46 protein-coding genes and 1 pseudogene (1 of these 47 running past the window's edge) are annotated in these 56558 nt (G+C 74.8%); 16 read left to right on the top strand and 31 right to left on the bottom strand.

The genetic code is table 11. The features are described 5' to 3' along the window. Positions 1-115: 115 nt before the first annotated feature. Together WDV06_RS15390 and WDV06_RS15395 are read right to left on the bottom strand one after the other, a co-directional pair. Positions 116-268 carry a hypothetical protein gene (locus WDV06_RS15390; RefSeq protein ID WP_395510304.1) on the bottom strand — a complete coding sequence of 51 codons (153 nt, stop codon included), beginning with the start codon at positions 266-268 and terminating at the stop codon, positions 116-118. A gap of 14 nt (positions 269-282) precedes the next feature. Further along, positions 283-1296, bottom strand: a complete 1014-nt coding sequence (locus tag WDV06_RS15395) for a bifunctional lysylphosphatidylglycerol flippase/synthetase MprF (protein ID WP_395510305.1) — start codon at positions 1294-1296, stop codon at positions 283-285. A gap of 258 nt (positions 1297-1554) precedes the next feature. Between WDV06_RS15395 and WDV06_RS15400 the strand changes: the two genes are divergently transcribed. Genes WDV06_RS15400 through serS form a run of 6 tightly spaced genes read left to right on the top strand, consistent with a single transcriptional unit; the run spans position 1555 to position 7631 of the window. Continuing rightward, on the top strand, positions 1555-2694 hold the full coding sequence (locus tag WDV06_RS15400) for an acyl-CoA dehydrogenase family protein (RefSeq protein ID WP_395510306.1): 1140 nt from the start codon (positions 1555-1557) through the stop codon (positions 2692-2694). Between the two features lie 50 nt (positions 2695-2744). Beyond that, positions 2745-3281 (top strand): hypothetical protein, encoded by a 537-nt coding sequence (locus WDV06_RS15405; protein WP_395510307.1) that lies wholly within the window; start codon positions 2745-2747, stop codon positions 3279-3281. Then, the gene (locus WDV06_RS15410; protein WP_395510308.1) at positions 3278-3871 is read left to right on the top strand and encodes a flavin reductase family protein; all 594 of its coding nucleotides are present in this window, start codon (positions 3278-3280) and stop codon (positions 3869-3871) included. The genes WDV06_RS15405 and WDV06_RS15410 overlap by 4 nt, the downstream gene beginning before the upstream one ends. Then, positions 3868-4851, top strand: coding sequence for a ferritin family protein (locus WDV06_RS15415; protein WP_395510309.1), 984 nt, complete (start codon positions 3868-3870; stop codon positions 4849-4851). The genes WDV06_RS15410 and WDV06_RS15415 overlap by 4 nt, the downstream gene beginning before the upstream one ends. A gap of 5 nt (positions 4852-4856) precedes the next feature. Beyond that, on the top strand, positions 4857-6335 hold the full coding sequence (locus WDV06_RS15420; protein WP_395510310.1) for an APC family permease: 1479 nt from the start codon (positions 4857-4859) through the stop codon (positions 6333-6335). Positions 6336-6353: 18 nt separating this feature from the next. Continuing rightward, positions 6354-7631: a serine--tRNA ligase gene (gene serS, locus WDV06_RS15425; protein WP_395510311.1), complete on the top strand. Its 1278-nt coding sequence runs from the start codon at positions 6354-6356 to the stop codon at positions 7629-7631. Here serS and WDV06_RS15430 read toward each other — a convergent pair. From WDV06_RS15430 to WDV06_RS15515, 18 genes are all read right to left on the bottom strand, one after another. After that, positions 7618-8355, bottom strand: a complete 738-nt coding sequence (locus tag WDV06_RS15430) for a 4'-phosphopantetheinyl transferase family protein (RefSeq protein WP_395510312.1) — start codon at positions 8353-8355, stop codon at positions 7618-7620. The genes serS and WDV06_RS15430 overlap by 14 nt on opposite strands. 48 nt (positions 8356-8403) lie before the next feature. Beyond that, positions 8404-9477, bottom strand: a complete 1074-nt coding sequence (locus WDV06_RS15435; protein ID WP_395510313.1) for a C45 family autoproteolytic acyltransferase/hydolase — start codon at positions 9475-9477, stop codon at positions 8404-8406. Then, the gene (locus WDV06_RS15440) at positions 9474-10079 is read right to left on the bottom strand and encodes a GNAT family N-acetyltransferase (RefSeq protein WP_395510314.1); all 606 of its coding nucleotides are present in this window, start codon (positions 10077-10079) and stop codon (positions 9474-9476) included. The genes WDV06_RS15435 and WDV06_RS15440 overlap by 4 nt, the downstream gene beginning before the upstream one ends. Positions 10080-10082: 3 nt before the next feature. Then, complete coding sequence (locus WDV06_RS15445) at positions 10083-10379, bottom strand: acyl carrier protein (protein ID WP_395510315.1); 297 nt, start codon at positions 10377-10379, stop codon at positions 10083-10085. Beyond that, positions 10372-12084: an AMP-binding protein gene (locus tag WDV06_RS15450; RefSeq protein WP_395510316.1), complete on the bottom strand. Its 1713-nt coding sequence runs from the start codon at positions 12082-12084 to the stop codon at positions 10372-10374. The genes WDV06_RS15445 and WDV06_RS15450 overlap by 8 nt, the downstream gene beginning before the upstream one ends. Next, the gene (locus WDV06_RS15455; protein WP_395510317.1) at positions 12084-15374 is read right to left on the bottom strand and encodes a non-ribosomal peptide synthetase; all 3291 of its coding nucleotides are present in this window, start codon (positions 15372-15374) and stop codon (positions 12084-12086) included. Before WDV06_RS15455 ends, WDV06_RS15450 begins: the two co-directional genes overlap by 1 nt. After that, entirely contained in the window at positions 15371-17659 is a 2289-nt protein-coding gene (locus WDV06_RS15460; protein ID WP_395510318.1) for a class I tRNA ligase family protein, read from the bottom strand. Before WDV06_RS15460 ends, WDV06_RS15455 begins: the two co-directional genes overlap by 4 nt. Next, complete coding sequence (locus tag WDV06_RS15465; protein WP_395510319.1) at positions 17656-18933, bottom strand: NAD(P)/FAD-dependent oxidoreductase; 1278 nt, start codon at positions 18931-18933, stop codon at positions 17656-17658. The genes WDV06_RS15460 and WDV06_RS15465 overlap by 4 nt, the downstream gene beginning before the upstream one ends. Continuing rightward, complete coding sequence (locus WDV06_RS15470; RefSeq protein ID WP_395510320.1) at positions 18933-20261, bottom strand: lysine N(6)-hydroxylase/L-ornithine N(5)-oxygenase family protein; 1329 nt, start codon at positions 20259-20261, stop codon at positions 18933-18935. The genes WDV06_RS15465 and WDV06_RS15470 overlap by 1 nt, the downstream gene beginning before the upstream one ends. 86 nt (positions 20262-20347) lie before the next feature. Continuing rightward, positions 20348-21547, bottom strand: coding sequence for a saccharopine dehydrogenase C-terminal domain-containing protein (locus WDV06_RS15475; RefSeq protein WP_395510321.1), 1200 nt, complete (start codon positions 21545-21547; stop codon positions 20348-20350). Next, positions 21537-22607 carry a saccharopine dehydrogenase gene (locus WDV06_RS15480; RefSeq protein ID WP_395510322.1) on the bottom strand — a complete coding sequence of 357 codons (1071 nt, stop codon included), beginning with the start codon at positions 22605-22607 and terminating at the stop codon, positions 21537-21539. The genes WDV06_RS15475 and WDV06_RS15480 overlap by 11 nt, the downstream gene beginning before the upstream one ends. A gap of 89 nt (positions 22608-22696) precedes the next feature. Then, positions 22697-24193 carry a cytochrome P450 gene (locus WDV06_RS15485; protein WP_395510323.1) on the bottom strand — a complete coding sequence of 499 codons (1497 nt, stop codon included), beginning with the start codon at positions 24191-24193 and terminating at the stop codon, positions 22697-22699. Between the two features lie 53 nt (positions 24194-24246). Continuing rightward, positions 24247-25437, bottom strand: a complete 1191-nt coding sequence (locus WDV06_RS15490; protein WP_395510324.1) for an acyl-CoA dehydrogenase family protein — start codon at positions 25435-25437, stop codon at positions 24247-24249. Positions 25438-25448: 11 nt separating this feature from the next. Further along, positions 25449-27740 carry an iron-containing redox enzyme family protein gene (locus WDV06_RS15495; RefSeq protein ID WP_395510325.1) on the bottom strand — a complete coding sequence of 764 codons (2292 nt, stop codon included), beginning with the start codon at positions 27738-27740 and terminating at the stop codon, positions 25449-25451. Continuing rightward, positions 27737-28798 (bottom strand): beta-ketoacyl-[acyl-carrier-protein] synthase family protein, encoded by a 1062-nt coding sequence (locus WDV06_RS15500; RefSeq protein WP_395510326.1) that lies wholly within the window; start codon positions 28796-28798, stop codon positions 27737-27739. Before WDV06_RS15500 ends, WDV06_RS15495 begins: the two co-directional genes overlap by 4 nt. Next, positions 28795-29721 (bottom strand): isocitrate lyase/PEP mutase family protein, encoded by a 927-nt coding sequence (locus WDV06_RS15505; protein WP_395510327.1) that lies wholly within the window; start codon positions 29719-29721, stop codon positions 28795-28797. The genes WDV06_RS15500 and WDV06_RS15505 overlap by 4 nt, the downstream gene beginning before the upstream one ends. Positions 29722-29762: 41 nt before the next feature. Further along, entirely contained in the window at positions 29763-30596 is an 834-nt protein-coding gene (locus WDV06_RS15510) for a thioesterase II family protein (protein ID WP_395510328.1), read from the bottom strand. Positions 30597-30671: 75 nt separating this feature from the next. Beyond that, entirely contained in the window at positions 30672-30929 is a 258-nt protein-coding gene (locus WDV06_RS15515; protein WP_395510329.1) for a hypothetical protein, read from the bottom strand. A 302-nt stretch (positions 30930-31231) separates the two neighbouring features. Here WDV06_RS15515 and WDV06_RS15520 point away from each other — a divergent pair, with 302 nt between their 5' ends. After that, the gene (locus WDV06_RS15520; protein ID WP_395510330.1) at positions 31232-32086 is read left to right on the top strand and encodes a helix-turn-helix transcriptional regulator; all 855 of its coding nucleotides are present in this window, start codon (positions 31232-31234) and stop codon (positions 32084-32086) included. A gap of 9 nt (positions 32087-32095) precedes the next feature. Here WDV06_RS15520 and WDV06_RS15525 read toward each other — a convergent pair whose 3' ends face one another. Both WDV06_RS15525 and WDV06_RS15530 read right to left on the bottom strand, forming a co-directional pair. Then, entirely contained in the window at positions 32096-32743 is a 648-nt protein-coding gene (locus WDV06_RS15525; RefSeq protein WP_395510331.1) for a response regulator transcription factor, read from the bottom strand. Next, positions 32734-33987 (bottom strand): sensor histidine kinase, encoded by a 1254-nt coding sequence (locus WDV06_RS15530; RefSeq protein WP_395510332.1) that lies wholly within the window; start codon positions 33985-33987, stop codon positions 32734-32736. The genes WDV06_RS15525 and WDV06_RS15530 overlap by 10 nt, the downstream gene beginning before the upstream one ends. 148 nt (positions 33988-34135) lie before the next feature. On the opposite strand from WDV06_RS15530, the gene WDV06_RS15535 reads away from it, so the two are divergent. The 4 genes from WDV06_RS15535 to WDV06_RS15550 all read left to right on the top strand — a co-directional run bounded on the left by WDV06_RS15535 (position 34136) and on the right by WDV06_RS15550 (position 36378). Continuing rightward, positions 34136-34594, top strand: a complete 459-nt coding sequence (locus tag WDV06_RS15535) for a hypothetical protein (protein ID WP_395510333.1) — start codon at positions 34136-34138, stop codon at positions 34592-34594. 76 nt (positions 34595-34670) lie between these two features. After that, positions 34671-35339, top strand: a complete 669-nt coding sequence (locus tag WDV06_RS15540) for a nucleotidyl transferase AbiEii/AbiGii toxin family protein (protein ID WP_395510334.1) — start codon at positions 34671-34673, stop codon at positions 35337-35339. Positions 35340-35405: 66 nt separating this feature from the next. Further along, positions 35406-35816, top strand: a complete 411-nt coding sequence (locus WDV06_RS15545) for a VOC family protein (protein WP_395510335.1) — start codon at positions 35406-35408, stop codon at positions 35814-35816. 28 nt (positions 35817-35844) lie between these two features. Beyond that, positions 35845-36378, top strand: a complete 534-nt coding sequence (locus tag WDV06_RS15550) for a helix-turn-helix transcriptional regulator (RefSeq protein ID WP_395510336.1) — start codon at positions 35845-35847, stop codon at positions 36376-36378. Here WDV06_RS15550 and WDV06_RS15555 read toward each other — a convergent pair. Both WDV06_RS15555 and WDV06_RS15560 read right to left on the bottom strand, forming a co-directional pair. Beyond that, positions 36330-37136 (bottom strand): annotated as a pseudogene (locus WDV06_RS15555) (DMT family transporter); the annotation flags it as partial. The gene WDV06_RS15550 and the pseudogene WDV06_RS15555 sit on opposite strands and share 49 nt — an antisense overlap. Positions 37137-37199: 63 nt before the next feature. Beyond that, positions 37200-38000, bottom strand: coding sequence for an alpha/beta fold hydrolase (locus tag WDV06_RS15560; protein WP_395510337.1), 801 nt, complete (start codon positions 37998-38000; stop codon positions 37200-37202). 181 nt (positions 38001-38181) lie between these two features. Here WDV06_RS15560 and WDV06_RS15565 point away from each other — a divergent pair, with 181 nt between their 5' ends. Continuing rightward, positions 38182-38604, top strand: a complete 423-nt coding sequence (locus WDV06_RS15565; protein ID WP_395510352.1) for a MarR family transcriptional regulator — start codon at positions 38182-38184, stop codon at positions 38602-38604. Positions 38605-38656: 52 nt separating this feature from the next. On the opposite strand, the gene WDV06_RS15570 is transcribed toward WDV06_RS15565, so the two are convergent. From WDV06_RS15570 to gdhA, 3 genes are all read right to left on the bottom strand, one after another. After that, a complete protein-coding gene (locus tag WDV06_RS15570; protein ID WP_395510338.1) occupies positions 38657-39436 on the bottom strand; it encodes a thioesterase II family protein in 780 nt (259 codons plus the stop codon). Beyond that, positions 39433-40791 carry an AMP-binding protein gene (locus WDV06_RS15575; protein WP_395510339.1) on the bottom strand — a complete coding sequence of 453 codons (1359 nt, stop codon included), beginning with the start codon at positions 40789-40791 and terminating at the stop codon, positions 39433-39435. Before WDV06_RS15575 ends, WDV06_RS15570 begins: the two co-directional genes overlap by 4 nt. Before the next feature lie 341 nt (positions 40792-41132). Then, positions 41133-42482 carry an NADP-specific glutamate dehydrogenase gene (gdhA, locus tag WDV06_RS15580; protein ID WP_395510340.1) on the bottom strand — a complete coding sequence of 450 codons (1350 nt, stop codon included), beginning with the start codon at positions 42480-42482 and terminating at the stop codon, positions 41133-41135. Positions 42483-42670: 188 nt separating this feature from the next. On the opposite strand from gdhA, the gene WDV06_RS15585 reads away from it, so the two are divergent. Continuing rightward, complete coding sequence (locus tag WDV06_RS15585) at positions 42671-43159, top strand: anthrone oxygenase family protein (protein ID WP_395510341.1); 489 nt, start codon at positions 42671-42673, stop codon at positions 43157-43159. 54 nt (positions 43160-43213) lie between these two features. Here WDV06_RS15585 and lpdA read toward each other — a convergent pair whose 3' ends face one another. Further along, entirely contained in the window at positions 43214-44605 is a 1392-nt protein-coding gene (gene lpdA / locus WDV06_RS15590; RefSeq protein WP_395510342.1) for a dihydrolipoyl dehydrogenase, read from the bottom strand. Positions 44606-44841: 236 nt separating this feature from the next. Here lpdA and WDV06_RS15595 point away from each other — a divergent pair, with 236 nt between their 5' ends. Beyond that, on the top strand, positions 44842-49383 hold the full coding sequence (locus tag WDV06_RS15595; RefSeq protein WP_395510343.1) for an acyltransferase domain-containing protein: 4542 nt from the start codon (positions 44842-44844) through the stop codon (positions 49381-49383). After that, complete coding sequence (locus tag WDV06_RS15600) at positions 49383-50231, top strand: metallophosphoesterase family protein (RefSeq protein ID WP_395510344.1); 849 nt, start codon at positions 49383-49385, stop codon at positions 50229-50231. Before WDV06_RS15595 ends, WDV06_RS15600 begins: the two co-directional genes overlap by 1 nt. Positions 50232-50477: 246 nt before the next feature. Here WDV06_RS15600 and WDV06_RS15605 read toward each other — a convergent pair whose 3' ends face one another. From WDV06_RS15605 to WDV06_RS15615, 3 genes are all read right to left on the bottom strand, one after another. Continuing rightward, on the bottom strand, positions 50478-50660 hold the full coding sequence (locus WDV06_RS15605; protein ID WP_366455077.1) for a DUF5302 domain-containing protein: 183 nt from the start codon (positions 50658-50660) through the stop codon (positions 50478-50480). Positions 50661-50781: 121 nt separating this feature from the next. Then, positions 50782-52194 (bottom strand): GTPase HflX, encoded by a 1413-nt coding sequence (hflX, locus tag WDV06_RS15610; protein ID WP_395510345.1) that lies wholly within the window; start codon positions 52192-52194, stop codon positions 50782-50784. A gap of 35 nt (positions 52195-52229) precedes the next feature. Continuing rightward, positions 52230-54764, bottom strand: coding sequence for a beta-glucosidase family protein (locus tag WDV06_RS15615; RefSeq protein WP_395510346.1), 2535 nt, complete (start codon positions 54762-54764; stop codon positions 52230-52232). A 488-nt stretch (positions 54765-55252) separates the two neighbouring features. Between WDV06_RS15615 and WDV06_RS37340 the strand changes: the two genes are divergently transcribed. Beyond that, positions 55253-56558 carry the 5' portion of an IS701 family transposase gene (locus WDV06_RS37340; RefSeq protein ID WP_463668213.1) on the top strand. It continues 11 nt past the right edge of the window, so the window shows 1306 of its 1317 coding nt (coding positions 1-1306); the start codon lies at positions 55253-55255; the stop codon falls past the right edge of the window.

Below are 56558 nucleotides of genomic sequence, written 5' to 3' on the forward strand. Positions count from 1 at the left end.
GGGGGGGGGGCTGGGAGGAGGGCACCCCCCCCCCCCCCCCCGGTTGTGGGGGGGGGGGGGGGGGGGCCGGGGGCGGCCCCCCGCGGGCGGCGCGGGCGGCCCCCTTCGCGGTCCGCTACTCCCCCGCCGCGCGCAGGAGGGCGTCAAGGCGGGTCAGGGCCTCGTCGCAGAGGCGGGCGGCTTCCAGGTCGTCGGGGGCGGCCGCGCAGTCCTGGAAGCGGTCCACGAGCAGCAGGCCCTGGGTGTGGATCTCGTCGGGCGTGGTCATCGGGTGCCTCCCTCTCAGACCGCGTTGCAGGCGCGGAAGACGTGGACCAGCGCGGGCAGGCTCGCGCCGTGCTGGAAGGCGATGTACTCCGGCAGCACGGCGGAGGGCGCCCACTTCTGCTTGTACTCCAGCTGCGTGCGCGCCGGGTAGATGTGCGCGCCGTGCTCCCAGAGGTGCTCCATGAACCAGTGGAAGCCCCGGCTGTGGCCCGGGAACCGGGGGGCCGTCAGGGAGGTGAAGGGGGTGAAGCCGAAGTGCAGCCAGCGGGTTCCCTCGGCGGTGAACACGTCGATGGCGGCCTTGTTGAGGGCCTCCATCACCCCGGGCGGGGAGTCGGGCTGCCGGCGGCTCAGGTCGTGCATCCAGCCGGGCTGGGGCCCGTACACCGGGGCGTAGGAGACGTAGCCGATCAGTTCGCCGTCGCGGAGCGCGGCGAAGAGCCGGCGCAGGTGCTGGTAGCGGCCGCCGGTCTGGCCGACGAGGAACTCCAGGGGTTTGACGCCCTCGCCCTTGGTGGAGAGCCAGGCGGCGTCCAGTTCCGCGATCTGCCCGGCGTGGTCCTCGTAGGGGACCTCCTTGATCTCCAGGCCGCTGCGCAGGGCCCGGGAGATCTTGTTGCGCAGCTGCATGAACTTCGTGCCGGCCAGGGTGAAGGTCTCCAGGTCGACGGCGTAGGAGGCGCCCATCTGGTTCACGGTGAAGCCCTGGTCGACGTAGACGTCGGCGTCGGCGCCCTGGAGCTGTACGGACACGATCTCGCGGCCCTGCTCCGCGGCGAAGGCGCGGAACGCGGCCAGCAGGCGGGCGCGGGGGCCATCCGGGCCGGCGGGGGCGAAGGGGGCGAAGGGGCCGCCGAACTGGACGAGGTAGCGGCCGACGGGACGGTAGACGATCACCCCGGGCCCGTCCGGGAGCCGGAAATAGCTGTTCCCGTCACTGAAGGCGAAATAGGCGCTCGGATTTCCGGCGTCCGCGTACTGCCGGATGGCGTCGAGCGCGACATCCGTCTCCAGAATCGTTCCGGTCATGTGAATTCCATTCTCGCGGCAGCACTACCGCTACTTATGGCACGGGCCGCCGGGCCCCACAAGGCCGCAGCCGCTCGCGGTCAGCCGTCCGTCAGGGCAGGGTCAGGCAAAAGTGCTGGTCAGATGAGTGTCAGGCCTCAGTCAGATGGTGGCTGGAAGACTCTCCCCTGCATATTCGACTTTCGGATCGCCGGGAATCCACGGAGATCCGGACGTGAAATCCGAGAGAGCCCGAGACAGCCCGAGGAGAAGACGGCGATGCGTTCCCTGACGACAGCGCGCGGGATCTGCGAGCAATTCCACGCAGGTCTTCTCGACGCACTCGAAGAGCTGCCGCTCGCGGCCCGGGAGGGCGCGGACAGCCCGGTCCTGGAGCTGTACCGCAAGCACGGCGGTCCCGGGCTGCTCGTGCCGGCCGCGTACGGCGGCGCGGCCGCCGGTCCGCTGGAGGCGGTCCGGGTGCAGCGGGCGATCGCCTCGCTCTCACCCTCGCTCGGGGTGGCCACGACCATGCACCACTTCACGGTGGCGATGCTGTTCCGTCTGGCGGAGGCCACCGGCCGACTGACCCCGGCGCAGCTGAAGCTGATGTCGGCGGTGGCCTCGGACGGGCTGCTGCTGGCGTCCGGCTGGGCGGAGGGGCGGACCGACCAGAACATCCTGGCGCCTTCGGTGGTGGCCGAGCGCACCCCGGGCGGCTACCGGGTCAACGGGGCGAAGAAGCCGTGCAGCCTCTCCGGTTCGATGGACGTGCTCACGGCCAGCGTGCAGGTGACGGAGGAGGACGGGCGCTCCGCGCTCGCGCTGATGCTGATCCCCGCCTCCTCGCCCGGGGTCACGACCCGGCCGTTCTGGGCCACCCCCGTCCTGGCCGCCTCGCAGAGCCACGAGGTCCGGCTCGACGACGTGGAGGTCCCCCAGGACCTCGTCATCCACAGCACCCCGGAGGACGCCGACCGGCTCGACGACCTGCAGACCGCCGGGTTCACCTGGTTCGAGCTGCTCGCCACCTCCTCCTACGTCGGCGCCGCGTCCGCGCTGGTCGCGCAGGTGCTGGCCGGCGGGCGGGGCAGCGCCTCCGAACGGGCGCAGCTGGCCGTACGGACGGACGCGGCGGTCTCCCTCGTGGAGGGCGCGGCCCGCTCCCTGGAGGACGGCACCGAGGGGGACGAGGCGGTGGCGGCGGTGCTGACCGCCCGCTACGCCACCCAGGACCTGCTCGCCCAGACCGTGGACCAGGCCGTGGAGATGCTCGGCGGGATGGCCTACATCCGTTCGGGTGACGTGGCCTACCTGGCCTCCGCGGTGCGCGCCCTGGCCTTCCACCCGCCGTCGCGCGCGAGCGTGGCCGCGGAGCTGGCCGAGTACTTCGCCGGCGGCCCGCTGCGCCTGTCCTGACCCCGCCGGCAGCATCCCGTAGCGCGGCCCGCCCGCAGTAAGGACCCCTCATGGACATCAAGAACCCGGTGGAATCGCCGGTCACCTTCAACCTGCACCGCCTGGAGTACCTGGTCGCGTTCGCCGTGACGATCGGGTTCATCCTGTGGCACTTCCTGGACATCAACTGGTTCGCGGCGATCGGCCTGTTCCTCTACATCGACCTGATCGGCTACATCCCGGGCGCGATCGCCTACCGGCGCAGCGCGAACGGGCAGATCCACAAGGCGTTCTACGTCCTGTACAACACGATGCACAGCCTGCTGAGCGTGGCCGCGGTCGGTCTGCTGTGGATGTGGCTGATCGGGCCCGAGTGGGCGCTGCTGGCCCTGCCGTTCCACGTCTTCGGCGACCGCGGCGTCTTCGGCAACTTCCTCAAGCCGTTCGGGCTGCCCTTCGAGCCGGAGGACACCCCGCTGGTGCACCAGGTGACGGCCATGCTCAAGCGCCGCTCGGCCACCGGCGGCCCGGTCCCGCTGCCCTACGAGGAGCACCCGGCCACCCTCGCCGCCACCGCCCCCGCCCCGGCCGTCGGGGTGAACCGGTGAGCCGCTACCCCGCCTGGCTGACCGACCGCTCGCCCTCGGTGTCCGCCGAGGGGTACGAGGACCCCGACGCGGCCCGCCTGGCGCTGCGCCGGCTGGCGTCGAGCGTGACGGTGCTGACCGTCAGCCAGGGCGGTGTCCGGCACGGCACCACCGCCAGTGCCGTGGTCACCCTCTCCCGCGACCCCCTGGTCCTGGGCGCCTGCCTGCGGCCCACCTCCACCTTCGCGGCGATGGTCCGCCGGGCCGGCCGCTTCTCGGTCAACGTCCTGGGCTCGGCCCAGCAGGACGTGGCCCGCCGCTTCGCCAATCCCCAGCGCCCCCTCGGCGACGCCCAGTTCGAGGGCTTCGACTGGTCCACCGACCCGCTCTCCGGGGCCCCGCTGATCGGCGGCAGCCTCGCCCACATGGCCTGCCGGGTCCTGGGCTGGCACCAGGTCGGCGACCACGACATGCTCCTCGCCGAGGTCACGGGCGGCTCCCACACCGTCGACTCCCCGATGCTCAGCTTCGCGGGGCGCATGCACAGCGCCTGCGTCACCCCCGCCGCTTCCGTCTCCGTTCCCGCTTCTCCCAGTGAGGTTGTCTCATGACCACCCTTCCGCAGATCCCCGTCGAGGCCGACTGGGACCGCGCGCCCAACCTGCTCGACGGCGCCCAGGAGATGACCCTGACCGCCGAGGAGTGCGACCTGGGGTACTGGCTGTCGGCCGTCGCCCAGGGGACCCTGCGCGGGCGGGCCGAGGCCGGACACGACGCTGTCACCCCGGCGCACATGCGCGAGGAAGGGCCGCTGCGCGAGGCGCTCGTGCTGGAGCTGGGCAACCGGTCGCTGGCCGAGTCCCGGGCGGTGAACGTGCTGTCCCACTACGTCATCGGCGCCCCCGGCGTCGTCGAGCAGGAGTTCTTCGCCACCCAGGTGATCGACGAGGCCCGGCACGCGATGATCTTCCGCAAGCACCTGGTGGACCTCGGAGTCCCCGAGGCGGGACTGCTGGAGTTCATCAGGGAGCAGGGCACCGACTACACGCGGCGGGTGCTGAACCCGATCGCCGAGTTCGCCACGACCGTCGTGCGCGACGAGGGCGACTTCATCGGTGCCGTCGCCGTGTTCACCATCGTCATCGAGGGCGTGCTGGCGCCGGCCGCCGAACTCAGCGAGCGCAAGTGGACGCTGCTGGACCCGGCGGCCGCCGAGATCGCCCGCGGCGCGTCCATCGACGAGATCCGCCACCTGACCGTCGGCAGCTCGATCGTCCGCGACCACCTGGCGCGCAACCCCTCGTACCGGCCCCGGCTGATCGAGCTGATCCGGCGCGGCCGGCAGCTGTGGGACGAGCTGCCGTCGGAGGAGTTCGTGCTGGAGCGCGAGGAGCTGTTCCAGCAGGGCATGTTCGCCCACGCCGAGCTGCTCAGGGACTACGAGGTGTTCCCCGGCTGCAAGCTGCTGGAGACCACCCCCAAGGAGCGCTACGACCTCGCCGAGCGGTGGACCGACGACATGGCCGAGGTGCGGCTGCCGTACATGGGCATCCCCGAGGCCGTCGACCTGATCCGCACCCACCCGAGGTAGTCCCGGTGACGTCCACGATCCCCGCGAGAACGCAGCCGCGGGACGCGACCGCCGCGCCCGGGCTGCGACGGACGCTGACCACCCCCCGGATCGTCTTCCTGGTGGTCGCCGCGGCGGCCCCCATGTCCGGAGTGGTGGGCTCGGTGCCCCTGGCCTACGCCATCGGCAACGGGGCGGGGGTGCCCGCCACCTTCGCCCTCGCCGGGCTGATACTGCTCTGCTTCTCCGTCGGGTACGCGGCGATGAGCCGGCACGTGGTGGGCGCGGGCGGCTTCTACACGTACATCGGCCAGGGGCTCGGCCGGCCCCTGGCCGTCGCGGGCGGGCTGACGGCCGTCCTCGCCTACACCGCGGCCGTCGCCGGCGTGGCCGGGGCCTTCGGGTACTTCGCCGAACTCGTCGCCGGCGCCCACGGCCTGCCCGTGCCCTGGCCGGTGTGGACGGGCGCCGCCCTGGCCCTGACGGCCGTGATGGGGTACCGGCGGATCGACCTGAGCGCCCGCCTGCTGGCGGTGCTGATGGTCGCCGAGGTGGCGGTGCTGGGACTGCTCGCGCTGGCCATCGGCGTACGGCACGGGACGGACGCCCTGCCCGCGGCGACGTTCGCGCCCGGCACCGTCTTCGCCCCCGGGCTCGGGGTGGCCCTGATGTTCGCCCTGATCTCGTACGTGGGCTTCGAGGCGGCCGCGCTGTACGGCGAGGAGAGCCGGAACCCGAAGCGGAGCGTGCCGGTGGCCACGTACGCGTCCGTCGTGCTCATCACCGTGTTCTTCGCGCTGATCAGCTGGGCGGCCGTCGGAGCGATCGGCGCGGACCGGGTGGCCGAGACGGCCGGCAGGCAGCTGGGGGACCTGTTCTTCCGGCTGTCCGACGACTACCTCGGCGGCTTCGCGACGGGCGTGATGCAGGTCCTGCTGTGCACCAGCCTGTTCGGGGCGCTGCTCGGGCTGCACACCGCCGCCGGCCGGTACCTGTTCGTCCTGGGCCGGGAGCGGGTGCTGCCGTCCTCGCTGGCCCGGGTGCATCCGCGGCACGCCTCCCCGCACCGGGCGAGCGTGGTGCTGTCGGTGGGCACGGCCGTGGTCTGCGGCCTGTTCGCGCTCGCGGGCGCGCACCCGTACACCACCCTGGCGACGACCATGCTCGCCCTGGGCACCGTCGGGATCGTCGCCCTCCAGGCGGCGGTGGCGGTCGCGGTGCTGGTGTTCTTCCGCCGGCACCCCGACGCCCACTGGTGGCGGACCCGGCTCGCCCCGGTGCTGGCCCTCGCCGGTCTGGCGGGGGCGCTGTGGCTGCTGCTGGACAACTTCCCGCTGGTCACCGGCACCGACTCCGTGTGGGTCAACCGGATCCCGTGGCTGATGGCCGGCGCCGCGCTCGCCGGGCTCGGCTACGCCTGGTGGCTGCGGGCCCGCGCGCCCGAGCGCTACCGGGCGATCGCCACCGCGGCCCATGACGCACCGGAACCGCAGGACATCCCGTAACGAGACCGAGGAGCCGTCATGCACGACCCGCACAGCCTGCTCCAGGACGGGGCGGAGGCCGATCTGGCCCGCCGCGGCTACGTCCTGGACCGGGACGCCCTGCGCACCCTGACCGAACGGCGCGCCCGGCTGATCGCCGAGCGGGACAAGCTGCGGGCCGAGCAGAACCGCTCGGCGAAGACCGGCGGCCCGCCGGACGCGGCCGCCCGGGCCCGGCTCCAGGAGGCCAGGGAGCGGCTGCGGTCGGTGTCGGAGGAGCTCAAGGGGGCGGAGGACGGGCTCGGCGCGCTGCTGCCGACCGTCCCGAACCGCCCGTACGCAGACGTGCCCGACGGGACCGAGCAGGACCCGCCGGTGGTGCGGCGGGTCTGGGGGGAGGTGCCGGGCTTCGAGTTCACGCCGCGGGACCACGTGGACGTCGGCACCCGGCTGGGGATCCTGGACCCGGTGCGCGCCGCCAAGCTGTCGGGCTCGCGCTTCGCGGTGACCCGGGGGGCGGGGGCCCGGCTGGAGCGGGCGCTGGCCGCGTTCCTGCTGGACCTGCACACCGCCGAGCACGGGTACACCGAGCACGGGGTGCCGCACCTGGTCAGCCGGGAGACGATGACGGGAACCGGGCAGCTGCCGAAGTTCGAGGACGACCTGTTCCTGACGAACGCCGCCGACCGCGACCTGCTGCTGATCCCGACGGCGGAGGTGCCGCTGGTCAACCTCTACCGGGGCGAGACCCTCCAGGAGGACGAACTCCCCCTGGCGCTGACGGCGTTCACGCCCTGCTACCGGGCGGAAGCGGGCTCGTACGGGCGGGACACCCGGGGGCTGGTGCGGCTGCACCAGTTCGAGAAGGTGGAGCTGGTGCGGATCTGCCACCCCGACCGGGCCGCGGAGGAGCTGGAGCTGCTGACCGGGCACGCCGAGACGGCGCTGCGGCGGCTGGGGCTGGCGCACCGGGTGGTGGAACTGCGGGCCGGGGACCTGGGGTTCGCGGCGCGGCGCACCTATGACATCGAGGTGTGGCTGCCGGGCCAGGGGACCTACCGGGAGATCTCGTCCTGCTCGGACTGCGGCGACTTCCAGGGCCGCCGGGCCGGCATCCGGGTGCGCGGCCGGGACGGGCGGAAGGCCTTCGCGGCCACCCTGAACGGTTCGGCGCTGCCGGTGGGCCGCACGCTGGTGGCGATCCTGGAGCAGTACCAGCGTGCGGACGGCTCGGTGGCCGTGCCGCCCGCGCTGGTCCCGTACACCGGCTTCTCGGCGATCGCCCCCGACGGATCGCCGGTGGTCACCCCCGCCTGAGCCGCTCGGCCGGGGGCCGGGCCGGGGACCGCGCCGACGGCCGTACCGGGTCGTCGGCGCGGTCCGGCCAGGTCAGGACGGTCACCGGGGGCAGTTCCCGGGACACGAACGCGGTCATCGCCCACGGGCAGTCCTGCCGGGTGGGCTGGAGCGCGGTGTGCCCGTGCCAGGGCCGGGCGCCGTGCCCGCTGATCCCGCGCAGGGTGACCGACCCGTCGGGCCCGAAGGCCAGGTCCACCTCGCGGGCGCCGTCGGCCAGTCCGCGCCCGGTGGCCTTGACGGCGGCCTCCAGCAGGGTCCACGCGTGGAAGAAGGTGTCGGCGCCGACCCCGTCCGGGACCCCGGGGTAGACGAAGGTGAGCACGTCGAGGCTGCTGGTGGCCGGGCGGACCAGTTCCACGTCGACCCCGATGGGCCCGGTCTCGGTGGCGCCGAGCAGCAGCAGCCCGTCGGAGCGGGACCAGCTGACGTGCGTACCGGGCTGGTCGGGCAGGTAGGGCTTGCCGGCCGGGTCGTAGTGGATGCGCAGGTCGTGCGCGGCCAGCCCGAGCCGTTCGGCCAGCAGCCGGCGGACGGTGAGGCGGGCCCGGAAGAAGCGGTGGGCGGCGCGGGCGTGGACGAACTCGGCGCCGCGCCGCAGCTCCTCCTCGGTCAGGCCCTCGGGGTAGTGCGCGCTGATGTCTTGGGGGGCGACCTGGTCGAGGTCGACCAGCCATGCGTCCATCGTGCTCCTTTCTCTGGCACGGCCCTCCCCGGTCCCGGAAGGGACGGCCTACAGGCCGAAGACGCGGGTGCGGGAGCGTGCGGGGTCGCCCGGGCGGAGGTGGAGGCGGCCGGACGCCGGGAGCATGACGGCCGCGGCGACGGTGCGTTCGGCGCGGATGTCCCCGCGGTCGGGGACGCGCACCGGCGGCGTGGACAGGAGGGCCAGGTGGTCCTCGGGGGTGGCGGTGGCGGGGAGCGCGGCCAGGCCCTCGGCGGCCGCGTGCAGGCGGCGCAGCGAGGAGTTGCGGGCGAAGACGTTGAGTTCGTCCGCGGGGGCGAAGTCCGGGTGGAGGTAGTGGTTGGTGTGGGTGAGTCCGGCGGGCGGGGCGGCCTCCGTGACGCGGAGGTCGCCGTCGAGGTGTTCGACGTACAGGGCCCGTTCGGGGTCGCAGAGCATGAGGGAGCGGGAGCTGGCCAGGGGGAGGTCGGCGAGGATCTTGAGGGCCTGGCCGGTGTCGGCGGCGGTGTCGAGGAGGTGACGGATGGCCAGGTACGGGGGGACGCCGGGGCCCCAGGTGCCGCCGAGGACCAGGTTCAGTCCGACGGCGAGGCCGTCGCTGTTGAGGCCGAGGTAGCCGAGGAGGCCGGCGAAGCTGAGGACCAGGGAGCGGCGGGCGGTGCCGGTGCGGGCGATCTCCAGGACGCTGATGTGGGTGTCGAGGTCGCCGCTGAGGTCGACGGTCTGGGCGAGGACGGGCGGTCCGGCGCCGGGGCCGGTGCGGGCGTACGTGGTGCAGTCCCCGCCGGTGGGGATCCTGGAGTAGCCGAGGATCTCGCGGCGCAGCTGGAGCAGCCAGGCCTCGTCCTCGGAGGTGCCGGCGCCGTCGGCGAGGCCGGCGACCTCCTCGGCGAGGTCGGGCAGGCAGTCGGTGACGGCCCTGCGGTGGGCGGTGATGGACGGCAGCAGGGCGGCCAGCGTCAGGGGGGCGGGGACGAGGTGGTTGAGGCGGGCGAGGCCGTCGTCGAGGAAGGCGCGCAGGGGCGTGGAGAGGGCCGCGCCGTGGGCGCGGCCGATCTCGTACGGGGTTCCGCAGGCCCGTATGTGGCGGATGCCGGGGCCCGCGGGGGACGGGTCGCTCATGCCGGGACGGCCTTCTTGGGGCCGCGCGCGAGGTGCGCCCGGACCGCGGGCCATTCGGCGCGCAGGATGCTGTAGAAGACGGCGTCGCGGCGGCGGCCGCCGGGCATGTAGTTGAAGCTGCGCAGGACGCCTTCCTCGGTGGCGCCGATGTTGGCGAGGCCGCGACGGGCCTGGACGTTGAGGACGTCGGTCTTGAACTCGGCGCGTTCGGCGCCGAGCACCTCGAAGGCGTGTTCCAGCAGGAGGGCCTTGGCCCAGTGGTTGACGCCGCGGCCGCGGAAGTCGCGGCCGAGCCAGGACCAGCCGAGTTCCAGGCGGCGGTCGGCCTCGGCCATGTTGCCGAAGCTCATGCTGCCGGCGGTGCGGCCGGATTCCTTGTCGGTGATGGTGAAGACGGTGCGGCGGCCGGCGGCGTGGTCGGCGAGGTTGGCGTCGAAGAAGGCCTCGAAGTCGGCGTCGGTCTCGACGGCGGCGACGAAGTAGCGCCAGATGTCGGGGTCCATGGCCACGGCCCGGATGCCCTCGCGGTCGGCGCCGGTGATCGGGGTGAGGCGCACCCGGTCGTTCTCCAGGACGGCGGCGGCGTGCTCGGTCCAGCTCATGGTTCAGGCTCCGGTGGCGGTGGTGGCGGTGGTGGCGTGGTGGTGGCGGGCGAGGGCGGCGGTGACGTCGCGCAGGGTCTTCATGCCGGCGAGGTCGTGTTCGGTGAAGTGGGCGAGGTCCACGCCCGTCTCCTCGCAGGCCTCGGTGAGGAAGAGGACCTTGTTGAGGGAGGTGAGCCCGTAGGCGCCGGCCATGTCGGCGTCGGGGTCGATCTCCTCGGCGGGGACCTCGGGGACCAGGACGAGGGCGAGCTGGTCGCGGACGGCGTCTTCGAGTGCCGTGTCGGTGGTGTCAGGCATGGATTCCGGCCTCCTGGGAGTGCAGCGGGACGTGGTAGGCGGCCCGGATGTCGGGGCGCTTCGGCTTGTACTGGGAGGTCAGCAGGCCGCCCTCGATGCTGAACGGCGGGTCGGCGACGAGGACGCGGCTGATGCGCTCGTCGGGGGTGGTGGCGGCGTTGACGGCGGCGAGGCGGGCGGCGATGGCCCGGTGGTCGGCGGGCTGCGCGGCCGGGGAGACCACGGCGACGAGCTCGGTCTGGGTGGGGCTGAACAGGACGCATTCGGCGATGGCCGGGTCGGCGCGCATCAGCTCCTCGATGGGCCGGACGATGACCTTCTTGCCGTTGTCGAGGACGATGACGTCGTCGGCGCGGCCGTGGACGAAGAGGTAGCCGTCCTCGTCGAGGTGGCCGAGGTCGCCGGTGCGGACGGTGCCGTCGGGGGAGAAGACCTTCTCGGAGTCGCCGGGGCGGGCGTAGGTGTAGTGGTTGTTGACGGGGTGGGTGCTGCGGACGCTGATGACCCCGTCCTCGCCGATGAGCACCTCCTTGCCGCGTACGGCCCGGCCGACGCTGCCCTCGCGGTGGGCGCCGGGGTGGTTCTTGGTGACGATGCAGGTCTCGTTGAGGCCGTAGCCCTCGTAGAGGGGGAGGCGGGCCTCGTCGCCGAAGAAGCGCAGCACGGCCGGGGAGGCGGGCGCGGAGCCGGTCCACAGGTAGCGGATGCGGTCGCCGAACAGGGCGCGGGCCGCCGCCTCGGGGCTCTGGCCGGGGGTGCGGCGCAGGCGGGCGCCGATCTGGCGGCGGGCGGTCTCGTAGAAGGCGGGGACGCCCATGACGACGGTGGGGCGGACGCGGCGCAGGGCGGCGAAGGCCGCCTCGTAGGTGGTGATGGTGACGTCGTGGCCGTGGAGGAGGGCGGAGTAGACCCAGTAGCGCTGCTGGAGGAGGGAGAGGGGCAGGAAGACGAAGAGGTGGTCGTCCGGGGTGTGTTCGAAGATCTCCTGGACGGCGGTGAGGGAGCTGTCGATGCTTCCGGCGGTGGCGCCGAGGCCCTTGGGGACGCCGGTGCTGCCGGAGGTGAACTTGATGGTGGTGACGTCGTCGGTGGTCCAGGTGACGGGCGGGAGGGGCGGGGTGGCGGGGGCCGCCGTGGCGGGGTCGGTGAGGGCGAGGATGCCGTCCACGGGGAGGGTGCCGGGGGCTCCGCCGGTGGGCTGGTCGGTGAAGAGGAGGTCCAGGTCGTAGCGGGCGGCGAGGTCGGCGGAGGGGGTGAACTTTCCGGGTTCCAGGCCGGCGGTCTGCGCGCCGAGCCGCAGGGCGGCCAGGTCGAGGAGCACCCATTCGAGGCTGTTGGCGGCGAGGATGCCGATGCGGTGGCCGGGTCCTGTGCCGTACCTGCTCCGCAGGTGGTGGGCGAGGCGGGCGGCGCGGGTGTGGAGCTCGTGGAGGGGGAGGGTGCGGGTGCCGTCGAGTCGGGCGACGTGGATGTGGCCGGTCTGCGGGGGCGGGCCGTCGACGACGCGGCGGATCGTCTCCGGCCGGGGCTGCTCCGGCCGCGGCTGCTCCGGCGGGGGTGCGGCCGGTCGGCTGCGGGCCGGCTGTGGCTGGTCGCGCGGTTCCCCGCGCCCCTGGGGGGTGGGCGTCGTCGGTTCCGTGCCGGTGCGTTGTGGCTGGGCGGGTTGTTCGGCGCGGCCCTGGAGTGGCTGCCGGTGGGCGGGCATCAGGACTCCTTCGGCATCAGGGCCGCCGCCATCGCGCGGACCGTGGAGAGTTCCGCGAACTGGTCCAGGGTGAGGGTGACGCCGAAGCGCTTGCGGGTCGCCGTGAGGATGCGGGCCGCCGCGATGGAGTCGCCGCCGAGGGAGGTCAGGGTGTCCAGGGCGCCGACGTCGGGGCGGCGCAGGACCGTGGACCAGATGTCGCAGAGGATCTTCTCCGCCTGGGTGGCCGGGGCGCTGCCGCCCGGGGCCGCGGCGGCGGTGGGTGCCTGGGCGGCGAGTTCGGCCAGCCGGGTGCGGTCCACCTTGCCGTTGCGGGTGAGGGGGAGCTCCTCGTGCCAGAGCAGGGCCGCCGGGAGCATGTAGTCGGGGAGGTCGGCGCGCAGGGCCCGGCGGATCTCCGTGAGGTGGGGGCGGTGGCCGCCGGAGGGGACCAGGTGGGCGATGAGCCGGTTGCCCTGGGGGGCGACGACCGCCCGGGACACCTCCGCGAGGGCCGCGAGGCGGGTCTCGACCTCGCCCGCCTCGATCCGGTAGCCGTTGATCTTGATCTGGAAGTCGCTGCGGCCGAGGATCTGGATGCTGCCGTCGGGCAGGTAGCGGCCGAGGTCGCCGGTGCGGTACATGCGCTCCCCGCGCGCGGTGTCCTCGTAGAAGCGTTCGGCGGTGCGCTCGGGGTCGCCCCAGTAGCCGCGGGCCAGGCCCGTGCCGGCCGCGGTGATCTCGCCGGTGACCCAGTCGGGGGCGTCGCAGCCGTGGCGGTCGAGGACGTAGGCGCGGTTGTTGGAGTTGGGGCGGCCGTAGGGGATGGAGGCCGATCCGTCCTCGTCCTCGCCCACCGGGTGGAGGACGTTCCAGACGGTGGTCTCGGTGGGGCCGCCGAGGGAGACCACCTCCAGGCCGGGCACCAGCGCGCGCAGCTGGGCGGGCAGGGCGGGCGGGATCCGGTCCCCGCTCATCAGGACCAGCCGCAGGCCGGGCGGTACGTCCCCGTCGGCGCGGGCCTGGCCGTGGAGGAGGCCGAGGATGGCGGGGACGGAGTTCCACACGGTGACCCCGTACAGCCAGCACAGTTCGAGCCAGTGCGCGGGGTCGGCCGCCTTGTCGCGGTCGGGCATGACGAGCGCCGCGCCGGCCGAGAGGGCGCCGAAGACGTCCCAGACGGACAGGTCGAAGTGGAAGGCGCTGACGGCCATGAACCGGTCCTCGGGGGTGATCCCGAAGCGGGCCTGGCAGTCGGCGACGAGGTTGGCGACGCTGCGGTGGCTGACCATGACGCCCTTGGGGGCGCCGGTGGTGCCGGAGGTGTAGAGGACGTAGGCGAGGTCGTCGGGGTGGGATCCGGGGAGCCGGTCGGGGAGTTCGGCGCGGCCGGAGCAGGGCCGGGTGAGGTCGAAGGCGGCGACGGTGTCGTCGGAGGGCCGGCCGGAGTTGGTGAGCACGCAGCGCACCTTGCCGTCGGTGAGCATGTACTCCTGCCGGGCGGCGGGCAGGGCGGCGTCCACGGGCAGGTAGGCGGCTCCGGCGAGGACGGTGGCGAGGATCCCGACGATCTGCTCGGGGCCCCGGTGGCAGACGAGACCGACGAGGTCGCCGCGGCCCACGCCCTGGGCGCGCAGCCAGGTCGCCGCGGTGGCGGCCCGGTGGAGGAGTTCGCCGTAGCTGACGGTCCGGCCGGAGGTCAGGATGGCGGGCGCGGCGGGGGTGCGGGCGGCCCGGGCCACGATGGCGTCGCCGAGCATCTCGTCGGGCAGGGCGACGGCGGTGTCGTTGGCTGCGGCGCGGCGCTCGCGCTGGGCGGGCGGCAGCAGGTCGAAGGAGCGGCGCTGCCAGGAGGTCTCGTCGACGAGGGTTTCCAGGAGGGTGCGGTAGCCGTGCGCGAGGTCGTCGAGGAGGCCCTCGCAGAAGAGTTCGTCGATGCCGTCGAGCTGGACGACGAGCGCGCCGTGCTGCTCCATGGCGAAGGCGTTGAGCCACACCTGGGGGGTCTGGCTGACGGTGTAGACCTCCTTGCCGAAGAGTTCCAGGGCGGAGCCGTCGACCTCGCTGCTGACGTGTCCGATGGCGCTGTTGAAGGTGTACGGCATGCGCGCGCCGGTGACCCCGCCGCGGCGGACGGCGAGTTCGCGCAGGAACTCGACACCGGAGTGGTGGCGGTGGTCGATGTCGGTGTGCAGCCGGGCCTGGAGCAGCTGGGCGCGTTCGGCGAAGGTCAGGCGGCGGTCGACCTCGGCCTCGACGAGGAGGGTGTCGGAGAACTGGCCGATGGCCTCGAAGACGCGGGGGTGGACGGGCGGGCGGTGGGCGACGGTGGTGGTGAGGGTGAACCGGTCCCCCGCGCCCCAGGTGGCGAGGGTTTCGGCGTAGGCGGCGAGCAGCAGGGCGGAGGGGGTCAGCCCGGCGGCCGCGGCCCGCTCCTTGAGGGCGGTCCAGGCGGTGCGCTCCAGGGTGACGCGGCGCGGGGTGAAGCGGGTTTCGGTGAGGGCGGCGGGGCTGGTGCGCAGCGGCAGGTCGGGGTGGGGGGCGAGGTCGTCGGCGCGCTCGGCCCAGTAGGCACGGGAGCGGCGGGCGGGGGCCTTGTCGCGGGCGGCTTCGAGGGCGGCGAGGTAGTCCTCGTAGGGGAGTTCCTCGTGGACGTCGGCGCCGGGGCTCTGGTAGGCGTGCCACCAGGCGCGGAAGAACAGGAACATGCTGATGCCGTCCATGACGAGCCCGTCGTGGCCGACGTGGAGGAGCATCCTGTCGTCGTCGAGGATGGTGGCGTCGACGGTGATCAGGGGGGCCTGGTCGGCGGGCAGGACCTGGTGGGAGCGCATCTCGCGGAGCTGGGCGCGGATGGCGTCCTGCTGGCGGGGGGTGTGGGAGCGCAGGTCGAGGACGCCGATGCGGGGGGCGTGGTCCATGTACTCGGTGGCCTGGCGTTCGTCGGACAGGAAGCGGGAGCGCAGGCCGCTGTGCGCGGCGATCACGGTGTCGAGGGAGGCCTGGAGCCGGTCGATGTCCCAGTCGCCCTCGATCTCGTGGAAGACGTGGCTGGAGACGTCGCCGATCTCGAAGATCCCGCTGCGGCCGAGGTAGTAGCTGCGCTGGAGGGGGGTGAGGGGGAAGCCGGGGCCGTGGTCGGCCTCGCGCTCCAGGTGGGCGACGAGGGCGGGCTTGGCGGCCCGGACGCGGGCGATGAACTCGGGGTCCATCCGGTCGCGGTTGCCCGTCAGGCGCAGGTCGCCGTCGGCGAGGGCGACGGTCAGCCCGCGGTCGGCTATCTCGCGCAGGATGTGGCGGTGCTGGTTCATCGGGCCTCCCCCGAGGTCAGGGCGGCGACGGCGGAGGGCTCGGCGCGCTCGGCGATGACGGCGGCGAGTTCCGCGAGGGTGCCGCCGTGCAGGAGTTCGTCCATGGACAGGTCGACGTCCAGGGCGTCGAGGATCTGGTACTGGACGGTGACGGCCTGGAGGGAGCCGGCCGCGAGCTGGGTGAGGGTGCGGCGGGCGATCTGCTCGTCGGGGCCGAGCCGCAGGGCGGTGCGGGCGATCTCGGTGAGCCAGGGGGTCAGGACGGGCTCCGCCGCGTCGCCGGGGTCCGGGGAAGGCTGGAAGAAGACGGCGTCGGCGAGGTCGACGGCGGCGCCGGGGGTGAGGAGTTCGACGGTACGGGGCCAGGTGCGCGGGGCGTCGATGCCGAGGGCGGCGGCCAGGCGGGCGGCGAAGCGGGGCATGAGGGGGGCGGCGGCGTGCGCGAGGAGGCGGGCGGCGGCCAGTTCGAGGGCGATGGCGGTGCGGTTCTCGTCCTCCCAGCCGGCGGTGTCGGTGAGGAGGCCCTCGGCGCGGGTGAAGCGGACGGTGTCGCGGACGATGCCGTCGAGTTCGGCGGCGGCCTGGGTGAGGGAGAAGGAGTCGTTGCCGAGGGCTCCGGTGACGGCGTTCAGGCGGGTGCCGAGGCGGGCGAGGAAGGCGGTGTGCTCGGGGGTCCAGTTCCCGGCGTCGGGGGCGCGGCCCCCGTGGTGCTTGGCGACGCGGGAGCCGAGGTCGGTCAGCCACTGCTGCCAGGTGCCGATGAGGGTGTCGGCGAGGGTGGCCTCGTAGGCGGCGCGCCGGAAGTCGGTGCGGGTGCCCTCGGGGCGGGTGGTGGCGAGGAAGTAGCGGACGGCGTCGACGGTGTCGGGGGTGAGGACCTCCTTGCCCCAGATCGCGTGCCCCCGGCTGGTGGAGAACTTCTCGCCGTCCAGGAGGTAGAACTCGTTGACGTGGTAGTCGACGTCGGGGGTCCAGCCGGGGTGGGCGAGCTGGTAGAGGACCGGGTGGAGGACGGAGTGGTAGAAGCTGTTGTCGTAGCCGAAGAAGTGGACGATCTTCCAGTCTGCGGAGGGTTCCGCGGCCCGCCAGGGCCGGCCGAGGCGGGCGCCCAGTGACTGGATGCCGTGCAGGAAGCCGTAGCCCATCTCGGGCCAGACCCAGATGACCTGCCCGTCGGTGTCGCGCTCGCGGGGTTCGACGCCCCAGCCGGAGGGGTGGGTGAGGGGGAGGTCGAGGGCGGGGCGGCGGAAGAGCCGGTCGGCGAGCTCGCGCAGCCGGGCGGGGACGCGGCCGCGCCGGTGGTGGGCGCGGACGTCGGCGGCGTAGGCGTGCAGGGGCAGGGTCCAGCGTGCGGCGGGGCCCGGGCGGGGGGCGCTGCCGGTGAAGGCGGAGCGGGGGTCGGCGAGGTCGGCGGCGGTGTTGGGTTCGCCGCACTCCTCGCACAGGTTGCCGGAGGTGGCGGCGCCGCAGCCGGGGCAGCCGCCGGTGACGTCGGCCTCGTAGAGGTACTCGCCGGTGAGGGCGTCGTAGAGGGCGTCGTGGGCGGCGACGTCGATCTCGCCGGAGGCGACGACGCGGCTGAAGAAGTCCTTGAGGCCCTCGCGGTAGCCGGGGTCCTGGTCGGTGACGGTGTACTGGTCGAGGGGTATGTCCATCAGCCGCAGGGTTTCGGCGATCTCGGCGCTGTAGTGGGCGGCGGTCTCGGCGGGGGTGCGGCCGTCCCGGCGGGCGGCGCCGAGGACGTAGCTCTGGTAGTCGTCACTGCCGGTGAGGTGGTAGGCCTCGGTGCCGTTCATGCGCTGGAAGCGGGTGAAGGCGTCGGCGCCGAGGTAGGGGCCGGCGAGGTGGCCGAGGTGCAGGTCGCCGTTGGGGGTGGGCGGGGTGGAGAAGACGAAGACGGGACGGTCGCCGAAGCCGGTGCGCACGGGGGCGGAGGCGGCGCGCGCGGCGCGTTCGGCGTCGCGCCAGTACTGGGTGAAGAACACCAGGTCGGTGCCGTTCCCGGCACTGTCCTGGGGGCTGGTGTTCCTCAGGACGTGCGACTCGAAGGGTTCGAAGAGGACGACGGTGCCGGGGACGGCCTCGTGGCGTTCGCCGTCGATGACGAACTCGCCCCGGCCGGAGACGATGACGAACAGTTCGGTCTCGTCGTGGTGGTGTTCGTCGGTGGCCCGGCCGGGGGCGACCCGGCCCCATCCGGCGCCGGTCCCGAGGCCCCCCACAGCGCTCATGTCGATGCCGAACGCCTGCTCCAGCACGTCGTCGTCATAACGCGCGATGATCATGTCGTGGCCTTTCGCGGGGACGGGAGGGAGGGGATCAGGTCGGCGGCGCGGGCGGCGAGCGCGGGGGCCAGGCGGTAGCCGGAGCCGCCGGCGGCGCCCGCGAAGAGGAGCCGGCCGTAGGGGTCGAGGGCGGTGGCCAGGGGCGTCCCGGCGGGCCCGTACGCGTCGCAGAACACCCGGCCCGACCGGCAGTGGGCGGCCAGGGCGGGCGCGTAGCGGGTGAGCAGGGCGCGGCCCTCGCGCAGGTGGGCGGTGGTGACGGCCGGGTCGACGGTGGCGGGGTCGGGGTCCCATTCGGGGCAGGTGTAGCTGAGCAGCCAGTGGCCGCGGTGGTGGAAGGGCAGCAGGAAGGCGTCCTCCTCGTGCAGGACGACCGCCCGGTCCCCGGCTGCGGGCGGGACGTCCACGTGCAGGGCGACGACCTTCTTGACGCGGGCCCCCAGCGGGGTGACGAGCTCGCGCCAGGCGGGCTGGTCCAGCCAGGGGCCGGGGGCGATGACCACGTGTCCGGCGGCCAGGGTGGCGCCGCCGCTCAGGGTGAGGCGGGCTCCTCCGGGGCCGGCGGCGACGGTCTCGACGCGGACGCCCTCGCGGAAGGAGACGGCGGGGCGCAGTTCGGCGGCGAGGAGCTGGGTGAGGGTGTGGACGTCGGCGTACTGGCAGCCGTCGCCCTCCCAGGCGCCGTAGCCGTTCGGCAGGACGGGGACGCAGGGCGGCAGTTCGCCGGTCCAGCGGAGCTTGGCCTCGGGCAGGTAGGCCTCGCGCAGGGACTCCTCGGCGGACTCGGGCGCGAGGACGGTCATGTCGAGGGGGTGGATGGGCAGGTCGGGGCGGGCGGCGTGGAGGTCGGCGTAGAAGCGCTCGCTCTCGGCGGCCAGGGCGCGGACGGTGTCGTCGGCCCCGCGCGGGAGGTGCAGTCCGGCGGAGCGGCGGGTGGCGCCGGAGCCGATCATGTCCCGGTCGAGGACGGTGACGGTGGCGTCGGGGTCGCGGGAGAGGACCTCGCGGGCGATGAGCACGCCGAGTATCCCGGCGCCGACGACGGCGACGTCGACCCGCGCCCCGCTCGGGCCGCCGGCGTGGGGGGCGGTGGTGCGGTAGGCGGGGGCACGGGTGGGGTCGGCGGCGGGCCCGGAAGCGGTGGCGGGCCCGGCCGTGGCCGCGGGCCCGGAAGCGGTGGCGGCCGGGGTGGCCCGGGCCGGGGGGACGGGGGCCGGGGCGGCTTCGGGGTCGGTGGTCAGGGGGCGGCAGGTGCCGGTGCGGTGCGTGGTCATCAGGCGGTCCACCGTTCGTCCTGGGGGGTCTTGGAGGACCACTCGATGAAGGAGGCGAGCTGCTCGTCCCCGCGTACGCCGCACAGCCGGTCGGCGATGCGCCTGCTGCGCCAGGCGTTGAGGCTGAGGTTGGGGTCGGCGAGGCCGCGCTGGCCGCGGACGCCGTTCTGGACGAAGATCCGGCGGTCGGCGGGCCCGTCCCAGCGGACGGCGTAGTCCTCGTCGACGCGCAGTTCCTCGCCCTCGCGCTCCAGGCGCCCGGCGAGCGGGGCGAGGAACTCGGTGGCGGCCGGCCGGTAGCCGGTGGCCCAGACGATGACGTCGGTGTCGAACTTCTCCACGGCCTGCGTCTCCTGGGTGTGCCGGGCGCGGACCTCCCAGCCGCCGAACTGGCCGGGCCGGACGTCGAAGACCTCGCGTCCGGGGTGCAGGGCGACCAGGTCCTCGTTGCCGTCCACGAAGCGGTGCAGGTAAATGCCCTGGTAGATCTCGCGCAGCGTGGACTCGGAGATCCCGTCGCTGCTGAGGACGTTGCGGGAGTTCAGCGCCTGGCGGCGTTCGCGCGGCAGCCCGTAGAAGTAGTCGGCGTGGCTCGGCATGTAGTAGTCGTTGGTGAAGGGCGAGTCGTCGATGGGGAAGTAGTTCTGCCGCCGCGAGATCCACGAGACCCGGCGGGGCAGGTCCCAGCCGCCCCGGGAGATCAGGTCGAGGAAGGCCTCGGCGCCGGACTGGCCGCCGCCGATGACCACGACCCGCTTGCCGCCGACGTCCTGTGCGTTGGCCATGTAGTCGCTGACGTGGAACTGGGTGGGGCCGAGCTGGTGCTCCCCCAGCGGCGGCACCCAGGGGCGGCTGCCGACGCCGACGACGATGTTCTCGGCGGTGACGGTGCGGCGTGCGGTGCGGACCGTGAACACCCCGGGTCCGTCGTCGAAGTCGACCTCCTCCACGCCTTCGCCGAAGACGACGTTCTCGTTGCGGCGGCTGGCCCAGGCCAGGTAGTTGCGGAACTCCAGCCGGGGCACGTCGTCGAACTGGGCGTTGAGGAAGTGGTAGACCCGGCCCTTGGCGTGCAGGTAGGAGAGGAAGGAGAAGGGGTTGGCGGGGTCGGCCAGGCTGACCAGGTCCTTGAACTGGGAGACCTGGAGGCCTGCGCCGGGGATCTGCTGGCCGTCGTGCCAGCCGAAGGACTCCTTGCGGTCGAGGAAGAGATTGGGTACGTCCGGCCTGCTGTGCAGCAGGGACGCCAGGCTGAGGTTGGCCGGGCCCACGCCGACTCCCACGCAGCGGAAGTGCGTGATGCCCGGCCGGAAGCTCTCGTGCCCCATGGTTCGGAACCTCTCGTTCGATGTGCGGTGGCTGAGGTGAGGGGGAAGTGGGGTGAGGGAGGGGTGGGTGAGGGAGCGTCAGGCGGTCATGCCGGTACTCCGGTGGGGAGGCGGGCGGTCTCCTCGTAGCGGCCGGCGAGGCCGTGGGCGCCGAGGAACGACAGCCAGCGGGAGGCCTCGCGCGGGGTCTCCGCGGCCCGGTTGAGCCCGGCGGGCAGGGCGCCGGCGAGGATCCGCGTGACCCCGTAGGCGACGGGCAGGGAGACGCAGCGGGCCATCGCGGACTCGTCCGGGCCGCCGGTGAGGTCGAGCAGGCGGGAGCCGCGCCAGCGCTCGCCGGATCTGGTGCGCAGCTCCAGGGAGACGGACAGCACGACGCGGTCGCGGTCGTCGGGGCCGGCCGGGTGGCGGGCGGCGAGGTCGTACGCCAGGGCGCGGACGGCGCCGGGGTCCCCGGCGGAGACGGTCTCGAACACCTCCTTCCAGGCGTCGTGCCAGCCGGCGTTGCGCAGGGTGCCGCGGACGAAGGTGTCGAGGTGCCAGTAGTACGGGATGCCGTACTGGGCGACGAAGGGGAGGCTGTCGCGGTTGGGGTAGGCCTCGAACTCCTCGCCGTCCAGGGTCAGGGGGGCCGTCGCCTCCCAGGGCCGGGGGACGGTGATCTCGGCGCACCCGGCGATGTGGCGGGCCGGGGTGCCGAGGGCGGCCAGGACCCCGTACGGGGCCCAGCTGAAGCGGTAGCGGAACGGTCCGGGGACCGCCGGGAGCCCTCCGCAGTGGGAGGTGAACACGGCGGTCGCCGGGGAGGGGCCGAACGCCTCGCGGGCCCGGGCGACGAGGTCGTGGGCCATGAGGTGGTCGATGCCGGGGTCGAGCCCGGCCTCGGTGAGGACGACGGTACGGGCGCGCGCGGCGGTCCGCTGCGCCTGTTCGGCCAGCTCCGGGGAGGTGTAGCTGGTGCAGGCGAAGTGGGCGCCGCGGTCGGCGGCCAGGCCGAGCAGGGGGGCGTGCTCGGTGGCCGGGAGCATGGAGACGAGGACGTCGCCCGCGCCCGTTTCCGCCGCCAGGGCGGCGGGGGTGAGGGCGCGGACCTCGGCGCGGCCCGCCAGGCCGAGGGCGGCCAGGCGGGCGGCGGCGCGCTCGGCGGTGCGGTCCCACAGGACCACGCGCCGGGCGCGTTCGCAGACGAGGGAGAGGCCGGAGCGTCCGGTGGACAGGCCGGTGCCTATCCAGTGGACGGTGCCGGACGCGGGGGCCGCGGCGGCCGCGGCTAAGTCAGATGACAAGGGGTGCCTCCTGGGCTTCGACGGCCGTCCGGTAGGTGTGCAGGGCGCGGGCCCAGACGCCGTCCCACTCGGCCAGGCGCAGCAGGTGCGGGGCGAGTTCGGCGGAGAAGGCGGTGCTGGCCTCGACGGGGAGGAGGGAGGGGAGGTTGTCGATGGCGATCAGGTCGAGGGGGCGCCCGCCGTCGCGCAGGGTGCGGACGGGGGTGTCCCAGGTGGTGGTCTCGTCGTAGACGGGCAGGACGTTGCAGTCGGAGGTGACGTCGCAGGTGACGTCGCAGACCAGGGAGAGGCGGCGGTCGGTCTCGTCCAGGTCGGCCTTGGTGAGGAACGGCGGGACGGGGGTGGTGGTCAGGACGGTGTTGACGAGCAGGTCGTGGCCGAGGAGGGCCGCGCGGTCGAGGGCGCGGGTCTCGGCGAGGTCCCAGCGGGTGGGCTCCAGGCCGGCCTGGACGAGGGCGTCGCAGGCGCCGCGCCCGCAGCGGCCGAGGGCTCCGATGACGAGGGCGGCGGTGGTGTCGCCGTCCGCGGCGGTGGAGGCGAGGAGGGCGTCGAGGGCGGGGCGGTCGGTGGGGACCAGCGGGGCGGTGAGGGCGCGGCGGTGGTGCAGGACGGCGAGGGCGGCACCGACGTAGCCGGCCCAGTAGCCGAACGCGGCGACGCGGCGGCCGGCTTCGTCGGTGAGGTACTCCATGTCGAGGAGGGCGCCGCCGCCGGCGGTGAAGCGGGCGAGGAGCTCGCGGGCTCCGGCCTGGCCCTTGTAGGCGTGCCCGAAGTAGATGTGCCGGTGGCGCAGGGCGGGGGCGGCGGGCCCGGCGGGCAGTTCCTTGAGGCCGAGGACGTACGCGTCGTCGGGGGCCTGGGCGTGCCAGGAGTCGGTGGGGGCGGTGGCGCAGCCGGCGGCGGTGTAGTCGGCGAGGGGGAAGGCGCGCTGGGCCGACTCCTCGACGGTGATGCGGATCCCGGCCTCGACGAGGCGGGCGGCGTCCTGCGGGGTGAGGGGGGCGCGGCGTTCGGTGCGGCGGGCCTCGTGCCGCATCCAGAGGTGAGCGGTGTCCGACATGATGCGTTTTGTCCTGTCTGGAGGCATGGGAGTGGCCGACCCCCGGCCTGATCGCTGTGGCGGGGGCTGCGTCCTGGGCGTTCACGCCCCTACAGGAGCGGGATCCGGGCGTTCGCCAGAGGGCGGTAGGCGGGGGTCGTCGTGGTGCTCCAGCCTGCCCTGCGGAGTTCGCCCACCACGGCGGTGGCGAGGGCCGTCGCCAGCTCCCCGCCCGGGCAGCGGTGGGCTCCCGCGCCGAAGGTGAACACGGCCGGATTCACCCGCCCGGGGGAGAGCGCGTGCGGGTCGGGGTTGACGGCGGGGTCCCGGTTGGCGGCGGCGAGGACCACGAGGACCTGCTGTCCCGGCTCCACGGTGGACCCGGCGTGGGTGAACGGTTCGGCCGCGAAGCGGCGGGTGTTCTGGACGGGGGCGTCGTAGCGCACCACCTCCCGCACGAGCGCCCCGGTGTCGGGGGCGTCGGCGCCCCGGGCGAGGGCGACGAGGGTGTTGCCGATGAGGCCGGCGGTGGCGTCGTAGGTCTGGGAGAGGAACCCGATGGCGTTGGACAGCAGCGGCCCGGGATCGGTGCACCCGGCCCGCTCGGCGGCACCGACGAGCTCCCGCAGCAGCCCGTTCGCCCGGCCGGCGGCGTACGGGGCTCCGGCGACGGACCCCCGGTGGACGCCTGGGCAGACCCCCGGCGCCCCGCCGCCCGTAGCCGCCCGGAGACCGGCCGCCGTACCGGCCGCGCCCTGCCGGCCCGCTGCGGGCCGGGCGGCAGGCGCCGCGTCCGACGCGGAGGCTCCCGAACCCGGCGTCCCGCCGCCCGTACCCGGTCGGGAGTCGCGCAGCGGCGCCGGCGCGGAGCCGTCCGCCGGGCCGCAAGCCCCGGCCTCCCGGCCGCCCGTGGGCCCGGGCGGAACCGTCGGGCCGGAGGCGGGCGAGGCGTCGGGGGCGGCGCCTGCCGGCCCCGGGCCGCACGCCGTGTCCTGCGCCGAGGCCGCCGGGGCCGACGTCAGGGGCGGCCCGAGGAGTTCGCGGAGCCGGACCGCGGCACGGGCGGCGGCGCGGTGGTCGGCGGACGTGGCCGTGGCGGGGATGCAGCGGACGAAGTCGCCGATCGCGGCGGCCGCTTCGCGGTCGGCGCCCTCCGTGAGGCCGGACAGGGTGGCCACCACCCGGGCCGGGATCCCGAACATCAGCTCTTCGCAGGGGACGTCGCCGCCCCGCGCCAGCGCCTCCCGGGTGTACCGGGCGGCCAGCGCGCCGGCCCGCCCGAGGTCGGCGCGGGCCAGGGCCTGTGCCACGACCCCCTTGAGGCGGGCCGCCGCCGCGCCGTCCGTCATCCGTACGAGCTCGCCGAACACCTCCCCGGCCGGCGTCCCCGCGATGCCGGCCGGGACCGGCTCCGCCACGGGCCGTACCCGCAGCGCGCCCGCGCCGAGCACCGCCCGCACCGCGGCCGCGTCCGCGGCCACCCACGCCCCGAGTGCCTCGTCGAAGGCGAAGGGACGCTCGGCCACCAGGCGCGCGTAGAACGGGTAGGGGTCCGCGAGGCGGACGGCCTCGACGGGGGTGGGGGTGACGGTGCCGGCGGCGCTCACTGCTGTCTCCTCGTTGAACGGTGGTACGGGGGTGAGGCGGGTGGTACGTGCCCTCAGGCGGCGACCCGGGCGGCCCTGCGCATGTCCAGCGACCCGGCGATGGCCATCCGCAGGACCTCCGACGTGCCCTCGTAGATGCGCAGCGAGCGGATCTGCCGGTACAGCCGCTCGGTGACGGAGTCCCGGACGATCCCGGCCGCGCCCAGCAGCTGGACCGCGGAGTCCACGACGTCCTGCGCCGCCTCGGTGGCGTGCACCTTGGCGATGTTGGAGTGCCGGGCGAAGCGGCGGCTGCCCCGGTCGGTCTCCCAGGCTGCCCGGGCCACCAGCAGCGAGGCCGCGTTCAGCTGGACCTCCATGTCGGCGAGCCGGGCCTTCACCAGCTGGAGGTCGAAGAGCACGGACCCGTACGCCTCCCGCGCCAGTACGTGCGCGAGCGCGGTGTCGAAGGCGCGCCGGGCGAAGCCGAGGGCGGCCGCGCCGACCGTCGTGCGGAACCGCTCCAGCAGGTCCACGGCGACCACGAACCCCTTCCCCGGCCGCCCCAGCACCGCGTCGGCCGGCAGCCGGCAGCCCTCGAAGGCCAGGTGGGCGAAGGAGCGCGGGGCGATCGCGTCGACCCGCTCCACCCGCAGCCCGGGGGTCGCGGCCGGCACCAGGAAGGCCGACAGGCCCAGCGGGCCCGGGCCCTCCCCGGTCCGGGCGATGACCACGAACACGTCCGCGATGGTGCCGTTGGCGATCCACGCCTTGCGGCCGCCGAGCACGTACGAGCCGTCCGGCCCGCGCACCGCCTCCAGCCCCACCGACGCCAGGTCGGACCCGGCCTCCTTCTCGGAGACCGCGAACGCCCCGATCAGGGTGCCGGCGGCCATCCCCGGCAGGTAGCGGCGGCGCTGCGCCTCGCTGCCGAAGCGCAGCAGCGGGGTCGCGGCCAGCGCCTGGATGGAGAAGGCGAAGTCGGCCAGGTCCTCGGCGTAGGCCAGGGCCTCGCGGCGCAGGCACACCGCCCGGAAGTCGTCCACCGGGACGCCCCGCGGATCCAGTTCGGACAGCCAGCCCGCCGCGCCGAGGGCGCGCACGAGGCGGCGCCCGGCGTCGTCCGGGCCGAGGGAGCGGACCTCCTCCCACAGGACGCGGTTGCTGTCGCACCAGGCCCCGGCCGCCGCGGCCAGGCGGCGGTGGGAGTCCTCGTAGAAGGGGAGCGCGAGCACCTCGGGGTCGAAGCTCGTGGTGGGTTCCATGGTCCGGCTCCTCAGATGACCAGCTCGACGGGGGTGCCCGCGTCCTCGGCCGCGGCCGCGCGCACCCGTTTGACCAGGGCGTGTTCGATGAAGAAGGCGAAGGAGGCGTAGCCGCGCCAGATCCGCCGCCACTCGCGCTGGACGGCCTCCTCGCCGGAGAGGTGGCGGACCTCGTCGAGGTAGGCGACGACGATGTCGGCGGACTGGCGGGCGTGGCCGGCGGAGAAGTTGTCGATGGACAGGTGGGCCTCTTCGTAGGAGACGTCCAGGCCGTGCCGGCGCAGTTTCTGGATCTCGTGCATCCGCATCGCGCCGAGGCCGAACATCTCGATGCCCAGGTTGTAGCCGAGGATCTCGTTGTAGAGGCTGTCGGGGAAGAGCGACAGGCAGAGCTGGTGGATGGAGAAGCCGTACAGGTGGTCGGGCAGGTCGCCCTGGTGCAGGAAGGCCTCCTGGCGGATGTGCGGCAGGTCCATGTCCATGCTGGCCAGGACCTGGTGGATGAGCGTGATGTGGTTCTTGGCGGTGTCGCCGCGGCCCATCTCGTCGGCGTAGATGGCGAAGAGCATGTCGTCGCTGCGCCGGCCGCGGCGGCCGAGGTTGCCGACGCGGTGCGCCCAGGTGCCGTCGATGAGGCTGCCGAGCGCGTACGTGGACTGCTCGAAGACCACCTCGTCGCGGGAGGGGATCTCGACGAGCGGCTCGTACGGGTCGACGAGCTTGTCCCGGTAGATCCGCTCCACCCGCTCCAGCAGGGCCTCGGGGGTGTACGGGAACCAGGAGGCGTCGGTGAGCAGGCCCTCGGCACCGTGCTCGAAGAGGATCTCGGCCTCGGCGAGGCCGGCCTCGGCGCGGGCGCGGGCGAGCGGCAGCACGCTCGGGTGGTGTTCGAAGTTGACGAGCCGGTGGAAGAACCGGCGGTGGTCCTCGGGGCCTTCGGGTTCGCCCACCAGGATGTCGGCGGGGTCGGCGGCGGCGAGCCGGTCGCTCCAGTGGCGGGCGGGCGCGTCCCCGGCGGTGGCGGGGACGAGGTCCGCCCCGGCGGGCTCGCCGTCGGCTACGGCGCGGGCCCAGGCGGTGAGGACGGCGGCCTCCGACTCGTCGAAGACGCCGAACATGGGGCCGCCGAACTTGACGGCCTTCAGGAAGCGGCAGGGGCCGCCGTCGCGGGCGGGCTTCAGCCGGCGGGAGGCGCGCAGTTCGCGGACGAAGGCGGCGGCGTCGAGGTCGCCGGTGTCGAGCCAGTCGGTGAGCCGGCGGTTGCCCAGGCGCACGGAGTGGTGCTGGCGGCCGGCGTGCGGGGCGTGGCGTTCGACGATCCGGGCGACCTTCGCGTCCAGCGACAGCCCGTCGTGCCAGGCGGCGAGTTCGGCGAGGGCGGCGGTGTGCTCGCGCTCCAGGCGAAGCAGGAGGCGCACGGCGGCCAGCGCGCGGCGGCGGTCGGCGGGGCCGGTCGGGGAGTCCTTCGTGAAGGCCAGGTAGGTGGCGAGCACGGGCCGGACGTCGCTCTCGGTGAGCATCGGCTCGGTGCCGAGGAGGAGTTCGTCGAGGCCGAGGGCGTGGGCGGCGTAGTGGACGCCGACGACCTCGGGGAGGAAGGAGGCGGGCAGCCGGGACAGGGCCAGGTGGAAGGCTCCGTGCAGAGCGGTGAGCGGGCGGGCGCCGGCCTCGTCGAGGAAGGCGGCGGACTCCACGCCGGGGAGGTGGACCCCGTGGCCGATCAGGGCCCGGCGGCGGCGGCCGAGGAGGCCGGCCTCGGAGGTGCCCTCGCCCTGGAGCAGCCAGTGCTGGCCGAAGAGGCGGCCGACGATCTCGGCGGGCTGGGTGGCGGCCTGGGAGAGGGTGTCGAGCCAGCAGCCGCCGGTCAGGGCGAGGGGGGCGCGCTGGCGCAGCACGGCGGCGCGGACCTCGGGGTCGGGGTGGGAGCGCAGCGGGCCGAGGACGGCGGCGAGTTCGGCGCGGGCGGCCAGGACGTGGGCGGCGACGGCGTCCGCGTCGGCGTCGGGTCCGGGGGCGGCGGTGCCCCCGTCCGCGTCCTCGTCGTCCGGGCCCAGGAAGGCGGCGAGGACGCGGCGGGCGGCGAGCAGCACGGCCTCGCTCTCCTGGTCGGCGATCAGGCGCCGGAAGAGCCCGGCGGGCGGCCCGGCGGTGATCCGGGCGGCTTCGGCGGCCCCTGCCGGGGAGGCCTCGAAGGGGCCGGAGGGCAGGGAGGTGGTGAGGTCGGGGAGGGAGAAGGCGGGCGCGTAGTAACTGCGCGCCATGTCGAGGGAGGTTTCCTCGTCGGGGGTGAGGGGCGCGCTCATGCCGGAAGTCCTTCGGGTGCGGTCGCGGTTCGGGGCGCGGGGTCGGTCGGGTCGGAGGGCGGAGCGCCGGGGGTGCGGGCGGCCGTCGGCAGCGCGCGGAGCAGGACGGCGATCCGTACGCCCGGGACGCTGGACGCCAGCAGGTAGTGCCCGTGGGGCTTGAGGGCGCCGTCCCGGGCGCGGTCGACGAGGTTGATCAGCGGGTCGGCGGCGAAGCAGTGGCCCACGCGCGGGATGTTGTCGAGGAAGAGCTGCTCGCGGGTGAAGCCGGCCTGGCGTTCCTTGAGGACGACGAGGGGCTTGTGGAGGTTGGCGTGGAACACGCCGTGGATGTCTCCGGTCTTCATGCCGGCCTCGTCGAGGATCCGCCGGTTGACCTCGCGGGCGAGGTCGGAGCTGATCTCGTTGGACCAGTCGAGTCCGGCCGGGTCCTGGGCGCCGGCGCCCGCGACGACCTCGTAGGCGTCGGGGCCGAGCGGGTCGGCGCTGATGAGGCAGGAGGCGGCGCCGTCGCTGAAGAGGGCGAAGTTCTCCATGCGGACGGACTCGTCGGTGATCCGGTCGGCGGTGACGACCATGACGGTGCGGTGCATGCCGGAGGCCACGTACGCCTGCGCGGTGCGGATCCCGGCGAGGAGGTTGGCGCAGCGGCCGAGGGTGAGGCCGGTGAAGGCGGCGGTGCCGAGCCCGGTGGCGGCCATGACGTTCTCGACGAAGGCGCCGTGGGTGCGGGGGCCGCCGGGGAAGCGGGTGGAGCACAGGATGAGGCAGTCCACGTCGGCGGGGGCGGCGCCCGCGCCGTCGAGGGTGGCACGGGCGGTCTCGGCGGCGAGGGTCTCCAGGGACTTGGCCGTGCGGTGGACCGAGCCCCAGCCCCACAGTTCGGCGCGCGGCGGCATGCCGAATCGGCGGGCCCGCTCGCGCAGGCCCTCGATGGTGGTGTGGTCGCAGCGGAGCTCGCCGAGGACGTAGCGGGGCGCGGACAGGTGGACGGCGCCGGGGGCCGGTCGGTCCCCCGGGCCGGCGGGCGCGGTGGGTGTCGCGTACGGAAGGCTCACGGTGCCGGATCGCTCTCTCGGTCGGCGGCGGACGGGGCGTTCGGGGCGGGGGCGGCGGACCCGGTGGCGGGCGGGGCGGCCAGCAGGGCGTTGGCCTCGGCGTACGGGAGGGCGTCCGCGCCGAAGCCGAAGGTGCCGGACCCGGTGATCTCGCGGGCGGCGCGGGTGAGGGCGCCGAGCGCGGCGCGGGACAGGGCGGATCCGGTGCTGATCCGGCGGACGCCGAGGGCGCCGAGTTCGGCGACGGAGAGCTTCAGGGCGCCCGTCATCAGGACGTTGACGGGCCGTGAGACGGCGGAGCAGACGGCGCGGATCGCCTCGGCGTCGGGCAGGGCCGGGGCGTAGAGCACGTCGGCGCCCGCGGCCTCGTACGCGCGCAGGCGGCGGATGGTGTCGTCGAGGTCGGGGCGGCCCAGGAAGAAGTTCTCGGCGCGGGCGGTGACGGTGAAGGGGAAGTCGAGCCCCTTGGCTGCCTCGACGGCGGCGGCGACGCGTTCGACGGCCTCGTCGAGGGGGCGCAGCGGGTCCTCGTCGCGGCCGGTGGCGTCCTCGATCGAGCCGCCGGACAGGCCGGCCGCGGCGGCGAGCCGGATGGTCTCGGCGACGTCCTCGGGCCGCTCGCCGAAGCCGCTCTCCAGGTCGGCGGTGACGGGCAGTCCGGTGGCGTCCACGATGGCGGTGGCGTTCGCGAGGAGTTCCGCCCGGGTCAGCCGGTTGGCACCGTCGGGGCGGCCGAGGCTGTGGGCGAGGCCGGCACCGGTGGTGGCGAGGGCGGCGAAGCCGAAGGAGGCCAGGATGCGGGCGGTGCCGGCGTCCCAGGGGTTGGGGACGACGAAGGGGCCGGGGCGGGTGTGCAGGTCCCGGAAGGCCTCGCCGCGCCGGAGCCGGGCGGCGGGGTCGGTGCTGGGGCGGGTGTGGCTCATGGGTGTCCTCGCAGGGGTGGCGTCGTACGTCGGGCGGGTCGTCAGATCAGCTCAACGTACTCATCACCAGGGACGATCGGTCCGGAAGCGACCGGCCTCGTCACCTTCGCGGCCACGGCCGCCTCGTGGGCGAGGGAACGCAGGAGGGAGGTCGCGGCGTCCGGCCGGTCCTCGAAGTAGAAGTGGCCGCCGACGGCCCAGTGGCGCTCGGGCGGGGCGGCGCACTCGCGGGACCAGGGGTCGAGCGCGGCGGGGTCGACGTGCGGGTCGTTCGTGCCGTTGAGCAGGGTGACCGGGACGGTCAGGGGCGGGCCCGGGCGGTAGCGGTGGGCGGCGACCATGCGGAAGTCGGCCCGCAGGTGGGGCAGGAGGAGTTCCTGCACGGCCTCGTCCTCCAGCACCTCGGGCGGCAGCCCCCCGAAGTACCCGACGGCCTCGGCGAAGGCGCGGCCCTCCAGCCGGGCCGTCTCGACGACGCGGGGGGTGGGCAGCAGCGAGGGGGCCGCGCAGCCGGAGGCGACGAGGCCGGCGAATCCGCGTGCGCCGTCCAGCCGGCGGGCCACCTCGAAGGCCAGGGCCGCGCCGAAGCTGTGGCCGAACAGGAGGAAGGGGCGCCGGCCGGGGGTGTCGTCGGCGATGGCGGCCGCGGCGCCGTCGGCGAGGGAGGCGAGGGAGGCGGGGGCCGGCTCGCGGAAGCGGTGGCCTCGGCCGGGCGGGCAGACGGCGGCGAGCAGCGCCTCGCCCTCCAGGGCGGGCTGCCACCCGAGGAAGGTGCGGGGGTTCCCGCCGGCGTGCGGGAAGCAGTAGACGCGGACGGCGGCGGGGGCGGGGCCTGCGGCGGTCTCGGAGGTCAGGAACCAGGGGGAGGCAACCACGAGGATCAGCCATTCCTTTGCCGGTCGGTCAGTGGCGGGAGGTGATGCAGTGCAAGTCGGGGCGTCGGTGGGCGATCAGTTCCAGCCAACGTCGTTGGTGGAGGTGGGGGTGGGCGCGGGGGTCGTCCCGGGCTGCGGGTTGTTCCAGCCGACGTCGTCCGTCTCACCGTTCTCACCGGCGGCGACGTGCGGGTTCACGAGGTTCCAGCCGACGTCGCCGGAGCGCAGGTGGCTGACGCCGCCCGCGGGGGAGGCGTCCTGGGCGGCCTGGGTGGCGAAGCCGGTGACCGCCGTGCCGAGCCCGAGGGCCACGCCGGCCGTCGCGAGAACCACGCGTCGGCGGATTCCCGAAACGCGGTTGGCCGGACGAGTCACCATGCGGTTCTTCCCCATTTTGCCCAGTCCCCTCAAGTCGTTTCGCGTTTGGACATTCCTGGAACGCCAAACCGAGGCGGTAGCCGGGTGGTCTCGATCTCCGGTGCGCCTTCTCGGTGTTCGTTCCTGCGGTGAGACCAAATCTCCCCTGCCCGCTTGAGAGGAACTAGACCTACGATGGCTCCGGTTTACGCATTGCGGGAACCCACGGGGTCTCAACCGCCGCAAACAGCTCCATACCGGACAGACAGGGGTGGGTAGTGGACGTAGTCAAATACGTCAAAACCGCACAGAGCGGTGCACCTGAGGAGCTGTGCAAGGCCGGGGCGGGGGAACCGCAGGCCTTCTTGCGGGAACTCGCAACGCACCTGGGCCTGCTCGCGCAGGAGGCCGCGCAGCAGGCGGCGCGCCCGGCGCAGGCGACGGCCGCCGAAGCCCCGGCCGAGGAGGTGGTCGGGCCCGGCGTGCGGTACCTGCACGGCCTGGGCAGCATCTCGACGGCGATCAACGAGGCCCTGGGCTCGGTCCGGCGCGACATCCTGACGGCACAGCCCGATGGGGCGCGGCCGAGCGCGGTGCTGAAGGACGCGCTGGAATCCGTACGCCGGCAAATCTCGGCGGGCATCGCGATGCGGACCCTGTATCAGCACACCACGAGATTCGACGAGGCGACGAAGGAATACGTCCGCGCCGTAACGGAATATGGCGCTCAAGTACGGACGCTCGAAGAATTCTTCGACCGTCTGATCATCGTGGACGACGTCGCCTTCATTTCGGCGAACGAGGACCGTACCACGGCGATCTCGATTACCGAACCGACCATCGTACGATTTCTGCGCGACACGTTCGACAAGGCCTGGGACCGGGCCAAGCCCTTTCCCTTCGTGCCCCTGCACGCCGCGAAGGCCGCCGACGAGGTGGTCCCGGCGATCCGGGAGTCGATCAGCCGGCTGCTGGTGGAAGGGTACTCGGACAAGGCCATCGCGCGCCGCATAGGGATCAGCGAGCGCTCCCTCCAGGCCCATATCGCGGCCATCAAGCAGGAACTCGGCGCGCACAACCGATTACAGCTCGGATACCTCCTGGGCCGCAACGAGGCCACGTACGTGCTGTGACGGGGCGGGCTACGCCGCGTTCAGGTAGGTGAGGACCGCGCGGACCCGGCGGTTGGTGTCGTCGTCGTCGGTGATGCCGAGTTTGCCGAACAGCGAGGTCGTGTACTTGCTGATGGCGCCCTCGCTGAGGAACAGGCGGCGCGCAATGGCGTGGTTGGACAGGCCCTCCGCCATCAGGCCCAGTACGGAACGCTCCCGTTCGGTGAGGCGCTCCAGCCCCCGGTCGGGGGCGCCTCCCCTGAGCAGCTTCGCGATGACGGCCGGGTCCATGGCGGTGCCGCCCGCCGCGACCCGTTCCAGGGAGCCGATGAACTGGTCGGCGTCGAACACGCTCTCCTTGAGCAGGTAGCCGACGCCCCCGCTGCCGTCGGCCAGCAGTTCGCGGGCGTAGAGCTGCTCCACGTGCTGGGAGAGGACGAGCACCGGCAGGCCGGGGATCTCGGCGCGGGCGGTGAGCGCCGCGCGCAGGCCCTCGTCCGACTGGGTCGGGGGCATGCGGACGTCGACGACGGACACGTCGGGCCGGTGCGTCCGCAGGACGTCGAGGGTCTCGGGCCCGGTGGCGGCGGTGGCCACCACCTCGTGCCCGAACGCCTCGATCAGGCGGACCATCCCGTCGCGCAGCAGGTACAGGTCTTCGGCTACGGCTATGCGCATGGCACGGCCATCCTGACACGGGTCGGCCCGCCGTGGGGGCTGGTGATCGCCAGGGTTCCGTCGAAGGCGGCGAGGCGGCGGCCCAGGCCCGCGAGCCCTCCGCCGGGCCGGGCGTCGGCGCCGCCCCGGCCGTCGTCCTCGACCTCCACCACGAGGCCGTTCTCGTCCCGTACGAGGGAGACGTGCGCGCGGGCCGCCCCGGCGTGCTTGACCGCGTTGGTGAGGAGCTCGGCGACGCCGAAGTAGACGGCGGACTCGATCGGCGGATCCAGGCGCAGCGGCCCGCCGGCCCGGACGGCCACGTCGAGGGGGACGTCCAGGGCGAGCGCGCGGACGGCGTCGACGAGCCCGCGCTCGCTGAGGACGGGCGGGCTGATCCCCCGGATGAGCTCGCGGAGTTCGGTCAGCGAGGCGGCGGCCCCGGCCCGCGCCTCCCGCATCAGCGCCCTGGCCTGTTCGGGGTCCCGGTCCATCAGCGCCTCGGCGGTGGCCAGGGCGAGCCCGAGCGCGACGAGGCGGGCCTGCGCCCCGTCGTGGAGGTCCCGCTCGATGCGGCGGATCTCGGCGGCCTGCGCGACGGTGGCGTCGGCGCGCTGGGAGGTCAGCTCGTCCACGCGTTCGGCGAGCACCATCGCGCGCGAGGGGGCCAGGAAGCGGACGGCCACCCGGTGCAGGGACCGCCAGGCGTACGGGGCGCAGCCGACGGCGACGGCCAGCGCGCCGGCCCCGGTGGGACGGGCGGCGGTCCCGGAGCCGGCCAGGCCGAGGACCGCGACGGCCAGCGCGGCCGGCGGGACGGCGGCCACCACCCCGGCGGTGAACGGGGCGATGACGGCGAAGCGCAGGTCGCGCCAGGTGGCGGGGTCGCTCCACCACAGCCGCATCCGCTGGTCCATGACGGCGTCGCGGCGGCTGCGCTCGTAACTGAAGCCGTTCCACCAGTACCCGGTGGACAGTTGCATCACCGGCCCGGGCTCCCGGTACCCGGCGGGTATCGCGGTCCCGGTCCACCGCGCGACGAGGGAGCGGACCGCCCGGCAGACGGTCCGGGCCAGGGCGAGGGTGCCCGCGCACACGATCACCGCCGGTCCGATCCACGACCACGGGTGCGCGGCCCCGCACCACACCGCCAGCCCCACGGCGGCGGCCCACACCGCCGGCACCAGCAGGCAGACGGCCGCGGCGACGCACGCCCGGCCGAACCCCGCCCCGGCCCGCACCGCCCACGAACCCGCACGTCGCATGACTCCCCCTCGTCTCCGGTCCACTCCCCCACTGTGCACGGCCCGCGCCCCGCGAAGCCCCGGCCCGGACCGGGAGTGGGGCTGGACCCACCCCCCTGTGGGTCCAGGCCGATACCGCGCGCCGCGGCCGCTCCGTAGCGTCGTGACCATGGACACCACGGCAGCCACGAAGACGAAGAAGACGAACACCACCGACCCGGCCCTCCTCGACACCCCGGGCGCCCGGGCCGCCCTCGGCACGACGCGGACCTGCATCACCGTCTACGGCGCCGCCGCCACCGCGGCCCTCCTCGCGGTCGTCGCGGTGGCGGCCGCCGGCCACATGGTCAACCCGTTCATGTGGACCCGCGCGGCCCTCCTCCCCCTCATCGCCCTCCTCCTCCACCGCCTGGCGGCCTCCACCGCCCTGGGCTCGCGCCCCGCCTTCGAGCGGCTGCGCACGCTCACCGTCGTCTTCCCGGTCGCGATCGTCGGCGTGGACCTGATCCCGGGCGTCTGCCCCTGGTGGTACGCGGCGCTGCAGACCCTGTGCGTCCTCCCGGTCCTGCGCGTCGCCCTGGCGCTGCGCGGCCCGGCCCTGCGGGGTGCATTCCCCAAGAAGCCCTGAACCCGGCCTTGTTGATACGGGATGCTGGGCGCATGGCACCGACGTCCCACCCGGCCGGCCGGCCGAGCACCGCTGCGTGAACCTCACCGCCCTCCACCGTCGGCTGCTCGCCGACGTGATCACCATCGGCAGCCCGTACCCCCTGGTCATCACGGGCGGCTACGCCGTCCAGGCCCACGGCCTCGTCGAGCGGGCCAGCCAGGACCTCGACGTCGCCACGGAGAACCCCGCCCCCATGGCGGACATCGCCGCCGACCTCGCCCGTCAACTGGCCGACGGCGGGTGGCACATCACCGTCATCGGCGTGGACCCGCTGTCCGCCCGGCTGATGGCCACCGACCGCGGGGACGGCGGGCGGTGCGGGGTCGACGTCCTCAAGGAGAACCTCTGGGCCGCTCCCCGGGCCACCCCGTACGGACCGGTGCTCGCCTTCGACGACGTCATCGGCACGAAGGTCCGCGCCCTCGCCGACCGGGGTGCGGTCCGCGACCTCATCGACGTCCATGCCGCCGCCCCGCACCGCAGCCTCCCGGAACTCGAACGCCTCGGCCTGCGCCACGGCCGCGGCGCCTTCCGCCTCGACGACCTGCGCGACCGCCTGGCCGGCGCCGACTGGTACGACGACGAGGAGTTCGCCGCGTACGGCCTCGACGACGACGCCACCGCGGTCCTGCGCGCCTGGGCCCGGGACTGGGTCGCCGACCTCGAACCGAGGCTGGCCGACGACCGGGACGAGCAGCCCTGACGGAACGTCGCGAACGATCAGGATTCGAGAAGCGCGGTGCGCCCTGCCGCCTCTAGCCTGCTCGTCATGGACATCACCATTCACACGACCTTCCTCCCGCACGACGACCCGGACGCGTCGCTCGCCTTCTACCGCGACGTCCTCGGCTTCGAGGTCCGCAGCGACGTCGGCCAGGGCAGGATGCGCTGGATCACGGTCGGCCCGGCCGGCCGGGCAGGCACGTCGATCCTGCTGGCGCCGGCCGCCACCGACCCCGGCATCACCGAGGACGAACGCCGCACGATCACCGAGATGATGGCCAAGGGCACCTACGGGTGGATCCTGCTGGCCACCCCGGACCTCGACGCCGTGTTCGAGAAGGTGCAGGCCGGTGACACCGAGGTCGTCCAGGAGCCGACCGAGCAGCCGTACGGGGTCCGCGACTGCGCCTTCCGCGACCCGGCGGGCAACCTGGTCCGCATCCAGGAAGTGCGCTGAGCCCGCGCCGGCGAAGGGGAGGGTTCCCATGTGCAAGCCCGAATGGGGGCGCGCACGCGTCCAGGCGCAGCGCCTGGCCGATCTCGCGCGGCTGCGCCGCGTCCGCGACCGGATCGACGGCCGGTACGCGCGGCCGCTGGACGTGGAGGCGCTCGCCCGCGAGGAGCACCTGTCCGCCGGGGACCTGAGCCGGCGGTTCCGGGAGGCCTACGGCATGTCGCCGTACGCGTACCTGATGACGCGTCGCGTCGAGCGGGCGGCGGCGCTGCTGCGGCGGGGCGACCTCGGGGTCACCGAGGTCTGTTCCGCGGTCGGCTGCGCGTCGCCCGGCGCGTTCACCGCCCGCTTCACCGAGCTGGTCGGCATGCCGCCGGGCGCGTACCGGCGCCGGGCGTCCGCCGGTCATCTCGCCGCCGGGACGGTCCTCCTCCCGGGGGCCGGGCGGCTGCGGGAGACCGCCACACCGGTCAGACAGATCGCGCCGCCCAGGAGGGTGAGCCAGCCCGGGATCTCGTCCAGGGCGGCCCAGGCGATGAGGACGACGACCGCCGGGACCGCGTAGGTCGTCGCGCCCATCCTGCCGGCCGTGGTGCGGGACAGGGCGTAGGTCCAGGTGGTGAAGGCGAGGGCGGTCGGGAAGAGGCCCAGGTAGACCATGTTGAGCGTGGCCGACAGGGGCGCCTGCGGCAGCTGGGTGAGGAGCTGGCCGGCGAAGGGCAGGGTGCAGGCCGTGCCCACGAAGCAGCCGTACGTGGTGACCTGGATCGGGTCGGCGTGCCGCAGAGCGGGCTTCTGCGAGACCACCCCGGCCCCGTAGGCGAGCGCGGCGACCAGGCAGAGCAGGACCCCGGTGAGGGAGGAGGTTCCGCCCTTGGAGGTGGACATCCCCACGACCACGGCCCCGGCGAAGGAGACGCCCATCCCGGCCAGCAGCCTCGGCGGGAACCCCTCCTTCAGCAGCCAGCCGCTGAGCAGGGCGATGACGATCGGCCCGATGTTGACGACCATGGCGGCGGTGCCGGCGTCGACGCCCTGCTCGCCCCAGTTCAGCGTCACCATGTACAGCCCGAACCAGAGCACCCCGGAGGCCAGGATCCCCGGCCACGCCTGACGGGGCGGCAGCGGTACCCGTTTGACCAGCAGGACGGCTCCCAGGGCGACCGAGGCCGTGAGGAGGCGGCCGAGGGCGAGTGCGCCGGGGCCGTAGTGCTCGGCCGCCGCGCGGATGGAGACGAACGCGGAGGCCCAGAGCGCGACGGTGACGGAGGCGGCCGTGAGGGCGCGGTGGTCGATGCTGGAGTCGCCAGCCGGTTGGTCCATGCCCGTCAATGTATTGATGGATATCGGCCTTGCCTACGCGAATTCCCGCGCGATGAGGCCGTGTCAGGGCGCGGTCAGCAGGGCGCGCAGGCGTTCGGCGTAGGCCTTCGGGTGGCTGGTGTTGCCGTTGTGACCGCCGGGGAAGACGCGTATCTCCTCGCCCACCAGGTCAGCCAGTGCGGCGGCGCAGGCGCGGTCGAAGACGGTGGCGGGGGTGGTGGCGCCGACGGCGGGGATGATGCGGGTCGGGGTGGCGGCCAGGGCGGCCGGGTCGAGGGCGTCCTGGATGACCGCCGAGAAGTCGTGCTCGACGAAGTAGGCGAAGTTGGCGCGGCGCAGCTCGGTCATCGGCTGCGGTGTGAGCCCCGGTTCGGAGTACTTGCCGCTGGTGTCTATGCCGAGCACCCGGGCGGCCTCCCGCACGGTCGCGGGAAGTCCGGCCGCGCGGTGGATGTGCCGGAGCTCGGCCAGTTCCGCCTCGTGCCGGGCGCGGTCGGCGGCGGGCAGCAGGCTCGGCGCGACCGGTTCGTGGGCGACGAGGGTGGACAGCCGGCCGGGTTGCCGGACGGCCACGTGCAGGCCGATGACCGCGCCGATGCTGCACCCGAGCATCAGGGCGGGCTCGTCGGTGACGGCGTCGAGCAGCCGGCAGACGTCCTCCGCGTGCTCGGCGAGGGAGGTGGTCCGGCCGGGCTCCTCCGGACGGCTGCGGGACAGGCCGCGGCGGTCGTAGGTCAGGACGGTGAAGGCGTCGGTGAGGTGCGGGACGAGGTCGACGGTGCGGTCGGCGTCGCCCTCGCCGCTCTGGGAGATGAGCAACAGGGGCCCGGAGCCCTGGAGTCGGTGGTAGAGGGGGACGGACATGACGAGGGCGCTCCTTCGCTGGTCGGGCGGTGCGGGTCTTCGTCCCGCTTCCGCTCCGTGACCCGAAGGTAACCCATCATCATCGATACATCAAGAGTGATGAATCAATGATGATGAATCTCTTCTGATGTAACGTGGCCGGGTGGATGGAATCGAACTGTTCCTGCTGGGCCGGGCCCTGATGAAGCTCGGCGAGGAAGCCCTGCCCGAACCCCCCGGCGGAGCCGGGCAGTACGCGGGCGGCACCCGTTCCGTCGTCATCGTCGCGGGGGACATCGCCGCGCACCCGGGCACGACCGTCGGCGAGACGGCGCAGCGCACGGGGCTGCCGCAGAGCCAGGTCTCGGGCGCCGTCGCCCGTCTGCGCGAGGCCGGTTCGGTGGAGACGGCCCCCGACCCCGCCGACCGCCGCCGGACACTGGTGCGGCAGGCCCCCGGGGTCTCCGCGCGGGTGGCCGCCGTACGGGCCGCGGGCGCCTCGAAGGTCGAGGAGGCCCTCGCCCGGGCGTTGGGCGAGGACGGGGCAGAGCGGCTGCCGGAGGTGACGGCGGCCCTGGAGGTGCTCGCCCGGCACCTGGCGGTGCGCGGCGACCAGCCGCGCTGAGCCCGCCGGGCCGTCCCCGGTCAGGCCGCCGGAGGCCAGGCGGTCCGGCCCGTCAGGCCGTCGTGAAGGCCGCCACGTCGTCCGCGAGGGCCCGGGCCACCGCTTCGTGGTGCTCGGCCAGGTAGAAGTGGCCGCCGGGGAAGGCCCGGAAGGTGAAGGCCGCCCCCGTCAGCTCCCGCCACGCCATGGCCTCGGACAGGCTCGTCCGCGGGTCGGACTCCCCGCAGAGCACGCTGACCGGCGTGCGCAGCAGCGGTCCCGGCTCGTGGCGGTAGGTCCCGACGGCCCTGTAGTCGCCGCGCAGCGCGGGCAGGACCATCGCCCGCAGCTCCGGGTCGGCCAGCAGCCCCGCGTCGGTCCCGGCCAGTGCCCCGACGTGGGCGAGCAGGGCGTCGTCGTCCCGGGTGTGGAGGTCGTCGTGCCGCGCCACCAGCGGGGAGCGGCGGCCGGAGAGGACCAGGCCCCGCGGGCCCGCGCCGCCGCCGGACGCCTCCAGGCGGCGCGCGAGTTCGTACGCGAGGACCGCGCCCATGCTGTGTCCGAACAGCACCAGGGACCGGCCCCGCCAGGGTTCCAGGGCGCGTTGCACCTCGTCGACGAAACCCGCGACGGTGTCGGGGGACGGCTCCCCCAGCCGGTCCTGGCGGCCGGGGTACTGGACGGTGAGGACCTCGGCGTGGGCGGCGAGGTCGCGGGAGAGCGGGAAGTAGAAGGAGGCGCTGCCGCCGGCGTGCGGGAGGACGACGAGGACCGGTGCCGTGCCGGGCGCGGCCGGCGGGTGGAAGCGCCGGATCCAGGGGTCGTCGGCGGTCGTGCCGCGGGCGGCGCTCACCGGTCGGTCCCGTGCGGGGCGTCCGTCAGCAGGAGCTTCTTCTGCGGCTTGCCCATCGCGTTGCGCGGGATCGAGGGGACGAAGCGCACCTCGCGCGGGCGCTTGTGCACCGACAGGTGCGCGGCCACGAAGTCCGTCAGCTCGGCGCCGGTGACGCCCTCGGCGACGACGAAGGCCACGATCCGCTGCCCGAGGTCGGTGTCCGGGACGCCGACGACGGCCGCCTCGCTCACCTTGGGGTGGTCGAGCAGGGCGTTCTCGATCTCCCCCGCGCCGATCCGGTAGCCGCCGGACTTGATCATGTCGATGGAGGCCCGGCCCACGATGCGGTGGACCCCGTCCTCGGGATCGACGGCCGCGATGTCGCCCGTACGGAACCACCCGTCCTCGGTGTACGCGGCAGCGGTCGCCTCCGGACGGCCCAGGTATCCGGCGAACAGGGTCGGCCCGGTCAGCTGGAGTTCGCCGATGTCGGCGCCCGGCTCGGCGGCGATGCGCGTGCGGATGCCGGGCAGCGGGGTGCCGACGGTGCCGGGGCGCACCTCGCCGCCGGCGCGGCCGCTGACGGTGATCAGGGTCTCGGTCATCCCGTACCGCTCGACGGGCCGGTGGCCGGTCAGGCGCTCCAGGTCGCGGAAGACGGGGGCGGGGAGGGCGGCACTGCCGGAGACGAGGAGGCGGGCCCCGGACAGGGCGGCGGCGGCCTCCGGCGCGGCGGCGACGCGGGACCACACGGTCGGCACCCCGAAGTACAGGCTGCCGCCCGCGGCGGCGTACGCCTGCGGGGTCGGGCGGCCGGTGTGCACGAGGCGGCTCCCGGTGCGGAGGGCGCCCAGCACGCCGAGGACGAGGCCGTGGACGTGGAACAGCGGGAGCCCGTGCACGAGGGTGTCCTCGGCGGTCCACTGCCAGGCGGCGGCGAGCGCGTCGAGGTCGGCGGCGAGGGCGGCGGCGGTGAGGACCACGCCCTTCGGGGGGCCGGTGGTGCCGGAGGTGTAGAGGATGAGCGCCGGGTCCTGGGGCGTGGCGGCGCGGGGCCCGGTCGTCGTGTCGGAGCGGCGGGCGAAGTCGACGGTGGTCAGGGCGGCGCCGGAGTCCCGCAGGATGTGCTCGCGCTCGGCGGGGCCGGCGTCGGGGGGCAGGGGGACGAACGGCACCCCGGCGAGGAGCCCGCCGACGGCGGCGGCGACGGTCTCCAGGGAGGCGGTCGCGGTGACGGCGAAGGCGGGCGCGCCGGCGACGTCGGCGGCCACGGCGCGGGCGGCGCCCAGCAGTTCCTCGTACGAGGCGGTACGGCCTGCTACGGCGATGGCGTCGGCACGGTCGCCGAACGTGCCGTCTAGGGCGGTCAGCACGCGGTCACTCCCTGGGGTGGTGGGAGCCCAGGGTACGTCGCCGGACCGGACTCCCGGCCGAGCGGGGCTCGTCCCACCGGGAAGGGGAGGGCGCGGCCCGGTCGCGCCGGTCGGCGGCGGCCGTCGGCGCGTTCGGGTGCGCCGCCGGAGCGCTGCTGGGGATCGCCGCCGCCTTCGCCCGGTCCGGCGGCCGTCCCGGCACACGGTTCGCGGGGGTCGTGCGGGGCGTGGCCGAGGCCGCCGCGGCCACGGTGCGGTCCGCCCTCCGGTGGCCCGGCCCCGGACAGCGCGGGGCCCGCGCCCCCCGGGGGGCGCGGGCCTGAAGGAGCGGGCGGAAGGGGTCAGATGACGCCCTGGGCCAGCATCGCGTCCGCCACGCGTTCGAAGCCGGCGATGTTCGCGCCCGTCACGTAGTCGTCCGGGGCGTCGTAGCGGGCCGCCGTCTCGTGGGCGACGTGGTGGATCTCGCGCATGATGGACGCCAGTTCGTCCTCCACGCGGTCCCGGGACCAGGCCGCGCGGCCCGCGTTCTGGGACATCTCCAGGGCGCTGACCGCCACGCCGCCCGCGTTGGCGGCCTTGCCGGGGCCGAAGGCGACGCCGGCGGCCTGGAAGAGGTGGACCGCCTCGGGGGTGGTGGGCATGTTGGCGCCCTCCGAGACCGCCTTGACGCCGTTCGCGAGGAGCGCGCGGGCGTCGTCGGCCCCCAGCTCGTTCTGGGTCGCCGACGGGAAGGCCACGTCCGCCGGGACCTCCCAGACGCGGCCGCCGGGCACGAAGCGGGCCGAGGGACCGCGGCGGGCGGCGTACTCGCTGACGCGGCCGCGCTCGACCTCCTTGATCTGGCGCAGCAGCGCGAGGTCGATGCCCTTGTCGTCCACCACGTAGCCCTGGGAGTCCGAGCAGGTCAGCGGGTTGGCACCGAGCTGCTGGAGCTTCTCGATCGTGTAGAGGGCGACGTTGCCGGAGCCGGAGACCACGGCGGTAAGGCCGTCCAGGGAAACGCCCCTGACCGCCAGCATCTCGCTCGCGAACAGGACGCTGCCGTAGCCGGTGGCCTCGGGGCGGATCGCGGAGCCGCCCCAGCCCTGGCCCTTGCCGGTCAGGACACCGGCCTCCCAGCGGTTGGTGATGCGGCGGTACTGGCCGAACAGGTAGCCGATCTCGCGGCCGCCGACGCCGATGTCGCCGGCCGGTACGTCGGTGTGCTCGCCGATGTGGCGGTGCAGCTCGGTCATGAAGGACTGGCAGAAGCGCATCACCTCGGCGTCCGACCTGCCGTGCGGGTCGAAGTCGCTGCCGCCCTTGCCGCCGCCGATGCCGAGGCCGGTCAGGGCGTTCTTGAAGATCTGCTCGAAGCCGAGGAACTTCACCACGCCGATGTCCACGGACGGGTGGAAGCGCAGGCCGCCCTTGTACGGGCCGAGCGCGCTGTTGAACTCCACCCGGTAGCCGCGGTTCACGTGGACGCGGCCGCGGTCGTCCGTCCACGGCACCCGGAAGATGATCTGCCGCTCGGGCTCGACGAGCCGCTCGACGAGGCCGGCCTCGGCGTACTCGGGGCGCGCCGCGAACACGGGGGCCAGGGTGTCCAGGACCTCCCGCACGGCCTGGTGGAACTCGGGCTGGGCGGGGTTGCGACGCTCGATGTCGGCCCTCAGTACGTCCAGCCGCTGCTTCGGGTCGGTCACGTCGGATTCCTCTCCAGCGTCAGGGGCGGGCGTGCGGGCCCACGCGGGAGGGTACCCGTACGCCGGGTACCTGAGGAGGTACCGTCTCGCCAGTTGGGCCGGCCCCATCCGCCGTCCCGTCGGGTGGCTGGTTCCCGACCACACGGCGGGTGCGGCGCACGGCGGCGGGATCGAGGGGGGAGACCTGCATGGAGACGGCACGGTTCGCGGCGCTGCTCGCGGCGACGATCACGACGGGGCTGGTCAGCGGCCTGTTCTACGGGTTCTCGGTGGCGGTGATGCCGGGTCTGCGGGCCTCCGGCGACCGGACGGTGGTCGAGGCGATGCAGCGGATCAACGTGGCGATCCTCAACGGCTGGTTCCTGTTGGGCTATGTGGGTGCGCTGGTGTTCACCGGGCTCGCCCTGGTCCTCCGGCTCGCGGGCGGCGGGGGTGGTGGGACGGCGCCGCTGGCGGGGGCGTTCGTGGCGTACTCCCTGGCCGTGCTCCTCACCGCCCGGGTGAACATCCCGCTGAACAACGCCCTGGCGCAGGCCGGTCCGGCGGAGGCCGTCGCCGACCCGGCGGCCGTGCGCCGCGCGTTCGAGGGCCCGTGGGTCCGGGCGAACACGGGGCGCACGGTGCTGTGCACGGCGGCGTTCGGGCTGCTGGTGTGGGCCCTGGTCCTGCACGGGTAGCGGGCCGGGGAGTCGACCCCGGCCCGTCTCCCGGCGGGTGCCGGCCGCCGCGCGTCAGCCGTGGACGTGCAACGGCTTGCCCGCGAGGGCCAGGTGCGCCTCGCCCAGGGCCTCGGTCTGGCTCGGGTGGGCGTGGACGAGGCTCGCCACCTCCGACGGCAGGGCCTGCCAGTTGAAGATGAGCTGGGCCTCGCCGATCTGCTCGCTCATGCGCGAGCCGATCATGTGCAGGCCGATGACGGGGCCGTCGGCGAGCTGGACGAGCTTGACGTCACCGGCCGTCTTGAGGATCTTGCTCTTTCCGGTGCTGCCCGCGTTGAACCTGCTGACGACGACCTTGTCCTCGCCGTAGAGCTCCTTGGCCTTCGCCTCGGTGAGGCCGACGGAGGCGATCTCCGGCTCGCAGTAGGTGACGCGCGCGACGCCGTCATAGTCGATCGGGGTCACGGGCAGGCCCGCGACGCGCTCGGCGACCAGGATGCCCTCGGCGAAGCCGACATGGGCCAGCTGGAGGGTCGGGACCAGGTCGCCGACGGCGGAGACGGTCGGGAGGCTGGTGCGCAGCAGCTCGTCCACGACGACGTGGCCGCGCTCGACGGCGACGCCCGCCTCCTCGTAGCCGAGGCCGGCCGAGACCGGGCCGCGGCCGACGGCGACGAGCAGCACCTCGGCCTCGATCCGCCTGCCGTTCTCCAGGGAGACGCGGACGCCCGACTCGGTGTACTCGACGCCGGAGAACCGCGAACCCACCTCGAACTTGATCTTCCGCTTGCGGAAGGCCCGCTCCAGGGACTTGGAGATGTCCACGTCCTCGGCGGGCACCAGGTGGGGCAGGCCCTCGACGACGGTGACGTCCACGCCGAAGGACTTCCAGGCGGAGGCGAACTCGACGCCGATGACCCCGCCGCCCAGGATGATCGCCGACTCGGGGATCCGGTCGAGGAACAGGGCGTGGTCGGAGGAGATAACGCGGTCGCCGTCGATGGTCAGGCCGGGCAGCGAACGCGGCTGGGAGCCGGTGGCGAGGACGACGTGGCGGCCCTTGTAGCGGACGCCGCCGACCTCGACCTCGGTCGGGGAGACGAGGCGGCCCTCCCCCTCCACCAGGGTGAGGTTCCTGCGCGCCTTCAGGGTGCCCTGGAGGCCCTTGTGGAGGCCGGCGATGACACCGTCCTTGTACGCGTGGACCCCGGCTATGTCGACGCCCCCGAAGGCGGCCCGGACGCCGTAGGACTCGCTGCGGCGCAGCTCGTCGGCGACCTCGCCGGCGTGCAGCAGGGCCTTGGTCGGGATGCAGCCGTTGTGCAGGCAGGTACCGCCCAGCTTGCCCTTCTCGATGAGGACGACGTCCAGCCCGAGCTGGGTCGCACGCAGAGCACAGGAGTAGCCCCCGCTACCGCCACCGAGGATGACCACGTCGTACACGCCGTCGGCGGAATTCTCCATTTTGCTGATGCCCTTTCGTCTCCCCTGGCACGGGCCGGCGCATGGACCGGCCCTCCCGGCATGCTCTCATCTCCCCCTGGGGCGGACCGGGTTGGGGCCATCCGTCCGATGGCCACCGGACGGACGCCTCGCGCGGTGCGGCGCGGTGCAGTCGCCCTCCAGTCGGCCTCCACCCGCGTGGTGCACCATCTCCCCCGCACCACCTCGTCGCACTACGGATGGGTGAACACGACACGATGGCCGAAGACACGGGCGGTTCGCTCCCGGGCGGTGGTGCCGTGCCTTCCGGACCGGCCGCGCTTGCGCACCCGGGCCCGCGCCCCCTCCCGCACCCGCTCCCGTACGCCGTCTCCGGCACCACGCCGGACGCCCTGCGCGCCCGGGCGCGGCGGCTGCGCGCCGGGCTGGACGCGGACGGTGACGCGGCGGCCGGCGCAGGCCTGTGCCGGGCCCTCGCCGGCCCCGGCGCGGCCTTCGCGCACCGGGCGGTGGTCGTCGCAGCCGACCGCGCGGAGCTGGCCCGCGGGCTGGACGCCCTCGCCCTGGGCCGGCAGGCGCCGGGTCTGGTACGCGGCTCCGCGACGCGGGAGGGCGGCCTCGCCGTCCTCTTCGCCGGACAGGGCAGCCGGCGGCCGGGCACGGGCCGGGGCCTGTACGAGGCGTTCCCGGCTTTCGCCGCCGCCTTCGACGAGGTGTGCGCGCAGCTCGGTGACGGCTTGCGGGACCTCGTCTTCGGGGACGACGCCGGCGCCCTGGACCGGACGGGCACCGCGCAGCCCGCGCTGTTCGCCGTCGAGGTGGCGCTGTACCGGCTTGTGGAGGCCTGGGGCGTGGTGCCGCGGTTCGTCGGCGGGCACTCGGTGGGCGAGATCGCCGCCGCGCACGTCGCCGGGGTGCTGTCCCTGGCGGACGCCGCCGCACTGGTCACGGCGCGCGGGAGGCTCATGGACGCCCTGCCTGCGGGCGGGGTCATGGTCCGCGTCGCGGCGGGCGAGGAGCGGGTCGCCCGGCTGCTCGTCCCGGACGTGGCCATCGCCTCCGTCGACGGGCCCGACGCCGTCGTCGTCTCGGGCGCCCGCGAGGCCGTCTGCGGGGTGGTGGCGCGGCTGGCCGAGCTGGACGTGAAGTCCAAGGTGCTGCCGACCGGCCACGCCTTCCACTCCCCGCTGATGGACCCGGTGCTGGAGGAGTTCCGTGCGGCCGTCGCCGGCCTGGACTTCCGGCCGCCGCGGATCGCCTTCGTCTCCGCCCTCACCGGCGGCCTGGTGACGGACGCCGTCGCCCGCCCCGAGTACTGGGTGCGTCACGTCCGCGAGACCGTCCGCTTCCAGGACGCCGTCCGTGCGCTGGAGGCCGAAGGGGCTTGCGCTTTCCTGGAGTTGGGTCCCGAGGGTCTCCTGACCGCCATGACCCGCGCCTGCCTCGCGGACGCCGGCGCGGCCGCCGTCCTGGTACCGGCCCTGTGCCGGCAGGGGGACGAGGTACGGGCGCTGCTCACCGCGACCGCGAGCCTGTACGTCCACGGCGCCCTCGCCCGACTCCCGCTGGGGATCCCCGCCGGCCCCCTGGACGCCGGCCGCCCGGCGGACGCCGCCGACGAGGAAGGGGCGGGCACGGAGACGGAGACGGAGGCACGGACGGAGAGCGAGGAGGAGACGGCGACGGGGGCGGGGACGGAGCCGGTCCCGACCGCGACCGCGACCGGCATGACCGCGACGGGTCATCCGCTGGCCGCGTACCGGCTGGACCTCCCGGAAACCGGCTCCGTCCTGTTCACCGGGACGGTCTGCGCCCGCACCCACCCCTGGCCGGCGGGCGGCGAGGTGCCCGCCGGCGCGCTCGTGGAGGCGGCCCTCGCGGCGGGCGCGGCCATCGGTCTGCCAGAGGTCGCCGAGGCGACCGCCGAGGCCTCGCTGGTGCTGCCCGAGCGGGGCCGGGTCCGGCTCCAGCTGCTCGTGCAGGCCCCCGCCGGGTCGGGCCGGCGCAGGCTCACCGTGGCCTCGCGGCCGGAGGCGGCGGGCGAGGAGGAGCCGTGGGTACGGCACCTGACGGCGGTGCTGGCCCCCCGCCGGGCGCCGGCCGGGCCGGAGGACGGCCCCCGTCTCACCGCGTGGCCGCCCGAGGGTGCCGAACCGCTGGAGGTCGACGGGGAGCACCCCGCCCTGGAGCGGGCCTGGCGCCGGGGCGAGGAGTTCTTCGCCGAGGCCGCGCTGCCGGACGGCCGGGTGGCGCAGGCCGGGTCGTACGCCCTGCACCCGGACCTGCTGGACGCCGCGCTGCACCCGGTACTGGCCGCCGGGGAGGGTGCGTCGGCGCCCACCGCCTGGAGCGGCGCGGCCCTGTACGCGACGGGCGCCGCCTCCCTGCGGGTGCGGGCCGTGCGCGGGGCGTTCGGTGTGGTGGAGCTGGAGCTCGCGGACGCCGAGGGCGGGCCGGTGGCGGCCGCCACGGTGACCCTGTCGGCCGTGCCGGACGGCGCCGGCCGGGGCGGACGGCCCGTCACCCCGCTGCACCTGGTGTGGGAGCGGGCCGCCGACGCCCCGGAGGCGGCGGCCTCGGTGACCCGGGCCCTGGTCGGCGTGCGGGGGGACGGCGGGCGGGGCCCGTCGGTCCTGCCGGACGGCGACGGGACGCCCGCCTATCCGGGGCCGGCGGACCTGCCGGCCGCGGGCGCGCCGCCGGAGCTGGTCCTGGCGCCGCTGACGTGGGACGGCTCGCCGCGGGAGGTGTCCGGGGCCCTGGTGCGGGCCGCGGTGGGCGAGGCCCGCGAGCTGGTGGGCGCCTGGCTGGCCGACGAGCGCTGCGCGGACACGGCGCTGGCCGTGGTGACGAGCGGCGCCGAGGCGGTGCTGCCCGGCGAGGACGTGCCCGACGTGGCCGGGGCGGCCGTACGCGGCTTCGTGCGCTCGGTGCAGGCGTGGCTCGCCGAGGAGGGCGCGCGCCGCCTCATCCTGGTGGACGTGGACGACAGCGACGCGAGCCGCAAGGCCCTGGTGCGGGCGCTGGGCGGTGCGGAGCCGGAACTGGCGCTGCGCGACGGCGTCGCCTACGCGCGGCGCCTGGTGCGGGCCGAGCCCGTCCCGGCGGGGGCCCTCGCGGCCGACGGCCCGGAGTCGGTGCGGCTGAGCGGTGCCTCCGACGGCCCGTGCGCCGGGGAAGCCGCCCGGCAGCTGGTCGAGGGGCACGGCGTACGGCTGGCGGGGCCCGGCGAGGAGGCGGCGGCCATCGTCCACCTGGCCGGGCCGGAGGGGCCCTCGCTGGAGGCCGCGGTGGACGCCGCGCTCGCCCTGGACCGGCACGGCACGCCGCTGGCGTTCGTCACCACCGTCGGGGGCGTGGTCGGCGCGGGCTGCGCCGAGGAGACCGCCGTCCTGGGGGCGTTCCTCACCGCGCTGGCGGCCCGCCGCCGGGCCGCCGGGCTGCCCGCGGCCGTCCTGGGCTGGGGCGCCGACCCCGAGGGAGTCCCGGCGGGCCTGGTGCCGCTCGCCGGGGCCGCCGGGCCGGCGCCGCTCGGGCACGCGCTCGCGCGGAGCCTGACCCTGGTCTCCGCCCGCGCCGACGCGGGCCCGCTGCGGGCCGCGGGCGGCCCCGTACCGGCGCTGCTGCGCGCCCTGGTCCCCGTACCGCCGCGCCGGGCGGCCAACCGGTGGTCCGCCGGGGGCGTTTCGCCGCGCGAGCGGCTGGCGGCACTGCCCGCCGGGGAGCGGACGGCGGTGCTGACGGACCTGGTGCGCGGGCACGCGGCCGCCGCGCTCGGGCACACCGGCGCCGAAGCGCTGTCCGTGGAAAGGCCGTTCACCGAGCTGGGCCTGCGGCCGGCGGCCGCCGGGCGGCTGGCCGGTGCGCTGTGCGGGGCGACCGGGCTGACGATCGCCCCGCTCGCCGTCTTCGACCATCCTTCGGTGACGCGGCTGGCCGGACACCTGGCCGGGCTGCTCGACGGGGCGCCGCGGGCCGCGGACGCCGCCCGGCGGGCCGGGGGCACGTTCGCCGGACTGTTGCGGGGCGCCCACGCGCAGGGCCGTACCGCCGAGGGCGTGGCGCTGCTGATGGCGGCGGCCGAACTGGTGCCCGGCTACGACTCCCGCGCCGGGGTGGCGCACTGGCCGGCCCCGGCCGAGCTGGCGCCCCACCGGGGGGGCGCGGCGGGGCTGTTCGCGTTCCCGTCGCTGGGCGCGGGCTCCGGCCCGCACGAGTACCTGGCGCTGGCCGGGGCCCTGGCCGGCGGCCGGGGCCTGACGGTGTTCGCGCACCCCGGGTTCGCGGGGGAGGCGGTGCTGCCGCGCAGTCGGCAGGCACTGGTGAGGGCGCAGGCGGAGGCGGTCGCCTCGGCGGCGGGAGCGGCACGGCCGGTGCTGCTGGGGCACTCCTCCGGCGGCTGGGTCGCGCACGCCGTGGCCCGGGAGCTGCTGGAGATCGGGAGGGAGGCGGCGGCGGTGGTGCTGCTGGACACGTACGCGCGCGGTGAGGGCCGCCACGGGCTCGCGGTGCTGACGGAGCGGGTCCTCGACCCGGACGGCCCGCTGGGGGTGCCCGACGACGGGCGGTTCCTGGCGATGGGCGGCCATCTGCGGGTGTTCGCCGACTGGACGCCCGAGCCGGCTGCGGCGCCGACGCTGCTGGTGCGCGCCGCCGAGTCGGCGGCCTCGGCCGCGGGCGGCTGGGAGTACGCCGACCACGTGGCGCAGGTGCCGGGCGACCACTTCTCGCTGCTGGACGCGGACGCGGGCGCGGTGGCCGCCACCGTGGACCGCTGGCTGCGGAAGGTGGCCCGCTGATGGCGGCGGCCGGGCGGCTGCTCGCCGTGTCCGACCTGCACGTGGTGCACGCCGAGAACCGGCGGCTGGTCGAGGAGCAGATCGTGCCGACCTCCCCGCGGGACTGGCTGCTGGTGGCCGGGGACGTGAGCGAGACGGTGTCCGAGATCGCGTGGGCGCTGGGCCTGCTGCGGGAGCGTTTCGCGCGGGTGGTGTGGACCCCGGGCAACCACGACCTGTGGACGCCCCGGGACGACGAGGTCTCCCTGCGCGGGGAGGCCCGTTACCGGCACCTGGTGGAGATGTGCCGGGGCCTGGACGTGCTGACCCCGGAGGACCCGTACCCGGTGTGGGAGGGGGAGGGCGGCCCGGTGGCCGTCGCCCCGCTCTTCGTCCACTACGACTACTCGTTCCGGGCGCCGGGGCTGACGAAGGAGCAGTCGCTGGCCGCCGCCCACGAGTCGGGGGTGGTGTGCACGGACGAGTTCCTGCTGCACACCGACCCGTACCCGGACGCCGACAGCTGGTGCCGGGCCCGGGTGGCGCGGACGCGGGCCCGCCTGGACGAGGTGGACCCGGCGCTGCGGACCGTTCTGGTCAACCACTACCCGCTGGTCCGGGAGCCCACCGACGTCCTGCGCTATCCGCAGTTCGCGCAGTGGTGCGGGACCACCCTCACGGCGGACTGGCACCTGCGCTACCGGGCGGCGGCCGTGGTCTACGGGCACCTGCACATCCCCCGGACGACGTACCACGACGGGGTGCGCTTCGACGAGGTCTCCATCGGCTACCCGCGCGAGCGGCGCGTACGGGGCCTGACGCGCGGTGTGCTGCGGGACGTCCTGCGGCCGCGCGAGGGCGGGGTCTGAGCGGAAGCGGTACGGCGGCCGGCGGCGGGAAAAACCGATGGGCCAGTTTTGTTTTACCCGCCGCCGGGCTTTTCCTGTGCGCCGGGGCCGAAAATTCGGATGCACCCATGGCGGGTCGCACTGTATTGTCACCCGAGCCGCGCTCCGGCGGAATTTGAGCGGAGCGTGCGGGAACGGGAAAAGGGCTGCCGCGACCCGGCCGGTGACCGGGTCGCGGCAGCCCGCGCGTTCAGGGGAGGGAAAGGGTCAGCCGGCCTTGCGGCGGAAGGTCCGGTTCTGGCCGTTGGGCCCGTTGAAGCCCTTGATCTTCAGACGGCCCTCGTGGTGGGCCTGCTGGGAGCGGGAGTTGCGGGCCTTGCGCTCCAGAGCCTCGCGGAACTTGGCCTTGCCGTCGGCCTCGGCGGCGTGGTTTTCCGGCGTATCAGTCATGGGTTACCTCCTGGGCTTTTTCTAGAGCAGTTTTATTGTGACATCCGAGTGGACGTATGGCGACCCTCTTCCGGGGAAATGGCGCAATTCCTGCGGGAATGGCGCGCCGGGGAAGAGGGATTCAGGCGGCGTAGGCGGCGAGTTCCGCGGCCAGGGCGGCGTCGACGTTGGCCTTCAGGAGGGTGCCCGTTTCGCCGTGGGATTCGGAGAGGATCTCGCCGTTCGCGTGGACGCGGGCGACCAGGTGTCCCTCGCTGTAGGGGATCAGGACCTCGATCTCCGTTTCGGGGTGCGGGAGTTCGGCCTCGATGCGGGACAGGAGGGCGGCGATGCCCTCGCCCGTGCGGGCCGAGACCACGACGGCCCCGGGCTCCGCCTCCAGGAGGCGGCCGAGGGCCTCCGGGTCGGCGGTGTCGGCCTTGTTGACGACGACGACCTCCGGGACGCCCGCGCCGCCGACCTCGCCGACGACCGCGCGGACCGCCTCGATCTGGGCCTGCGGGTCGGGGTGCGAGCCGTCGACCACGTGGAGGATCAGGTCCGCCTCGGCCACCTCCTCCAGCGTCGAGCGGAACGCGTCGACGAGCTGGTGCGGCAGGTGGCGGACGAAGCCCACCGTGTCGGCCAGGGTGTAGGCGCGGCCCGCCGGGGTCTCCGAGCGGCGGACGGTCGGGTCCAGGGTGGCGAACAGGGCGTTCTGGACGTGGACGTCCGCGCCGGTGAGCCGGTTGAGGAGCGAGGACTTGCCCGCGTTGGTGTAGCCGGCGATGGCGACCGAGGGGACCTTGTTGCGGCGGCGCTCCTGGCGCTTGAGGTCGCGGGCGGTCTTCATCTCGTCGATGTCCCGGCGCATCTTGGCCATCTTGTCGCGCAGCCGCCGCCGGTCGGTCTCGATCTTCGTCTCGCCGGGGCCGCGGGTGGCCATGCCGCCACCGCCGGCCCCGCCGCCGCCCATCTGCCGGGACAGGGAGGCGCCCCAGCCGCGCAGGCGCGGCAGCATGTACTGCATCTGCGCGAGCGCCACCTGGGCCTTGCCCTCGCGGGAGGTGGCCCGCTGGGCGAAGATGTCGAGGATCAGGGCGGTCCGGTCGACGACCTTGACCTGGACGAACTCCTCCAGCCGGACGAGCTGCGAGGGGCTCAGCTCACCGTCGCAGACGACGGTGTCGGCGCCCGTGTCGATGACGATGTCACGCAGTTCCTTCGCCTTGCCGGAGCCGATGTAGGTGGCCGGGTCCGGCTTGTCGCGGCGCTGGATCACCCCGTCGAGGACCAGGGCGCCCGCCGTCTCGGCGAGGGCGGCGAGCTCGGCGAGGGAGCTCTCGGCCTCGGCGACCGTGCCGGAGGTCCAGACACCGACCAGCACCACGCGCTCCAGGCGGACCTGGCGCTGCTCGACCTCGACGACGTCGCGGAGTTCGGTGGAGAGGGAGGCGACGTGGCGCAGCCCCGTCTCCTCCCGCGCGTCGATGGCCTCGGCCGTGCCGATCGGGCGGGTCGAGGGGGTGGTCGCGGGCTGTTCGTTCGCGGTCATGCGCATCCAATCGGAAGGGGTGGTTGGGAGGTCGGTCACTGGTTCAGACGGGTCGTGAGGCGGATGTCCGCCGAGGAGGAGCCGACGCTCACGGCGCGCGGGCCGGGGGCGCCGGTCCAGGCGTGGCGTCCGGTGTCCCAGTACTGGAGCTGGCGGGCGTCGACCGGGACGGTGACGCGCTTCTCCTCGCCGGGTTCGAGGGAGACCTTGGTGTAGCCGGCGAGCTTCTTGACGGCCTGCGGCGCGGAGACGAGGGGGCTGGGGCCGAGGTAGACCTGGACGGCCTCCTTGCCGGCGACGGGACCGCTGTTGCGGACGGTCACGCGGACGGCCGCCCCGGCGGCGGTGCGTTCCACGGCCAGGTCGCGGTAGTCGAACGTGGTGTACGACAGGCCGTGGCCGAACGGGAAGAGGGGGGTGACCCCCTGCTTGTCGTACCAGCGGTAGCCGGAGTAGATGCCCTCGCTGTACTCCTGTTTGCCGTCGACGCCGGGGAACCGCCTGGGGTTCCCGGCGACGGGGTGGGCGTCCTCGGAGGCGGGGAAGGTCTGGGTGAGCCGGCCGCTGGGGTTGGCGTCCCCGTACAGCAGGGCGGCGGTGGCCTGGGCGCCCTCCTGGCCCGGGTACCACATGTCGAGGACGGCGGCGGTGCCGGCGAGCCACGGCATCAGCACGGAGGAGCCGGTGTTGAGGACGACGACGGTGTTCGGGTTGGCGCGGGTGACGGCGGAGATCAGCGCGTCCTGGCCGTCGGGCAGGGAGAGCGAGGGCCGGTCGTAGCCCTCGGATCCCTCGTCCTGGGCGAAGACGACGGCGGTCTTGGCGGCGCGGGCGGCGGCCACGGCGCGTTCGAGGTTCTGCGCGGCCTGCTGCGGGGTGACCCAGGTGAGGTCGACGGACAGGGGGCGGTCGGGCCAGGCCCAGCCGCTCATGGACAGCTTGTGGGTGCCCCGGGTGAGGTGGAGGACGACGCTGGTGGTCTCGCTGAAGGAGTCGGCGGCGTAGACCGGTTCCTGTCCTTCGATCTGCAGGACGGCGAGGCCGCCGTCGACGCGGACGCCGATGCGGTAGTCGCCGTCGGCGGGGACGGTCAGGGTGCCGTCGTAGAAGGCGCGGTCGCCGCCGGGGTCGAGCTGCTTGCCTCCGGTGAAGGCGGGGCTGAGGTTCTCGGCGGGCAGCGGGGTGCCGAGCCGGTCGACGCCGGGTTCGTAGCGGACGGTGGCGCCGGATCCGGCGCGCTCGCGCAGGGCGTCCAGCGGGGCCTTGGCGGCGTCGGGCACGACGTGGGCGCTGCCGAGGCCGGAGACCTTGGGGCGCAGGGCGCTGTCGCCGATGACGGCGAGGTCGGTGCCGGCCGCGCCGGTGAGCGGCAGGGCCGGGCGGCCGCCCGCGGGCGCGGTGTTGCGCAGCAGGACGGCCCCGTTCTCGGCGACGGCGCGGGCGGTGTCGCGGCCGGCCTGGGCGTCGCGTGCGGGCCGTGGGGCCGCGGGGGCGTCAAGGAGGCCGAAGCGTTCCATCTGGCCGACGATGCGGGTGACCGCGCGGTCCAGGGCAGCCTGCGGGACGGTGCCGTCGGAGAGGGCCTTGCGCAGGGAGGAGCCGAGGTACTTGGAGTCGGGGACGGGGTCGGTGGGCTTGCCCATCTCCAGGCCGAGTTCCTGGTCGAGGCCCTTGGTGAGGTCGGTGGTGGCGTGGGTGGCGAGCCAGTCGGACATCACCCAGCCCCGGAAGCCCCACTGTTCGCGCAGGACCTTCTGGAGCAGCTGGTCGTTGCCGCAGGAGTGGGTGCCGTTGACCCCGTTGTAGGCGCACATGACGGCGGCCGCGCCGGCGTCGACGGCGCTGCGGAAGGCGGGGAGTTCGACCTCCTGGAGGGTCTGCTCGTCGATGGCGGCGTCGACCGTGAAGCGGTCGGTCTCCTGGTTGTTGCCGGCGAAGTGCTTGACCGTGGCCATCAGGCCCTGGCTCTGGGTGCCCTTGATCTGGGCGGCGGCGGTGCGGGAGCCGACCAGGGGGTCCTCGCCGAAGGTCTCGAAGTTGCGGCCGCCGTAGGGCACCCGGATGGTGTTGACCATGGGGCCGAGGACGACGTCCTGTCCGAGCGCCCGGCCCTCGTGGCCGAGGACCTTGCCGTAGGCGGTGGCGAGGGAGTCGTCGAAGGTCGCGGCGAGCGCCGTGGGGGTGGGCAGGGCGGTGGCGCGGACGCCGTTGAGGCGGACGCCGGCCGGCCCGTCGGAGGCCTGGAGGGGGGGTACGCCCAGGCGGGGCACGCCGGGGAGGTAGCCGACGCCCCGGGCGAGGGGCCCGCCGGTGGGGCCGGCCGTCCAGTGGACGAAGGACAGCTTCTCGTCGAGGGTCATCCGGGCGACGAGGGCGCGGACGCGGGCGGTGCCCTCGGTGCGGTCCTCGGTGGCACCGGCCGGCGCGGCGGTGAGCAGGCCGCCCGTGCACAGGAGGGCCGCCGAGGCGGCGAGGAGGCGGGTGGCGCGGGTGCCGGGGCGCCACCGCCCGCGTATGCGGAGGGTGCGGCGGAGGCGGGGTGTTCGCTCCCCTGACCTGCGGGACGGCATGGGGGGTCTCCTGAGTCTTTCGGCGGTGCGGCGTGGCGCGGCCGGGCGGCCGGCGGCGGCACGCGGGGGTGGGGCGGCCCCGGAGGGGCGCCGGGGATATGCGTACGTCCACGCTTCCGCAGATCCGGCCCGGGGAGGAGGTCGCCCGGCCACACTCTTCGCGGGGCCGTGCCCGGGGGCCCGAATACCGGTCCGCAGCAGGGATGTTGGGCGGCGGCACGGCGGCCGGTGGACGGCGGGAGGGGCCCGGAGCGGGTGCGCGGGCCCCCGGAGCGGGCCCGGGGTGGTGGCCCGGCCACCACGCGCGGCGGGCCCGGCGGGCGGTGCGGGGCGAGCCGGGGCGGGCGGGGTGACCGGCCGGTAAGTGTGTTTCCGGCCTACCTGGGCCCGGCGCCGCCCGCCGGGGAGGGTGGAGGGGATCCCACGACCACGACACCGCGAACTGCCCCGGCCTGCCTGCCTCGGGGTGCCCGACACCGAGGAGCGTCATGCGAACCGTTCGCCCGGCCCCGGAAGCCGAGAGCCTGTCCCGTGTCCCGCCCTCGGAGGTCCGGGCCCTGCGCGCGTCGGTGCTGGGTTCGCTGCGCCGCCGGGACCAGCGGCACAAGGGCGAGCTGTACGTACGGGCCCTGCTGGACACGCCCGGCCGCAAGACGATGCGCAACCTGGCCGTGACCACCGGCGAGCGGGCCGCGGAGCAGAGCCTGCACCACTTCATCAGCTGCTCGACGTGGGACTGGAACCCGCTGCGGGCGGAGCTGACGGCCGGTCTGGAGCGGCTGCTGGCCCCGCGCGCCTGGGTGGTGCGCCCGCTGGTGATACCGAAGACGGGCCGGCACTCGGTGGGCGTGGGCCGCAGGTTCGTCCCGCAGTTGGGGCAGGTCGTCAACAGCCAGCACGGATACGGGTTGTGGCTGGCCTCGGGCGCGGCGGCGGCCCCGGTGAACTGGCGGCTCTCGCTGAGCGGGGACTGGCTCGACGACACGGAGCTGCGCCGCCGGGCGGCGATCCCCGACGACTCGGCGGACGCGGGGGCGGCGGGTGCGCCGGAGGCGCTGGCCGTGGACATGGTGGTGGAGGCGGCCGGCTGGACCGGGGCGGCGCTGCCGGTGGTGGCCGACGCCCGGGAGGAGGCCGTGCTGCCGCTGGTGGAGGCATTCTCGCGGGCCGGCCTGCCGTTCCTGCTGCGCATCGGGACCGGTACGGGCCTGCTCGCGCCGAACCTGTCGGCCGGACGAAGCCGGGCCGTGGCGGGGTCGGCGGGCGGGCTGGCGGAGCTGGCGCGGCCGCAGCGGCGGCCGGTGCAGTGGCCGGACCCGGCGCGCCCGGGGCGGACGCAGACCTCGCTGGTGGGGTTGTTGCCGGTGCGGCTGCCCGGCGGTCCGGCGGCGGTGCCGCTGACGCTGGTCGGGGTGTGGTCGCCGGTCTCCCGGGAGGTGTCGGAGCTGTGGCTGACCAGTCTGACCGGGGCCGGCCGGGGCACCCTGCTGGGGCTGGGCGGGCTGATCGGGCGGGCCGACGCCGACTTCCGCGGCACCAGCCTGCCGGTCGGTGCGCTGGACTTCGAGGGGCGGTCCTACAAGGGCTGGCACCGGCACGCCACGCTCGTGTCGCTGGCGCACGCCTCGCGGCTGCTGGAGGCGGGCGCGCACCGGGGTCCCGTCGCGTCCGTCACGTCGATCCCGCTGACGGGGGGACGCCGGGTGCGGGGTCGAGTGCGGCGCGCGCCCGGTGCAGCCGCAGCGCGAGCTGAAGTTCCAGTGCCTGGTCGGGGTGCTGCCAGTCCCGGCCGAG

It is taken from the genome of Streptomyces racemochromogenes (assembly GCF_044129415.1).
In the GTDB taxonomy this organism is placed as follows: domain Bacteria; phylum Actinomycetota; class Actinomycetes; order Streptomycetales; family Streptomycetaceae; genus Streptomyces; species Streptomyces racemochromogenes_A.

Coding starts and splice junctions, on each gene's coding strand:
- WDV06_RS15390 (WP_395510304.1), bottom strand. CDS start 268: ATGACCACGCCCGACGAGATCCACACCCAGGGCCTGCTGCTCGTGGAC.
- WDV06_RS15470 (WP_395510320.1), bottom strand. CDS start 20,261: ATGGGGCACGAGAGCTTCCGGCCGGGCATCACGCACTTCCGCTGCGTG.
- WDV06_RS15440 (WP_395510314.1), bottom strand. CDS start 10,079: ATGAGCTGGACCGAGCACGCCGCCGCCGTCCTGGAGAACGACCGGGTG.
- WDV06_RS15395 (WP_395510305.1), bottom strand. CDS start 1,296: ATGACCGGAACGATTCTGGAGACGGATGTCGCGCTCGACGCCATCCGG.
- WDV06_RS15600 (WP_395510344.1), top strand. CDS start 49,383: ATGGCGGCGGCCGGGCGGCTGCTCGCCGTGTCCGACCTGCACGTGGTG.
- WDV06_RS15560 (WP_395510337.1), bottom strand. CDS start 38,000: ATGTCCGTCCCCCTCTACCACCGACTCCAGGGCTCCGGGCCCCTGTTG.
- WDV06_RS15445 (WP_395510315.1), bottom strand. CDS start 10,379: ATGCCTGACACCACCGACACGGCACTCGAAGACGCCGTCCGCGACCAG.
- WDV06_RS15460 (WP_395510318.1), bottom strand. CDS start 17,659: ATGATCATCGCGCGTTATGACGACGACGTGCTGGAGCAGGCGTTCGGC.
- WDV06_RS15525 (WP_395510331.1), bottom strand. CDS start 32,743: ATGCGCATAGCCGTAGCCGAAGACCTGTACCTGCTGCGCGACGGGATG.
- WDV06_RS15495 (WP_395510325.1), bottom strand. CDS start 27,740: ATGAGCGCGCCCCTCACCCCCGACGAGGAAACCTCCCTCGACATGGCG.
- WDV06_RS15435 (WP_395510313.1), bottom strand. CDS start 9,477: ATGAGCGACCCGTCCCCCGCGGGCCCCGGCATCCGCCACATACGGGCC.
- WDV06_RS15415 (WP_395510309.1), top strand. CDS start 3,868: ATGACCACCCTTCCGCAGATCCCCGTCGAGGCCGACTGGGACCGCGCG.
- WDV06_RS15480 (WP_395510322.1), bottom strand. CDS start 22,607: ATGTCGGACACCGCTCACCTCTGGATGCGGCACGAGGCCCGCCGCACC.
- WDV06_RS15405 (WP_395510307.1), top strand. CDS start 2,745: ATGGACATCAAGAACCCGGTGGAATCGCCGGTCACCTTCAACCTGCAC.
- WDV06_RS15430 (WP_395510312.1), bottom strand. CDS start 8,355: ATGGACGCATGGCTGGTCGACCTCGACCAGGTCGCCCCCCAAGACATC.
- WDV06_RS15615 (WP_395510346.1), bottom strand. CDS start 54,764: ATGCCGTCCCGCAGGTCAGGGGAGCGAACACCCCGCCTCCGCCGCACC.
- WDV06_RS15400 (WP_395510306.1), top strand. CDS start 1,555: ATGCGTTCCCTGACGACAGCGCGCGGGATCTGCGAGCAATTCCACGCA.
- serS (WP_395510311.1), top strand. CDS start 6,354: ATGCACGACCCGCACAGCCTGCTCCAGGACGGGGCGGAGGCCGATCTG.
- WDV06_RS15595 (WP_395510343.1), top strand. CDS start 44,842: ATGGCCGAAGACACGGGCGGTTCGCTCCCGGGCGGTGGTGCCGTGCCT.
- WDV06_RS15490 (WP_395510324.1), bottom strand. CDS start 25,437: ATGGAACCCACCACGAGCTTCGACCCCGAGGTGCTCGCGCTCCCCTTC.
- WDV06_RS15550 (WP_395510336.1), top strand. CDS start 35,845: ATGTGCAAGCCCGAATGGGGGCGCGCACGCGTCCAGGCGCAGCGCCTG.
- WDV06_RS15565 (WP_395510352.1), top strand. CDS start 38,182: ATGAAGCTCGGCGAGGAAGCCCTGCCCGAACCCCCCGGCGGAGCCGGG.
- WDV06_RS15535 (WP_395510333.1), top strand. CDS start 34,136: ATGGACACCACGGCAGCCACGAAGACGAAGAAGACGAACACCACCGAC.
- WDV06_RS15465 (WP_395510319.1), bottom strand. CDS start 18,933: ATGACCACGCACCGCACCGGCACCTGCCGCCCCCTGACCACCGACCCC.
- WDV06_RS15530 (WP_395510332.1), bottom strand. CDS start 33,987: ATGCGACGTGCGGGTTCGTGGGCGGTGCGGGCCGGGGCGGGGTTCGGC.
- WDV06_RS15605 (WP_366455077.1), bottom strand. CDS start 50,660: ATGACTGATACGCCGGAAAACCACGCCGCCGAGGCCGACGGCAAGGCC.
- hflX (WP_395510345.1), bottom strand. CDS start 52,194: ATGACCGCGAACGAACAGCCCGCGACCACCCCCTCGACCCGCCCGATC.
- lpdA (WP_395510342.1), bottom strand. CDS start 44,605: ATGGAGAATTCCGCCGACGGCGTGTACGACGTGGTCATCCTCGGTGGC.
- WDV06_RS15505 (WP_395510327.1), bottom strand. CDS start 29,721: ATGAGCCACACCCGCCCCAGCACCGACCCCGCCGCCCGGCTCCGGCGC.
- WDV06_RS15455 (WP_395510317.1), bottom strand. CDS start 15,374: ATGAACCAGCACCGCCACATCCTGCGCGAGATAGCCGACCGCGGGCTG.
- WDV06_RS15585 (WP_395510341.1), top strand. CDS start 42,671: ATGGAGACGGCACGGTTCGCGGCGCTGCTCGCGGCGACGATCACGACG.
- WDV06_RS15545 (WP_395510335.1), top strand. CDS start 35,406: ATGGACATCACCATTCACACGACCTTCCTCCCGCACGACGACCCGGAC.
- WDV06_RS15450 (WP_395510316.1), bottom strand. CDS start 12,084: ATGCCCGCCCACCGGCAGCCACTCCAGGGCCGCGCCGAACAACCCGCC.